The sequence below is a fragment of the Paludibacterium sp. genome, assembly GCF_019232825.1.
In the GTDB taxonomy this organism is placed as follows: domain Bacteria; phylum Pseudomonadota; class Gammaproteobacteria; order Burkholderiales; family Chromobacteriaceae; genus Paludibacterium.
The window spans coordinates 1-54079 of the sequence record NZ_JAFAND010000050.1 but is presented as its reverse complement, the minus strand read 5'-3'; the positions used below and the strand labels follow the sequence as shown (position 1 = coordinate 54079).

Sequence of the window (54079 nt, the reverse complement as noted above, 5' to 3'; positions counted from 1 at the left end):
CAACGACATCAGCAAGGACGTGCGCGCCCGTGTTTTCTTGGATGAATGGCGCCGCACCGATCTCGTCCGCCTCGACGAGCACGACATCGTGCATCTCAACGTGGCGGCATTGCTGCAATCGCCGGCGCTGGAAGAAAAAATGGATTTCTTCGGGCGCAATATTCATGACCATTTGTCGGCCGTGGTATCGAACCTGGAAGGCCAGGCGGCGCCTTACATGGACCGCTGCGTGTTCTACCATGGCTTGACCGAGGAACAAGTACAGCAGCTGAAACAGCGGGCGGAACAGCTCAGCATGGATGCCCTGCTGGAGATCAACCGCATCGCGCGGGGCATGGTGGAACAGAATCAGTCCGCGTCCGCCGATGCAACGCAACGGATGCATTTCGGCGCGTATTTCTACCACGCCGCCGAGACCCAGGAAACCACTACGGATCCATCATGATGAAGCGTCTGCGCGCCGTCGCTTGCCTGGCCCTGTTGGCGCTGGCTCCCTCCGTGAGCGGGGCGGCGGCGAGCTGCGCGTTCGACGCGCAGGGACGGCAGACAGCGCCGCTGGCATCGCCCGCCGGCGAGGCGCCGCTTGACGGCGGCTGGGGCGGGGTGGGCGGTACAGGGGCGCGTACGGCATCCTCGGCGCCGCGTCCGGATCAAGATCAAGCGCCGGGCTGGGGCGGCATCGGCGGTACCGGCGTGCGCCAAGCGCCGCCGGCGCCGGCCGAAGCGAATGCCCGGCCGAACGATTCCCAAGAGGGCTGGGGCGGCATGGGCGGCACCGGCGTGACGCGGGCGCCGGCGAGCCAGCCGCATCTGGCCGGCTATGTGCTGTTTGCCCGTGGCAGCGTGACGGCGCGGCAGGGAAGCCTGCCGGCACGCCGTCTGGCTCAGGGCGATGCCGTGTGCGAAGGCGACGCGGTGGCGACCAGCGAGCAGGACGGCACGCTGCAGCTTCGCATGGCCGACCGTGGCGCCGTCATGCTGTACCCCGGTTCGACGCTACGTATCGACACCTTCAAGCTGCCGGCGCAGATGGACGGCAGCGAACGCTTGGCCATGACGCTGGAGCAGGGCGGCATGCGCGCCATGACCGGCGATATCGGCCACGTCAACAAGGCCAACTATCTGATCCAGACGCCGGCGGCGCAAATCCATATCCGCGGCACCGATCACGAGGTGTTCTACGTGCCCGCCACCGGCGGACGCTTCGGTACCACCGCGCCCGGCACCTATAATCACGTGATCAGCGGCGGCACCACGCTGTCGACGGCGACCGGCAGCGTTCGCCTCGATCCAGCCCAATCCGGGTTCGCGCCGCTGACCGATATCCAGCCGGCGGTCATCGAGGCGCTGCCCGAAGTGTTGCGGGCGATGCCGCTGAAGGCGGCGCTGCGATTGAATGGCAAAACGGCCAAGCTGGCGAACGACATTTCAGCGCTGATCGCTTCGCCGGTCGTTTCGCCGGTGGATCCGCTGGCCAATCCGTTGCCTAACCAGATCATTTCGCACAACGTCACCTTCGATTTCAGCAATAATCCGGTCGATAGCCCGGACTTGTCCGCCTATGTCGGCGTCACCTACTCAGGCGGCAGCATCGCGCTCGGGGCGATCGACGGCAATACCGACCAGGGTTGGCAAATCGGCGTCGATCCGCAGACGGGCCTGCCGCTGTATGCGGTGATGAACGATGGCTCGATTCTGTTCTACGTCGACGACGACACCGTGCAGCCGGTCAGTTTCCAGTCGACGACGATCGACGGCGCCACCGTCTACTGGGGTGTGTATAACGGCGGCGCTTCCAGCGACGCCTACGGCGATTGGCAGTTCTCGAACCTGCATGCCTACGCGTTTTCGCCAGGAGGCAGCACGCCGTTGTCGGTGGTGCAGAACATGTCGGGCACGCTGACGTACTCGACGGTGGTGGGCGCGACCGCGCCGATCGACGAAAACGGCAATATGGGTGGGCAGATCAATAGCCTCAGCGCCAGCGTGACCTTCGGTGCCAATCCAACCGTCAATTCATACGCCATCAATGTGACGGACGGCCAGAGCCGGGTATGGAACGCGGCCTCGACCCAAGGCGTATCGCTGGCCGATTTCAAAAATGGCGCGATGACGCTCGCGGGCAGCTGCAACGGCTGTCAAGGCGGCAGCGTGTCGGGCAACGCCAATGGTGTGCTTATCGGCGCGCACGCCGGCGGCATGATCTCCGGCTATAATCTGCAGACTAATCAGAACGAATCCGTGAGTGGGGTCGCGGTATTAAAGCACTAGTCCTGACTATTCTGCTGAGTGTTGCGGCGGGGGGCGTTCTTGCCGACAGTTGTGTCGCTACCGTCCATGATGCCCGCCAATCGCTGGAGAGCGGCGATGCCGCGGCAGCGGTGCGCGCGTTGCAGGCACATGAAACCGCATGTGCCGGCGATGAGGCTTTCGACCATCTGCTCGGGTTCTCCTTGTTGGCGAATGGCGAGGCCGAAGCCGCGTCGTGGGTGCTGGAGCGCGCCGTCGTGGCCCATCCGAAGAACGGCGCTGCTTGGCTTGACTTGGCCGACGCCGATCTGCGGCAAGGGGAAAACAGTCGCGCGCGGGAAGCGCTGCAACACGCCATCGGCCTGAATCCACCGCCGGTGGCGCAACAGAAGATCGCCGCCATGCAAGAAGCGCTGCGGCGGGCGACCAGCCGCTGGGCATTTGATGGCTACATCGCCAATGAAACCGGCTGGGACTCGAACGTCAACTCGGCCACTCAGCTCTTAACCATCAGCGCGCCGGGCTATTCGCCTCTGCCGATCAAACTCGACCCCGATTCGCGCGCGGAAGGCAGCGCCTACAACGATGTCGAAGTGGGCGGTTCGTTGGCCTGGCATGCCAGTAGCGACCTGACCCTGTATATGTTGCCCCGGATCAAGTACCGCACCTACCTGCAATTGCATCAATTCGATCGCACCATCACCGGCATGCAGGGCGGCGCCGGCTGGCAGCTGGGCAGCGGCACGTTGATCGGCCTGGTGCAGTCCGAAGATCAGACGCTGGGCGGCAGCGAGTATTTGCATAACACCGGCGCCACGCTGGAGTGGCGTGAACCGCTGTCCCCCACCCGCCAGTTGAGCTTGGTATCGCAATATATCAGTGCGCGCTATACCGATTGGCACATGCGCAATTACGACAGCGATGAAGTCCTGGTTGGGGTGGCGTTGACGCAGAATTTTCTGCACGACCGGCTGCGCTGGGTGACGGCGGCCTATCGCGGCCAGGATGATGGTGTCTATAACCGCGCCGGCGGCAGCCGGCGGGTGATTATCGCGTCGTCGGACCTGGGCTACCATTTGACGCCCGAATGGGATTTGCACGGTGTACTGTCGCATGAGGCCGACGACTATCGCCAGGCCGACCCGGGATTTCTTCGCCCGCGCAGCGAGTCGATCTGGAACGAAACGGTGGCGCTGTCCTGGCAATGGTGCCGGCAGCAGACGCTGAGCGCCGACTATGCCTTCATTACCGACGATTCCGATATTCCGCTGTATGCCAGCCGCCGGACGATCGTCAGCGTGGGCTGGCGCTTCACGTTCTGAGGGGCGTTATTGCTTGGGGTCCTGCCGCTGGCTGACGTAGGTCCAAAAGGCGGTATTCGATTTTTTGACGATGCGCGACCAGCGCACCATGGTGCGCTCCTGCGGCTCGCCATGAGCCCGATGGTGGGTGAGTTGTTGCATGCGCAAGGGGAGTTCGCGCCCGCGCAGCCGTGTGCTGTGCCGCGTCGCTTGCCGCAGCGCCCATGCCGCCAAGAGTGCCAGGGGCAGCACCAGAACCCACAGCCACGCTTGCAGTGTCAACAGCCATTCCATCTTACTAACCCACCCTACTTTACCTGGCTGAAATGATAGCCTTTTCTGATCGCTTCGTGTGTATGTCAATGCTATTGTCATGAAATTGACGTGGTTTTTTCGTATCAGACATGTCTCGCTGTGGGTTTATTGGCCTGATTAATCCACTCATCGAACAGCCATGCCATTTAAATACTCGCGCCATATCAGGGAAAAGTAATTTTCTACTTTCTCTATTGCATGCCGCCGCCCTGCCATAGCCATCGTCCAACTGGATGGACAACGGCCGGAAAACAAGGTGGCACGGCCCATAGGTATCATTGCGCGGTTATACCCAATAACACAAAATCATGCTTCTTTGGGCTATTAACGCAGCATATGTGCTACATGAGGAGGCTTAAGCGTAGTTTTTTTGATAAACGACAACGTCTTGTCATTTCTCGCATGAGCATAATGTGCGCGAGCCTCCTTGGTTACAACAAAAACAGTGGGTTATCGGCCGGATGCGCCAGGACAATGGTGGAATGGCATCCAAGTTCGAGACCCCGTCGCCAAGGTGGCCGTGTAAGACACCTGAAAACGTTTGGTTGTGCAGCAGGAAACGAACCTGTTTCTTGATCCCGTGCGGGACGGTTTGTCCGCCCTGGGCGACAAGCCGAAGCGCGATCAGGCGTCATTGCACATGAGGCAATAGCTCGTAGTTAGATCTGGTTTCGAAGCGGTCAAGGTTCCGGCGATGTTGGGAGCCGGCAGTTCGAAGCCCACTCAGGGAGATGTATCGTGTCAACAAATACTCCAGCTCAAAAAATTACATTGGTTGGATTTGTGCTCATGTTCTTTACCTCGGTGCTTGGGTTCTCCAACGTCGCCCGCGGTATTTTCTACATGGGTCAATCCTCGATCCTGTTCTACGTGGTAACCGGTCTGCTGTTCTTCTTGCCGTATTCGGTCATTTGCGCCGAAATGGGCGCAAGCTTCAAGAACGAGAAGGGCGGGATTTACTCGTGGATCGAACGCAGCGTCGGCGGCGGCTTTGGCCGCAAGCTCGGGTTCATCACCATTTTCATGTGGTGGTTCTCGTACGTTGCTTGGATGATGAACGTGGCTAGCACGATCACCATCCCGTTGTCGTATGCGCTGTCCCCGTTTATCCCGGGCGGCTTCTCGCATGCCACCAAGTTCGTCAAGGACATCTTGGGTCCGATCGGTATGGGCTTGATCGGGATTTGCGTGATCTCGCTGATCACCTACGTGATCACCCATGGCGTGACTCGTCTGTCCAAGCTCGCGTCGGTCGGCGGCATCGCCATCATGTCGCTGAACGTGGTGCTGATCGTCTGCGCCGTGTTCATCCTGGCAAGCCATGGTTTCCACACTGCCAGCTCCTACAGCTGGGCGGATCTGACCACTGTGCCGAAGTTCTCCAAGTATGGCGGTGACGGCCTGGTGGGCATGGTCGGCATGTTCGGTTTCGCCGTGTACGCGATCTTCGCCTACGGTGGCGTCGAAGCGGTCGGCGGTCTGGTCGACAAGCTGGAAAACCCGGAAAAGAACGTTAAGCGCGGCCTGATGATCGGCGCCGCAGTCGGCATCTTCGTTTATTGCTTCGGTATCTTCGCCGCGACCTGGTTCATCGACCGCAGCTCGCCGGCGATCATCCATGACGTGATGACCACCAAGCAAGGCGGTACCGGCCTGTTCTACGCCGGTAACGCGGTGTACTACTTCATGTTCACGCTGGGCACCACCGTGGCTGCCTGCCTGAACCTGAGCGCCGGCACCGCGACCACGATGGGCAACCTGTTCGCCGCCTATACCGGCGTCTCGATGTTCTGCGCGCTGTCCGGTGCCTTCTTCGTGCTGATCTACGCCCCGCTGAAGCAAATGATCGAAGGCGTGCCGGAAGGCATCTTCCCGGCCAGCTGGAGCAAGGAAAACAAGAACGGCATGCCGACCGTGGCCCTGATGTGGCAACTCGGTCTGGTGGTGGTGATGGTTCTGTTGAGCACGCTCGGCGGCGACGCGGTGAAGGATCTGGTGCAAAACCTGATCACGCTGACCAACGTCACCATGACCGTGCCGGTGATCTTCATCATCTACGCGTACCTGCACTATCTGAAGAACGACAAGGTTGAAAAGCCTATCCGCATCTTCAAGACCAACGCCTCCGGCGCCTTCATGGCCTGGTGCGCAATGCTGGTGATCGGTTTTGCCAACGTGTTCACCGTGGCCGAACCGCTGGTGCATGTGTACATGGGCGATGACGTCGCGGCCAACATGAAGGAAGCGATGATGTCCGTCGGCGGCGTGGTGATCTTCGCCATCATCGGCTGGTACATGGTTGTTCGCTACGAACGCCATTGCGCCGCAGGCAAGCTGCCGATGCCGGAATCGGAAGCCGAAGTCAGCGGCAAGTAATCGCGGTATTCAAGGGTGATAAAGCCGGTCGCGCGAGCGACCGGCTTTTTTTACTAATGCAATGCGCGGTACGCCGGGTCGAGGAAGCCGACGGCGCGTTTGCCGTCGGGCACCACCGCGCAGCTGGTTTGCGTCGTGGTGACGATGCGGTCGCCATTGGCCAGTTCGCTGCCGACGATGGCCGCCGGGCGGCCGGCGATCAGAAGCAGGCTGCCGGCGCCGGAGATGATTTCGGTTTCGGAACCGTCCGGATAACGGACCTTGTCGCCAACGAGCGCGATCAATTCCATGTTGGCTGATGCGGTGACCACTTCGCCGCCGAGACGGGTTCTCGAGCCGATGGTCGCCAGGTAATAGGTTTTGTGAATTGCCATGCTGAATCATGCCTTCCGTTTGCATCCCCCCTCCGGGGTCGACGGGGCCGGGGTCGGCCCCAGCACAGAACGATTCAGGCCGGTCTTCTGGCTTGCCTTCCTCCTCGGCGGCCGGCCTTCCCAGGCAGAAAAACGCCCAGTGGCGGAATGGTCGCGTCGTCAGGCCTACAGCAGCGGGGGCTGCGCCGGACTGGCTGCATGGCAGCGGCACCGGCTTCCCGTTTCATCCCGGCCCGGGTGGGCGAGGGACACCTGAATCAGTGCCGACATCATCGTTCGCGTCCCATGCGGCGTCAAACGATAAAAAGTCAGTATGTTGTGCGCGGCGGGCAGTAGCGTTAGCCGCGGGCCGGACGGCGCATCATGCCCCATTGCACCGCCGAGACGCCGGAGAGCACCGTGGCGAGACCGATCAGCGACACGGACGTGAAGGTCTGCCCGAGCAGGAGCCAGCCGAGCAGTACCGCGGTCAGCGGGCTGAGCAGCCCCAGCGAGGACACCGCCACGGTCGGCAGCCGAGCAATGCCGCGAAACCAGAGCCAATACGCCAGCAACGCGCCGAACAGGCTCAAGTAGCCGTAACCGAGCCAGGCGCCAGGACCGAGCGCCGGCAGCGGCGGATCGGCTGCGAGCGCCAGCGGTAGCAGCATCACGCCGCCGAGCAGCAATTGCCAGCCGGTCACCGCCATCACCGGCAGCGGCGATTGCCAGCGTCGGCTGAAATAGGTGCCGCACGCCATCGACACCGCTCCGGCCATCGCCGCCAGCATGCCGATGCTATCCCAGCGGCTGCCGGGGGACAGCAGCAAAGCCGCCATGCCGGCAACCCCGGCCAGGCTGCCCCATAGCGCCAGCCGGGCTGGTTGCTGGCGGTCCAGCGCCCAAGCGAGCGACATGACTAACAGCGGTTGCGTGGCGCCGAGCACGGCGGCGAGCCCCCCAGGCAAACGGTAGGCCGCGACGAACAACAATGCTTGGAACAGGCCGATATTGAGGGCGGATAGAATCAGCATCCGCCCCCATAGCGCGCGCGGCAGGCGACCGCCGCTGGCCACCACCAGCAGCAGACCGGCGGGCAGCACGCGGATCAACGCCGCGGTGAACGGTCGGTCGGGCGGCAGCAGCTGTGTGGTAACGATATAGGTGCTGCCCCAGATAACGGGGGTGAGGGCGGTAAGCACGACATCGCGCCAGCGTAGTGAGTTCGGGTGCATGATCATGGTTTCCTGTCGTATAATTATGTTGAATTCAACATAACAGATAAGTTGAATTCAAGGCAAATAAATCTTGAATTCAAGGTAAATTCTCTATGGAAGAAAACCAAAAAAACGATGCGGTTGAACATATTCTCGATCAGTGGCGTCTGGCGCGGCCCGATCTGGATGTGTTCGCCATGGGCGTGCTTGGGCGGATGAAACGCTGCGCGCTGTTGCTGGAAAGGCAATTGGATACGGTATTCGCTCAGTTCGGGCTCAGCCAGTGGATGTTCGACGTGCTGGCGACCTTGCGCCGCGCAGGCGCGCCGTATTCGCTGACGCCGACCGCCTTGTTTTCGTCATTGATGGTGACGTCGGGCACGCTGACCCACCGCTTGCACGTACTGGAAGAGAAAGGCTGGATCGTGCGCGCCGACAGCGCGGAGGATGGTCGCAGTACGCTGGTGCGGTTGACCGACGCCGGCTTTGCGCTGATCGACGCCGCGGTGACGGCGCATGTGGCCAACGAGCAGGCGCTGTTGCAAGGGTTGAGCGCGCGCAGCCAGCAAAGCCTCGACAATCGGCTCGCCGAGCTCCTGGCCAGCCTCGAAGCCGGCGGCCAGGCGCGATAAGAATCCCCCGGCATGCCCGTCAGGGGCCGCCGCAGCGGTAAATAACTGCTGCAGCGGGTCCCTAGCGCTCGGCCAGGTAGATCAGCGCCTCATAGGGGCGCAGCCGTAGCGGGCCGGGCTGATCGGGCGAAGCGGGCAAATTGGCGCTGAGCAGACGCCAGCGCCAGCCTACCGGCAACGGCGCCAGCGGCGGGTCGAAGTCCTGCGGCTCGGCGCGGAAGTTGGCGATGACCAAGAGCCGCGCCGCCTCGCTCGCGCGCAGATAGGCCCAGATCGCCGGGTGTTCGGGCGTCAGGCAGCGATAATCGCCGTCGGCGAAGATCGGATGCCGCTTGCGCAGCGCGATCAGCTGGCGATAGTGATGCAGCACGCTGCCGGGGTCGGCCAGGGCGGCGGCGACATTGACGCGGTCCGCGTCCGGCGCGACATCGATCCACGGTGCGACGCGCGAGAAGCCTGCATGGGGGCCGTTATCCCATTGCATCGGCGTGCGCGCGTTATCGCGCGATTTCTGGCGGATGGCGGCCAAGACCGCCTCAGCGGCAACGCCTTGCGCGCGCAGGGCATGCCAAGCGTTCAGACTCTCGACGTCGCGGTAGTCGTCGATGCGCGTAAAGCCCGGGTTGGCCATGGCGATCTCCTCGCCCTGGTAGATGTAGGGCGTGCCGCGCAGCCCATGCAGCACGCTGGCCAGCATCTTGGCCGACTCGACGCGGTAGCGGCCGTCATCGCCGAAACGCGAGACCACGCGCGGCTGGTCATGGTTGCACCAGAAGGTGGCGTTCCAGCCGCCGCCGGACACCATGCCCACCTGCCATGCCGACAGAATGCGTTTGAGCTCGATGAAATCGAACGGCGCCGCCACCCATTTTTCGCCGTTGGGGTAATCCACTTTGAGATGGTGGAAATTGAACACCATCGACAATTCGCGTCGGGTCGGCTGGGTATAGTCGATGCAGTGCGTCATGCTGGTGGACGACATTTCGCCCACCGTCAACAAATCGCGCCCGGCGAATACCTCTCGGTGCATCTCCTGCAAATAGTCGTGTATCCGCGGACCATCGGTGTAGAAGCGGCGTCCATCACTGTGGTCTTCGGGAAAGTCGCCCGGCTTTGAAATCAGGTTGATCACGTCGAGACGGAAACCGGCTACGCCCTTGTCGGCCCAAAAGCGCATCATCGCGTAGACGGCTTGGCGTACCGCCGGATTGGCCCAGTTGAGATCCGCCTGCGTCTTGTCGAACAGGTGCAGATAGTACTGGCCGCTGTCCGCGTCGAATTCCCAGGCTGACCCGCCGAATTTGGACTGCCAATTGTTCGGCGTGTCGCGCCAGATGTAGAAGTCGCGATAAGGGTTGTCGCGTCCTTGCCGCGCCTGGCGGAACCAGGCGTGCGCGGTCGACGTGTGGTTGACCACGATGTCCAGCATCAGGCCGATGCCGCGCGACTTGGCCTCGGCGATCAGCCGTTCCAGGTCCGCCATCGTGCCGTAGGCCGGATCGATGGCGTAGTAGTCGCTGATGTCGTAACCGTTGTCCTGCTGCGGCGACTGGAAGAACGGTGTCAGCCACAGATAATCGACGCCGAGCCAGGCCAGATAGTCGAGTTTGTCGATCACGCCGGCTAAATCGCCGGTGGCGTTGCCGTGGTGGCTGTAGAAGCTCTTCGGATAGATCTGGTAGACCACGGCGGTCTTGATGTCGTGTTGCATACGCTTGCTCTCGCTGTCCTCGGAGGGGTCAGGCCGTGGCCAGTTGCATGCGGATGCGCGCCGCCAGCGCGAACGTCACCGCGATCGGCACGATGATGGCAACCAACATGCCCACCAGGAACATCGGGATATGTTGCGGCACGATCGAGATGAAGGCCGGCAGGCCGCCAACGCCGATCGCCAGCGCGCGCACGTGACTCAACGTGATGGTGGCAGCCGCCAGCGCCGAACCGGTGAGCGCGGCGTAGAACGGCAGCTTGAAGCGCAGGTTGACGCCGAACATCGCCGGCTCGGTGATGCCGAAATAAGCCGACAGCGCCGAGGTGGTGGCCATGCTCTTATCGTTGTTATCGCGCGAAACCAGGAACATGGCCAGCGCGGCGCTGCCCTGGGCGATATTGGACAAGGCGATCATCGGCCAAATGAAGGTGCTGCCTTGGGTGGCGATCAGCTGCAGGTCGACGGCGATGAACATATGGTGCATACCGGTGACCACCATTGGTGCATACAGCGCGCCAAACAGCATGGCGCCCAATACCGGAGCCAGATTGAACACGTGTACCAGGCCGTCGGTGATGGCCATGCCGAGATGGCGCGCCAGCGGGCCGATGACGGCGAGCGCCAACAAGCCGCTGACCACGATGGTGACGATCGGCACGATCAAAAGCTGTACCGAGTTATGCACCCGCGCGCGCAGCCACCGTTCGACGTGGCACATCACCCAGGTGGCGATCAGAATCGGCAGGATCTGACCCTGATAGCCAACTTTTTCAATATGCAGTACGCCGAACAGGTCGAAATAGGGCAGGGACGCGCCGTCCAGGCCGGCGGCGGCCTTGCCGTAGTTCCAGGCGTTGAGCAGATCCGGATGCACCAGCAGCAGGCCGAGCACGATGCCGAGGATCTCGCTGCCGCCGAAACGCTTGGCGGCGGACCAGCCGACGAGCGCGGGCAGGAACACGAACGAGGTGTTGGCCATCATGTTGATCAAGCCCCAGACGCCGGAGAGGCCGGGGTAGGCGTCCAGCAGACTCTTGCCGGGGATGAACATGCCCGGGCTGCCGAGCAGGTTGTTCACGCCCATCAACAGACCGGCGACGATGATGGCCGGCAAAATGGGCATGAATACGTCGGAGAACACCTTCACCAACTGCTGCAACTTGTTTTGCTTGCTGCCGCCGGTCGATTTGACGTCGGCCACCGTGGCGCGCGCAAGGCCGGTGAGCGCCAGTAGCGCCTCGTACACGCGCTCGACGTCGCCAGCGCCGATGACAATCTGATAGACCCCGCTATTGCTGAAATGGCCCTTGACCAGATCGATCTGGCGCAGGGTATCGCCATCGACGCGGCTTTCGTCCGTCAACGCCAAACGCAGGCGGGTGACGCAATGCGCCGCTTGTTGGATATTGTTCCTGCCTCCCACCGCCTCGACGATGCGCGCGGCGATTTGCTGAAAGTCGTGACTCATGTTGTTGTCCTAGTGTGTTGTTCTCCGCGGGGTGAGCCGGGCCGCGAGCCGGTCAAGCGCCGACCATGAGGGGCGGCATGGTGGCACCATAGCTCGTATATACGAGTTGAGTCAACACTCGTATATACGAGTTAAGCGGTGGCTGAAAATAGGTTCATCGCGGTTTTCCGGGGAAGGCATTCTTGATCTTCAGGAAGAAGTATGCCGAATCCCGGAAACCGTAAGCCATGCGCTTGATGACCTTGATCTTATTGTTCACGCCTTCCAGGATCGATGAATTCATCCGGTAGATGGCCGAGGCCAGAATGCCACGCAGGTACTTTTTCAGCCTTCGGGCAAACTGGATCGCCGGCTTCAATTGGCTTTCCATCGTCAGCCGGTACCATTGCCTCCAGCGCCGAAATCCTTCCCGCACGGAGGGGGCGAACCAGATCTCCTTCAACTCCGTCTTCAGCAAATACACCGTGGCCAGGGCCGCGTTGGCTGCCAGCAATTCGTCCAGTTTGACTGCCTGATCGCCTTGCAGATTGTCCTTATTGCGTAACAGCAACCAGCGTGAACGTTTGATCACCCTCCGCGCTGCCGGTTGTTCACGCAGAGTATTGGCCTGATCCACTCGCACCCGGTCCACCACGTCTCGACCGAAACGCGCCACCACATGGAATAGGTCATAGACGACTTCGGCATGGGGGCAGTGCTTGCGCACTTCAAGATCAAACGCCGTGTTCATATCCATGGCAACCGCCTCGATCTGTTGGCAACCCGCCTTGCCCAATAGCTCGAAGAAGGGCCGGATGGCCTTGCGGCTATTGTCTTCGCCCACCCACAGTACCCGCATCGTCTCGGCATCCATGATCACGGTGGCGTAGCGATGGCCCTTGTGCAGAGCGAACTCATCCATCACTAGGCGACGCACGCCCTGTGCAGAGAAATCACCATGCAGGCGCTCAAGCCGCTGATAGTCGATGGTCTTGATCGTGTGCCAGTGCAGTGCCGTCAGTTGGGCCACATGCTTGATGGGGAGCAGTTGCACCAGCGTTTCGACCCAGCGGCATAGACGGTGAGTGATACGGGCATGGCGGTCGAGCCAACTGATCTGTTCAGCCACACGGGTACCGCAATGATGGCAATCCATGCGGCGGATGGGGACGTCCAGCCAGACCTTGCGGTCGAAGCAATCACGATCACGCACCAGACGACGGCGGCGTTCGTGCACCAGTGAACAGGGTTGGTGACAGGCCCCACAAATGGGAGGGGTATCGGACTCGGACAACGTGATCAGCAAAGAAGAATCATCGCGCTCGACACAAGAATCGACGCGGAACCCTTCCCAAAACGGGAGGGCTGACATAGCATTCGGCATGGCAGGTGGTTGGGTATTTGTACGTTTCGCGACTAGCAATTTACCAAAAACAGCCGCCTGCCACCTCCCTGCCTTTCCTGCTGTCAATCCTGACTTCCCCCAGATTCCGCGAAGAACCTGAAAATAGCCGTGGCCCATGCGCAACAGCATGGCATCCGGCGAGTGGCGATGGTGGGAATATTTCGGATGACGTGTGCCGGACGTGCCTTGCCTGCGGCCAATGCATGCTACGGGGGCTTACCGGCGGGCTATATCTGAAAAATAGAACTTATCCAGCCGGTGGCGCGATTCGGTGTATTCAAACAGCCGGCCGTCGTAGAGGTGGGTATGATTCTTGACCACGATGACGTGGTCCATGCCGTTGAGGTCGAGGTAGCGGCGGTCGTCGGCGCTGCAGGGCTGCGCCTCGATGATGCGCTGCGCGTAACTGATGTGCAGACCGAGTTCCTGCTCAAGATAGCGGTAGATCGAGCCGGCGGCGACGTCGTCGGTCAGCCCGGGCACCAGGCTCGCGACGAAATAGTTAATGTCGAGAATGATGTTTTCGTTATCGATGCAGCGCACGCGCTTGATCTTAATCAGCGGTGTTTTTTCCGGCACGTCCAACATGCGGGCCAAATCGGGGGATGCCGGCAGCGTTACCATCTCGGCCACGCGTGAGGATACTTTGCGGCCAAGGCGCTGGTTGGCCTCTTCGAAACTGACGATGCCGTTGAGCTGGAATTCGATGTTGCCCGGCTTGAGCACGAACACGCCCTTGCCGTGAATTTTCTGCACGTAGCCGCGCTCTTGCAGCATGTCGACCGCCTTGCGCACCGTGCCGCGGCTGGCTTGGTAACTGCTCATGAGCTCGGTTTCGGACGGTATGCGATCACCCTGCCGATACCGCTGGTTATCGATATCGGCGACGATGTCGGAATAAATCTGGCTGTATTTGTTCACAAGCATGGCAGACCAAGAGAAATCGCTTTCAGTCTGCCCGATCTACCGGCAACAATCCAGCCCTGGCCAGCGGCCATCGGGACGGGGCGGTAAAAATCAACCCGGCGCCAGGCGCCGCCCCGAACACAGTGGCAAATAACTTGTTCAGAGGGGCCTTAGCGGCCACCATGCTCGCTTGCCAACTGTTGGATCGCGGTGACCACCGATTCGGCGCCTTGTTGGATTTGGGCGATGATCTCGCCCACGCCATTGATCTGCGACGAGCTGGTTTTCACCTGCTCCAAAATCTGGTTCATATTGCCCATCGCCGTCGTGGTGCTGTCTTGGATGGCCACGACCATGTTGGAAATTTCCGAGGTTGAGGACGACGTCCGTTCGGCCAATTTGCGCACCTCGTCCGCCACCACGGCGAAGCCGCGGCCCGATTCACCGGCCCGCGCCGCCTCGATGGCGGCATTGAGCGCCAGCAGATTGGTCTGATCGGCAATTTCCTTGATGGTCTGCACGATGCTGCTGATCTGCTGTGAATTCTGACCGAGCGAATGAACGTTCTGGCTGGCGGTTTCGATGTCGCTGGCCATGCTTTGAATTTCGGTCACGCTCTGCTTGATGCCATCAACTCCCTCATCGGCCCATTTGCGCGTTTGCTGCGAAGTATTGAAGGCGAACAGCGTGTTGTCATGTTCCTGATGCTGGGTCTGCACGGTGCGGGTGATGTCGGTGGCGAATTTCACCACGGCGACCACGTGCCCCTTGTCGTCGAACACCGGGTTATAGCTCGCTTCCAGCCAGCGATCGCTGCCGTCGCGGGCGATACGGCGGATCTTGCCGGAGAAATATTGACCATTCTGCAGATGGCGCCATAGCTGGGCGTACTCCTCCGAATTGACCAGGTCCGGCGGGCAGAGCGCGCGGTGGTGTTTGCCGATCAGCTCCTGCGCGCTGTAGCCCATCACGCGCAGGAAATTGTCGTTGGCTGCGGTGATGGTGCCGTCCGGCTTGAATTCGATCGTGGCCATCACGCGGTCGATGGCGTCGAGCACCGCCTTGCCGCGCTGCGACGACAGAATGCGGTCGGTGACGTCATTGGCGAATTTGATGAAGCCGGTCACCTTGCCGCCGGCATCGATAATCGGGTTGTAGGTGGCTTCGAGCCATACCGGCTCGCCATCGCGCCGCTGGCGCTGCACCAGGCCGATAAACGGCTTGCCCGCGCGCAACTCGGACCAAAAGGTCTGATAGGCGGGGGAGCTGGCATATTGCGGATCACAGAACGCACGGTGGTGTTTGCCTTTCGCCTCGGCCAGGCTGTTGTAGCCCATGACGGCGAGAAAGCGCTCGTTGGCGTCGACGACATTACCGTCGAGATCGAATCGCACCTGGGCGGTGGAGCGGTTGAGCGAATTGAGAATGGCTTGCTGTTGTTGAATTTGCAGTGCCTGGTTTTGGATGGTTTCGTGGAGTTTTTTATTGGAGAACATGCCCATTCCTTTGTGCCGCCGGTGAAAGGTTATCCTGTTTGAATACGGTGCGGTCAGTAGTTTTTTATAGTTAATGGAAAGAAAAACTCAATGTGCCACCCTGGCTGTCATCTATTTGTAAGATGCTGCAATAAGTGTTTGTCCTTACTCGAAACATTGATACGCATCAATGATATAGGCAGGCGAAACCCCCTACCATCGCCGGATAAGCTGCCCCGCCTGCACAATCCATGACAAACAGATCGAACAATGAAGAAAAACCTGCCTGTAACCGATATTGAGTCTTATTTGCCCGAGGGCAAATTCATATACTCCCGCACTGATCTCAAAGGGGTGGTGACCGAAGCCAACGACGTCTATCTGGAGATCAGCGGTTTTTCCCGGGACGAAATGATCGGCTCGTCGCACAACATCGTCCGCCATCCGGACATGCCGGAAGCGGCGTTCGCCGATTTGTGGCAGGACTTGAAGCAGGGTCTGCCATGGCGTGGACTGGTGAAGAACCGGCGCAAGGACGGCGGCTTTTACTGGGTGATCGCCAATATTTCACCGGTGCGCGAAGGCGGGCGGGTCGTCGGCTATCAATCGGTGCGTTCGCGTCCGAGCCGGGAGCAGGTCGCCGCCGCGGACGCGGCGTACAAGGCAATCAATCAGCGCGCCGCCGGCTTGTCGGTGCGGCACGGCGAAGCCGTGGCCGCCTCGGCCACACGCAAGAAACGGCTGTTGTCGTTCAAATTCGGCGCGGGGCTGGCGCTATTGGGCATGGCGGTGAATACCGCGGCGTTGCTGTTCAAATCGGCTATGCCGGACACGCTCGTTTATTCCTGCGCGATCTTCAGCGCGCTGGCACTGTGCTACTTCGTCTTTGCCTGCTGCCTGCCGGTCAAGCGCGGCATCGTGCGCCTGGAACACTATCTGAACGCGGTGCTGGCCTCGGGCAATCTGAATCTGACGCCCGAGCGGGGCGGTCCGTGCGATGAGGCGGCGCGCCAGATCAGCCTGCTGATCACGTCGTTGCAATCCACGCTGCAAGGGATGGCGAATATCGCCGATGAGCTGCAGTCGGTGATGAATGTCACCGGTAAGAGCGCCGAGGACATCCGCCTGCGCTGCGCCGAACAGCGCGACTCCGCCGCCTCCACCGCGGCCGCGCTGGAGGAAATGACGCAGTCGCTGCACGAGGTGGCCGCGCACAGCCGCGATACCTACGACGTGGCCGGACGCGTCGGCGAGCAAGCCAAGCAGGGCGTGACGCAGGTGCATGGCGCCGAGTCGGCGATGCAGGCGTTGACCCAGACCATCAACCATTCGGCCGGACAGATCGATACGCTCAACCAGCGCTCGAACGAGATCGGCCGCATTACCGCCGTGATTCAGGAAATCGCCGACCAGACCAATCTGTTGGCGCTGAACGCCTCGATCGAGGCCGCCCGGGCCGGTGAGCAAGGACGCGGCTTCGCCGTGGTCGCCGACGAAGTGCGCAAGCTGGCGGAGCGCACCCACGTGGCCACCGAGGAGATCGGCGGCATGGTTTCGGCCATCAAGAACGACACTACGGCGGTCGTCGATGGCATGGGCACCGGCAACAAGCAAATTCAGGAAGGTTGCGTCCGCGTCGGCGAGCTGAGCCAATCGCTGTTGGCGATCAACGATGAAATGGTCGACACCCTGCAGCGCATTCAATCGGTATCCAGCGCGACCGGGGAGCAAAGCCAGGCGCTGCACTCGATCTCCGTCAGCATGGAGCAAGTCTCCGAGGTGACCGACAGCACGCTGCAGCACGCGCAGCGCATGAGCACGCGCACCATTGAGCTTGCGCGCATGGTCGAGCGCATGCGCATGGCGGTGAACCAGTACGATCTGTAGCGGCGTTTATTTGCGCGGCTTGGCGCGCTTATCGCCGCGCCAGTATTGAAACGCCTCCTCATGCACCTCCAGGTCGAGCTCCTGCACCCGCGTCAGGAGCTTGGCCTGCACGTCCGCCACCGCCTGGTTGTAGATCGCCGGGCCGATGTCCGCGACAAAGAAATCCAATAGTGCCTCGGCGGCGAGATGGCCGAGCGGCTCATCCATGTTTTGCTGAAAGTATTTCTGCAAGGAAGCGACCGCTTCCGTCCGAACGGCTTTAGAGAGTTCGATAGCCATGCCCGCACCACGATGAGGTTGCTCTGAGCGCCGATTCTATCTCACAGCGGACCGCCCTTGCTTTTGCCTGTGCGCTGTGCGATAGCTCCTCTATGTGTATGTCATTAATTTTGGCGGCATTTTGGAACGGCAATGGCCCACCTCTTCCCTTGGCTCGTGATGATCGCCGGCGTGTTGGCTTTGCTGGTGTTGGCGCTCTGCGCGCGCTGGCGTGATCGCCATCCCCAGGAACCGTCCGCGCCGGAGGCCCATGCGGCCGATGCCGAGGCCGTGCTGACCGGCCATTGGCTGGATGCCTCCACCGACGCCGTGGCACGGATCGAGGAAGCTGCCGAGGCGGCGGCACCGTTATCTTTTCCCCAAGATGCCGGCCTTGACGTTGGCGAGGCCGATGGCTATCCGCCCGGCGACGGCGGCTACCGGCTCGGGCAGGCGCATCCGGCCAGCAGGAGCGAGACGGTCCACTGGGAACCGCGCGACACGCCGGCGGTGCTGCGCGCGCCGGAAAGGCTCAGCGGCAAACATTTCGGCAGCGACTGGATGCCGGTGATCATCTCGATCGTGGTGCTGCTCAGCGCGTTGTACGTGATTCTGCTCAGCGCCAAATACAACGACGCCGAACAAAAATGGGCGTTCGGCGTCGTCGGGACCATCCTGGGCTATTGGTTCAAGCGTTAGGTTGGCGTATGCGGCATCGCCAACATCCGGCGCAGCGCCGCTTGGCTCAGCGGCACACAATACGGCGGCGTGCCGCGCTCGAAGGCGCTGCCCGTGGCCAACGGGCCGGCATCGACCACGTCGAAGCCGAATTGCTCGTACAGCGCGGCCACCAGCGCCTTATCGTCCGCGTCGTCACCCGCCAGCGGCAGCGCCCGGCGCTCGGCGTGCCCCGCCGTCCGTCCGTCCGTTTCCATGTCCCCCATCTTGATGGCATTGAATGCCTTGACGATGCGCGAACCGGACAAGTGAGCGGCCACCAATTCGCTGGTGGTGGTCTCGTGCCGCTCCAGCTCGGGAAACAGGCCATCGCGCTCGGGGTAGTAGTTGCAGGTGTCGATGACCAGTTTGCCGGCCAGCGCCTCGGCCGGCAGCGTGCGGTAGGCTTGCAGCGGAATGGCCACGACGACGACGTCGGCAAACGCGATCGCTTCGCTGACGGTGCCGATCTGGCAGCCGGTGCCGGGCCGGGTGCTGTAGAGGGTGTGCGGGCCGCGTGAGTTGCTGAGCATGACCTCGTGTCCTGCCTGCGCCGCCAGCTTGCCAAGCGTGCGGCCGACAAAGCCGGCGCCAATGATTCCGATTTTCATGGGGTTTCTCCTGTGAGTAGGTTGCCCCAGTGTATTTGCCTACTAAAATTGAATAAATAATGTATTATTGGCTTTACTCACAATTATTAGTTGTTAATCATGGATAAGCTGACCAGCATGCGCGTGTTCGTCAAAGCGGTGGAGCAGGGCTCGTTTGCCGCCGCGGCCGAGTCTCTGGCGCTGTCGCCGCAAATGGTGGCGCGCCATGTGGCGCAGCTGGAGCAGCATCTGGGCGCCGCCTTGCTCAATCGCACCACACGCCGCCAGAGCCTGACCGACGTTGGGCGCGCCTATGTCGACCGCTGCCGCCAAATCCTGACCGAGGTGGAGGGCGCAGACAACATTGCCCGCGAGATGCTGTCGCAGCCGCGTGGCGTGCTGCGGGTGTGTGCGCCACTGACCTTCGGCGCCCACAGTCTGGCGCCCTTCGTCACCGACTACCTGACGCGCTGCCCGGAAGTGCTGATCGATCTGTCGCTGAGCGACCGGCTGGTCGATCCGCTGGAGGAGGGGTTTGACCTGCTGGTGCGCATCGGCGACCAGCTCGACCCGGCGCTGGTCGCGCGCCCGCTGGCGCCGTACCGGCTGGTGGCGTGCGCGTCGCCCGCCTATCTCGCCCGGCGCGGCATGCCCATGCATCCGGCCGAATTGACGCAACACGACTGCCTGCCATACGCCAACTGGATGCGAAGCCAGTCCTGCCGCTGGGTCTTCAGCCGCGACGGCGTCAGCGAGGAAGTGCAGATCAATGGACGGCTGCGCAGCGATCATTGGATGGTACTGCTGCGCGCGGCCACGGCGGGCTTCGGCATCACGCTGGGGCCTGAGGATGTGCTGGCGTCGGAAATCGCCGCTGGACGGCTGGTGCGCGTGCTGCCGGGCTACGAGGGGCCGGCGCGGCCGATGCATGTGCTCTATCCTGCCAACCGCCGCCCCACCGCCGCCTTGCGCAGCTTTGTCGAGGCGATGACGGCGACCTTCGGCGACCGATAATTCGCCGCAGGCAATGCGCGGCCTATTTCTTGTCGGTGGCGGTCAAGGCCGATTGCAGTGCCTTGCAGTTGGGCTCGTCGCCGGTGGCCAGCGTGTCCGGGCACAGCAGGGTTTTGTAGAAGTCGACCCGGTTTTCCGCCGCAGCGGCGCGGCAGGCGGCGGATTGGAAATCGCCGTCGGGCGTGCTGTCGCGCCCCCAGCCGTCGACCGACGCCATCGTCAGCTGACAATCGGCGTCCATCGACGCCTTCCAGGTCTTATGCGATTTATCCAGCAGCGCCGCGTCTTTGGGCGGCATCGCCTTGCGCAATGCCGCATACAACGCATCGGCCTGACGGCCATAGCGCTGCTCGTCCTGATGCAGGCAGGCCACCTGCTGTGGGCGGGTCAAATTATCGGGTTGGCAGTTGTCGGCGGCCCAACTGGCCACGCTGACAAGACTCAATCCCGCCAGTGAAGCGATAGATATCACGCGCATCGTCGCTCTCCAGGGCAAACAGCGAGGAGAATATTATAAGCGCCGTGCATGGCGTTGGCATGCTCTAGCGCCCAAGAAACGTGCGCCGCCAATCGCGTGGCGCCACGCCGAAGGCTTTTTTGAACTGCTGACGCAAGATGGCTGCCGAGGCGAAGCCGACGCGGTCGGCAATGTGGTCGATCGGGGTATCGGTCGCTTCCAATAGTTCCTGGCTGCGCTTGAGACGCTCGGCCAGCAGCCAGTCGCCCACCGACATGCCGGTGGCCTTGTGAAAATGGCGGGTGAAGGTGCGCCGGCTCATGTGGGTGTGTTGCGCCAGTGCGTCCAGACTGAAATCCTGCCGCAGGTGCTGGCGCAGATGATCGAGCAATCGATTGATGCGGCTATCTTGGGTCGTGGCCGGCAGCGGCTGTTCGATATATTGCGCTTGCCCGCCCTCGCGATACGGCGGGATCACCAGCCGGCGCGCCAGCTTGTTGGCGATTTGGCTGCCGTGATGCTGCCGCACCAGATGTAGACAGCAGTCGAGCCCTGCCGCCGTTCCCGCCGACGTCACCAGCCGGCCATCCTCGACATACAGCGCGTTGCAATCCAGTTGCACCGCCGGGAAACGCTGGGTGAAATCGCGCTCGCACTCCCAATGGGTGCCGGCGCGCTTGCCGTCGAGCAGGCCGGCGTAAGCCAATACATAGGTGCCCAAGCATAGGCCGACCACCGTCGCGCCGCGCTGATACGCTTGGCGCAATGCTGCCAATAATGCCTCTGACGGTGGATCCGGCGGCGAGCGCCAGCCGGGCACGATGACGATGTCGGCGTCACGCAGCGCCTCCAAGCCGGCCTCGGCGGTGAAACTCAGTCCTTCGGTCGACGTCAGCGGCCCCGACTCGCCGGCGCACATCGTCAGCTGAAACAAATGCCGGTCCGGTGGCAGGTAGTTGCCGAAGACAATGCAGGGCACCGATATATGAAACGGGCTGAACCGGTCATAGACCACGACGACGACGCGCGGTACGGAGGGGGCTTGGCTCATGGTTTACCTTAAGTCGCATACCCCATCATCGTGGCAGAACCCGGTGGCGCGCGCACGGTTTCCTACAGCACATACGACTCGCCATCTTGCGGAATGCGCAATTGATCAAGCAGACCCTCGGCCTGGGCGAAGTCGCGCAGCGCCTGCCGCGACAGCGTGGCGTGGTTGACCGCCTCCATGTGGCTGGCAATGATCAGCGCGCTGGGCGCGGCGCGATGTAGCGCCAGCACGTCGTCCTTGCCCATGATGATCGGCTCGTAGCCGATAAAACGGGCGTCGCCGCAATTGACCACCACCACGTCGGGATGATGCGCGCGCAACGCCGCCGCCACGTGGCTGTTCCACACCGTGTCGCCGGCCAAGTACAGCGTGCGCTCGCGCGGATGGTGGAACACCACGCCGCTGACCTCGCCCAGCCGGCTGCCGAAATCTTGCAGCACCCGGCCACTGCCGTGCTCGCCGCCTGTCTTGGTCAGCGTCACGCCCTCGAACACCGCCTTGTCCGCCAACACGCGCACGTCGCCGAACCCGGCCGCGCGGATCGCGGCGGCATCCTGTTCGTGTTGCGCGAACAGCGGCAAATGCTTGGGCAGCGCCGCCTTGGCCGCGTCGTCCCAATGATCGGTGTGGGTGTGGGTGACGATCACCGCGTCGACGTCGACGATATCGGCCACCGGCCACGGCAGTTCGACCGTGGGATTAGCCTGCTCGCCATTGGGCGTGCCGGCGAAGGCGGGGAACGCGCCCTTGGCCGACAGCATCGGATCGACCAAAAAACGCTTGCCGCCGAATTCGACGATCACGGTGGCGTTGCGGATCTGGGTGAATTTCATCATGGCTCCTTTCGAGGGTCGATGACGCTCGCGGCGTCGTTGCAAACAGTGTGGTGGAACGACGCCGAGGAGATGAGTGGCCTGATGGACAAATATCAGTTGTTTTGGGCCAAAGCCACTAGGAACCCGCCGTGGCGCAAGCATTATGATGAAGGTATGGAAACCGATCGCCCCACGCTTCACCGCGGCGAGTTCGCCAACCGCCGGGATGCCGGCCGGCGCTTGGCCGAGGCGCTCCGCCGTTATCAAGATCAGCAGCCGGTGGTGTTGGCGCTGCCGCGCGGCGGCGTGCCGGTGGGGGCCGAAATCGCCAAGGCGTTGAAAGCGCCGCTAGACGTGCTGATCGTGCGCAAACTGGGGGCGCCGGGTTACGCCGAATTGGCCACCGGCGCGCGCCGGCCGCATCGCCCGGAGAAAGGGCGTAGGGCGGAATGCCGTCAACACATTGATCACAAAAATGAAAACTGTGCTAATGCATGCCCTGATATGCCAGGGCATGGCGTGATATGCCAGGGTGCTGTTGCGTCCACGCCACCACGGGCATTTCTTAATCTAACCAGCGCCGCAGGAGGCATGCCCATTCATGCAATACCTGGACAGAAGCCAACTGCTGCAGCTGCGCGATTCGCTGACCTTCGGCGAAGCCGCCTGCTTGCTGGTGGGCGTGCCATGTCTATCGCTCATTGCTGGAGCAGATGGAGATGTGGCGCTATTGCACCAGGCACGCTGCACCCTGATGGAGGCGGCGGCGTAGGGGCAGTTGCAGCTTGAATCGGTGCTGTCCGGCCTGCCAATGCGCATTCATTTGTCCTCGCTGAAAGCGTGGCTCGCCAGCCGGCACTCGTATCCCACGGCAGTGTTCGGCAATCACGATGGCTCGGTTGATTATCCCCATCCGCAGCATCCGCATTACGCCCCCAAGCTGGCGCTGATGCCGCACGCCTGGCGGGAAACCAAAGTGCAGGATCATGGCTGCCCACGCCAAGTATTGAGGGAAACGCGCTATCGCCTTGCGCCGGCCTACGGCTTGGTCAATCGCGACGGCGCGCCATTGAAGCATGTGATCAAGGAGTGCGGCCGGGTGGCCAATTGGCGGCCAGAGGGAGGGGCTCCGAAGAAGGAGAGCTAGCAAGGTTGCCTGGTTTATTGGCAATCAACACGCGCTTGAGCGCCATACGGACTGGGACTGGCTCCTGGCTGGTATCGGGGCATGGGGATAACAGGGGGTGCCGATACAGAACCAATCCCAGTTCGTATACCTCTCTTACGTCAAACGCTAGCCCAATCACTTCTGAAATAGAAGATATATGAAATTTTCAATTTGGAACGCGTGGGCTCGCAAAGTAGCCAAATGTCTGAAAAATAGATACGGCTGTGTATAGCGCTATTCATGTTTATGTGGTGCCAAAGTAAAAAATCATATCCTTATGTGTTGAAAAATACAAATGCGTTCATTTTTTGATGTGTCACGCTTCTTTTGACAATTTACTGTCGTAGGAAATTTTATACAATCAATAGAGGCTATTATGTCGTCTGAAGAAGCTCAAACATTAGCAGGAAAAGACGGTTTACTAGAAACGACAGCTAGGAATCTCACTCGTCTCATGGGGCGGCATAACATGGATGCCCTTGCTGTTTCTAATGCGACAGGACTAGGGGTCGCGACGATTAATAGTCTTCGAAGGGGCGTTGGTAATCCAACGTTATCGACCTTGATGGCGCTCGCAAAGTATTTCGGAGTATCGCTGTCAGAGTTGTCGGAGCATGATTTGTTGAGCGAAGACGCTGGACAACAAAAAGCGAGGGCTATACCGCTCATCAAGATGAATGAATTGGATGGATTTTTAGCAGATCACTATTTTCATTATGATCTATTTACCACAGAGCTCAGTGGCAGCGGATCATATTTTTCAATAAAAATAAATAATAATTCCCTTTCTCCTCAATTTCAAATTGGATCAGTGTGTGTTATTTCTCAGAATGATGCTCCTGCCGATGGCGATATCGTTTTAGTGAAGATCAATAACCACTCCCCATGTTTCCGTAAAATATATATAGAGCAAGATAACTTTGTTTTTACCTCGGCAATCCCATTTCAAGAAGTACCCCCTTCTATTTATACTGAATTTCAAATTATTGGTGTTGTTATAAAAATAATTAATATAAGGATATTGTCTGATAAGTGAAAGTGAAATATGTGCAAACCTTCTCATCAGGAATATAAGCTATATGATCTGTTTGCAGGCCTTATGGTAACAATCATGATTACCTGCGATACACTCGTTTATAAAATAATAGATTTCTATGGCTTTAAATTGACGGCAAGCGGCATAATCTTCTCCATGTGCTACTTGATTTCGACTATTACGACAGAAGTATATGGGTATAAAAAGGGTGTAAGAATTATATGGATTATGCTGCTATGTCAAACGTTTTATGTGGTGGCTATTAATAGCGCTGCTATTGTGCAAAGGCACAACAATGAAGTCGCAGGGCATTATCATGAGTTATTTCATGAATTTTGGCGAGTCATGGTCGGGACGTGGATTTCTGTGCCCGCTTCGTATTTTTGTAATAGTTTCGTTATCTCGAAACTGAAGATATTCTTTCTTGGCCGGCTTTTTATCATTCGATACATGGTGTCAGCGATGACTGCGCAGGCGGTTTTGTTGATTACCGCCTATCCGATCAGCCTTTCCGGGAAATACAGCTTTGGGGAATTGCTGAACATCTTGGCGTCAACATGGTCATATAAAGTTTTGATTTCATTTATATTGTTTCCGATCGGTATATATTTAGTAGGAGTGGTAAAGAAATATGAGAAGACTGATTTTTATGATTGGGGAATATCATACAATCCACTGAAAGCATTTTCTGAAGATAAGAAGTTAAATTAACATTTTTATATCATTATGATGGCGAAAGGAGCTGATATATGAAGTACATACAAGTTTCTGATACTCATATTTTTTCAGAAAAAGACAAAGAACTTTTTAATATAAATACCTATGCCATGCTTGAACGGGTAGTGTCTTATATTCAGTCAGAAAATCGCCATGATAGCGATGGCATGTTGATTACTGGAGATATCTCACAAGATGGCAGCATGGAATCATATGATTTAGCTTTTTCATTGTTATCAAAGTTATCACTGCCTATGTTTTGGATACATGGTAATCATGACGTTTTAGATAATATATTGAAAAGTAGCGAAAAATATCATGCCGAACGGTTGTCTAGGCTTGATGGTGACGGTTGGGGTTTGGTTGCTATCGATTCAACGTTTGGCAATAATGATTCTGGGTCAATAAACGATAATGAAATGGATAAATTAAGCAAGCTTGCAAATGAAAATAAGCAAATTTCTTTGGTTATGCATCATCACCCAGTTCGCATTGGAACGCCTCTTGTTGATGCTTGCAATGTCGAAAATGGCGAGGAATTTATGCGTCATGTGGGAGAAATAGATGCAATTAAGTTGATTATATGTGGTCATGTTCATGGAGAGTATAATGTAAAGATGGGAGAGCTAAAATTGGAAACCTGCCCTGCAGCCTGCTTCCAATGGAAGAAGGGAACTGCCGTTGTTGAAACTGAAGCGATCAGTGGCTATAAAATTCTAGAATTTTCCACGCAGGGGCATCAATCGCAGACAATCTATCTTCGCTAGTCTTTAGTTTCGTTGAGGTGAACAATTCTTAGTCGTGGCTTGGCGGCAGAGTGGCTTTTTTTATTCAAAATCGCCCAAGTAATATCTTTGGATAGTTTCCTGCCCTTGCGAAATCCGGTTTCGTGCGCGATCTTTGCCAAATCATGATGGGACAAATTTTCAAACATATCCATATTGTTAATGATGTATTCGCCGGTGCACGTATAATAGCGATCTTCGGCAATAAGCTTATAGGTGTTATTGGGAAGTTGTTCAGAGATATGACATTCCGTCGAACGCAGCTTGGCAAAGAACTCATGCTGATGAACATCGATCATGTCAACGGGGTTGATACTAAATAGAATGTTCTTATTGTTAATTATCTCATGATATGAAAATGCGTAACATTCATGTGTTCCATATTGCTTAAAAATATATATTGTTTTGTTTGGAATGATGGAAATCTCCATATCACAAAGATGAAGTTGATAGGGTGGGTTGTAGATCTTAATTAGCCATCTCAATATGGCAATTAATCTGTCAGTCATGCGCATTGTGAAATTTGTCTGCTGTGTTGATGTCCTCCGCGCCTAGTCAACACGTCATTGTTTGAGAAATCAACTTCCTGCGGTTAGCCAAATCTATCTTGCGCTGGCGCGTCACTCCGATCAGAGTTAGCGGCAAATGGCTTCTATCGCGTCGCTAGCACAGTCACGGGAGGTGGCTGGCTGCTCAGTTCTCACCGTCAAGTAAGGCACAACCGGAGGCAGAGCCCGCGAGGGCTCCGAACCGGCGAGTTGCTAACCGCGTTTCCTATTGCATCGCCTACGCTTGTTAATTTAATGTCATTAGAAATTTCACAATCTATGCTAATGACCCATGAGCGACGATTTCTCCTTCCACCGCAACAAAATGTTCGGCGCCATCGCCGAAACCACCGCCCGTGCTCATTTCGAGCTGCTTGGCTACGATGTCGACCTTTACGGCATCGAGCATACGGCGCCGCTGTATGTGAAGAACAAAACCAGCGCGTTCCAACGGTTGGGATTGGGGAGTCAACAGCTGGCAAAAGAGAACAAAAAACCGGATTTCATCATTTCACGGCTGAACTTGGACTCGTCCGATCGTTACGACGCCATCATGGTGGAGGCGAAATTTCGCGTGGAGCCGGATTTGCGCGAGCTGTCGAAAGAGATGATGACGACCTACCAGGAAGTGATCGACGCGCAGGAGAAGTGGGTGTTGTTCTACCTGTTGGCGCGCGGCTACCGAAATTATTGTCCGGGCGGCGGCCAAGCCGTGCAATCGGCGGATCGCAGCCAGGTGACGGTGTTCTTGATGCACGCCCAATTTGGCTGGTGGGTGCGTGCCGATCACGCCAAGTTCGATGACTGGCCTTTGTATCGCGTCCCCGACGGCAACAAGACCTTTCGGGAAATTTACCAGCAGGACGTGCTCCCGGCGCTAAGCGAGATTTTCGATTAGCGTTATCCGGTTTCGGGGGGCAGGACGTGCGTTGCTGCGCGAACGCACGCTACATCTCGATCCAGACTAAGCCATTCACCCAACCAGCTTCACCCCCGCGGAAATCAGCACCAGCGCTAGCAGAAGCTGCAGCGCGCGGCCAGGCAGCCTTTGCGCGAGCAGGCTGCCGAGGACGATGGCGGGAATCGAGCCGAGCAGCAGGCTCAGCAGCATCGGCCAATCGACCGCGCGCAGGAACAGATAGCCGAGGCCGGCGAGCAGGGTGAGCGGAATGGCGTGCGCCAGGTCGGTGGCCACCAGGCGGTGCGGGGTCATACGCCGTGGAAATAGCGCCAGCAGCGCCACGCTGCCGAGCGTGCCGGCGCCGGCCGAGGTCAGCGCCACGCACAGCCCCATGAAGGCGCCGCACAATACGGTCCAGTAGGATGACCGCTCGCTTTGCCCGTGGCGGCCTGCCAGCGCCTGGATGCGCGGGGCGACGAACAGGCCCAGCGCGGTCAGAATCACCACCACGCCGATGGCTTTGTTCAGCCAGCTCACCTGCTGGTGCAAGCCGCCCAAACTCACCAGCAGTGCTACGCCCAGCGCGACCGGCAAGCTGCCGAGCCACAGCTTTTTGACGATCGGCCAATCGACCTGGCCGCCGGCATGGTGGATGCCGGCACCGACGATTTTGGTGATCGCGGAAAACCACAGATCGGTGGCGATGGCGGTGGCCGGCGCCACTCCGAAAACCAACAACAGGACCGGCGTCATCATCGCGCCCGCGCCCACGCCGGTCATGCCCACCAGCAAGCCGGTCAGCGCGCCGGCCAGCGTATAAGAGAGTGTGATCATCGCCGGCTAGGATACCGGATCGCTCACTCGCCGCCGCGGCGGAATGGCCGGTTGCAACACTTCTTTACCAATCGCCCCCGATGAGATGTGGCGCGCTTAATGGCTGCCGGCCTCGGAGAAGCGGGTCTTCTCGTTCAACGTCTGTTGCTGTGCCGGGGTCAGGGTCCGGTAGAAGATGGTGGTGGCCGCCGCCAGCCGCTTCATGTTGGCCAGATGGCTTTCCATCATGCGCACGTGTTGATTTACGCGCTCAGGCAGCGTGCTGTTCGGGTCGAAGACCGGATGCGGCTGGTTGAAGGTGGTTTTGACCGTGGCCGCGTAATGTTGCCAGGCGCTTTCTTGCGCCGGTTGCAGGTTCAAGGCATCGTGCAGTTTTTGCAGATGATGGTCGATCATCGCCGCCCGCTTGACCGGGTCCATCTGCCAGTGATGCGTCATGCCCTCTGACTGCGCCATCGGCGCGCTGCTATCGGCGGCAAGGGCGCCGTTGGCGTAAGCGCCGGTTGCCAGCGCGGCGACAAAAATCAACGATTTGACACTGTTCATCCCGCGGTTCCTTCGCGTTAAAAATCACCGGCCCAGTATTTAGGATAAGTGTCAGCCAAGTATTGCCGTGCGGGATGAATCTGTTAGAGAAGTTGTCGGCGCAACGTGGGACGGATATTTACTTGGCCCGGCGGACTGGTTATAAAACGTAAGCCATTATTGCCAAAACAGGTTGAATCATGGACCGCATCGATGCCATGAAAGTCTTCGTCACTGCGCTGGACGAGGGCAGTCTCGCGGGGGCCGGCCGCAAGCTCGGCCGCTCTCCGGCCGCTGTCAGCCGCGCGCTGGCGTTTCTGGAGGCGCACGTCGGTGCCGAGCTGATCCACCGCACCACACGCAGCCTGCGGCTGAGCGAGGCCGGCGAACGCTATGCCGCCGCTTGTCGACGGGTGTTGACCGAGCTCGAAGAGGCCGATTTGGTGGTGCATGGCGAAAAATCCGCACCCCGGGGCACGCTGACCGTGACCGCGCCGGTTGCCGCTGGCGAGGATATTTTGCGCCCGGTGCTGGACGACTTCATTGATGCCTTTCCCTCGGTTGGGGTGAAGCTCTATTTGATGGACCGGCCGATCAACCTGATCGAGGAGGGCATGGACGTGGCGCTGCGCATTGCCCATCTGGCGGACTCCTCGCTGGTGGCGGTCAAGGTGGGCGAGGTGCGGCGCGTGATCGCCGCGTCACCTCGTTACCTAGCTGAGCGGCAGCCCATCGAGACCCCGTCCGATCTGGCGTCGCACCGGATCATTGCCATGACCCACTTCGGATTGGATAGCTGGAGTTTCCCGCCGCCGCCGGGCGCTAGCGTCCCTCTGACGGTCCAGTTCAAGCCGCGGCTGGTGGTCAATAGCGTGCGCGCGGCCGTGGCCTCGGCCTGTGAAGGACGGGGAGTCACACGGTTGTTTTCTTATCACGTGGCGCAACCTGTACGGGAGGGCGCGCTGGACATCGTACTGCGAAACGCGGAGCACGCGCCGCTGCCGGTGCATCTGGTCACGCCCTATGGTCGACTATCGGTGCCCAAAGTACGGGCCTTTGTGGATTTTGCCGCTGAGCGGCTCAGAGGCTTCTTCGCGCAGGCCGGCGCGATTGCGTCTTGATGCGAAAGAATGCCTGTCGGCATACGGCTATTCGCTTAAGTGCAAAAATTGTTTAGCGTGTCATGGGCGTCAAAAGTGCCGCCGTGCCACCCGGCCGGCGGATTTCTGCTTATGATGAGAAATAGATCCCTCAATACGGCGCCATGAATAGGTTGTCTCATGGCGCCCGCCGCAGGAGCCGTACAACGTGAAAGCAGTGACCATTGATTTTGTCTCGGACGTGGTTTGTCCCTGGTGCGCCATCGCGCTCAATACCCTCGAACAGGCTTTGGCCGCGTACCCGGAGATCGAGGCCACGCTCAATTTCCAGCCGTTCGAACTCAACCCGGACATGGCGGCGGAAGGCGAAGAGGCGGTCGAGCACCTCCGGCGGAAGTATGGCGCCGGCACCCAGCAGATTCTCGACAGCCAGCAGCAAATCATCGCGCGCGGCGAGGCGGTGGGGTTTGGCTTCGATTTCGCCAAGCGCACCCATGTGTACAACACTTTTGACGCTCACCGGCTGCTGCACTGGGCGGCAACGCTCGGTCAGGCCAGGCCGCTCAAGCATGCGCTGTTCAAGGCGTACTTCAGCCAAGGGCGAGCGATCAATGACCGCGAGGTGTTGGCCACCATCGCCGGCGAGGCGGGATTGTCGCGGGAAGCCGCCCGCGCCGAGCTGGCGTCAGCGCGTCATGGCGACGCGGTCCGTGCTCAGGAGCGTTATTACCAGGAGGCGGGCATCCATGCGGTGCCGGCGGTCATCTTCAATCAGCAGCACCTGGTGTCGGGCGCGCAGCCGCTCCCGGCGTTCGAGCAGGTGCTGCGCCAGATCGCGGCGCAGGGCTAGCGATTCGTCAGGGCGGCGAGGGTTTCTCGCAGCTCGGCCTGCAGTTGCGCCATCAATGCCGTCACCGGCAGTGCTTGCGCCAGGGCCACGCCCTGGCCAGCCCAGTGGGCGGCGAATTCCGCGCTGCCATGCGCCTTGGCCGCTGTCGACAGGGCTTTGGCGGCATCGTAGGCAATCGGGTAGTCGGGCAGGGCCGGCGCGTCGGCGGCCTCGCCCATTTCCGTTAGGCGGTTGACCAGACCGCGCGCGGCGCGGCCGGAGATGGCGCGCGTCAGCGTGGTCGGCCTAGGCGGATCAGCCGCCAGTTGATCACGGTAGAGCACGTCGGCCGACGACTCGGGGCAGGCGATGAAAGCCGTGCCCAGCTGTGCCGCCACGGCGCCCAGGGCGAGCGCGGCGGCGATGCCGGCGCCGTCCATGATGCCGCCCGCGGCAATGACCGGCAGGCTGGTGCGTTGTACTAGCAGCCTCACGAGCGCCAGGGTGCCCAAGCCTTCATCCGGCTCATCGGGGTCGAACACGCCCCGGTGCCCGCCGGCCTCGACCCCTTGCGCAACGATGCCATCGACGCCGGCGGCCTCGATGCGCCGCGCCTCGTCGAGCGAGGTGGCGGTGGCCAGCAGCACGATGCCGGCGGCTTTCAATGCCGCGATGTGTTCGGCCGGTGGCAGGCCGAAGTGAAAGCTCACGACTGCCGGGCGTTCTTCCAGCAACATGGCGCGCGCGTCCGCGTCATCCCGGTACGAGCGGTAGATTTCGCGTAGCGACGCGGGCGGGGCGACGCCGAACTCCCGAAAGCACGGCGTGAGATAGGCGAGCCAAGCGGCCTCGGCCCGCGGATTGGCTTTCGCCGTGGCGTGGCAGAAGACGTTGACGTTGAACGGACGCGCGGTGAGCGCGCGCGTGGCGCGGATCATGTCGCGTGCCTGCTCGGCATTGGCCGCGCCGATGCCGAGCGAGCCTAATCCGCCGGCATTGGAAACGCCCGCGGCCAGTGCCGGCGTGCTGACTCCCGCCATCGGCGCCTGAATGATGGGGCTGCTAATGTCTAGCAGTGCCAACAGCCGCTTGTCTGCGCGCGCGCGGATCATGCTCATGCCGTTCTCCTGTTTCCGCTCGAAAGCGATGGGAAATGCCACCAAGCTTAGTCTAAATCTCCCCTGACCCAATCGGTATTATTACCTGGCGCAAAACGATCTTCCGTCTAAAGGAAGAAATGCGGGCCGCTGTTCCCTATATTCAACCGCAAAATGAAATAGTTACTGCCGATTTGCACATATTCACCTCAAAACCGTATCGAGCGAAGATGCAGTCACCCAAGCAAACAGCCAAAGTGAAAGGCATCATCATGAGCAACGAAGCAAAAGTCGCCGTCATCACCGGCGCGTCGCAAGGCATCGGCGCCGAGCTGGTTAAGGCCTACCGGCATGCCGGCTACCGCGTGGTCGCCAACTCGCGTCATATCGGCCCGGCCACCGACCTGGATATCATCCATATTCCCGGCGACATCGCCGACCCGGTCACCGCCGACCTGATCATGCGCGAAGGGGTGGACCGCTTCGGCCGCATCGACACCCTGGTCAACAACGCCGGTATCTTCACCGCCAAACCGTTCACGCAATTCACCCTGGACGACTGGAACCGCAACATCGCCACCAATCTGGCCGGTTTCTTCCACATTAGCCAGCGCGCCGTCGCGCGCATGGAACAGCAAGGCGGCGGCCATATCGTACAAATCACCACGACCCTGGTCGATCAGCCGATCAACGGCGTGCCGGCGGTGCTGGCTTCGCTGACCAAGGGCGGGCTCAACGCGGCGACCCGGTCGTTGGCGATCGAGTACGCCTCACGCCATGTGCGCGTCAACGCGGTGGCGCCTGGCGTGATCAAGACGCCGATGCATCCGCAGGAGACGCATGCGGCCTTGGCCGCGCTGCATCCGATCGGCCGCATGGGCGAGATCAGCGATATCGTCGATGCCGTGATGTTCCTGGAAAAATCGGCGTTCATTACCGGCGAAATTCTGCATGTGGACGGCGGTCAGTCGGCCGGTCATTGGTAAGCGCAAGGAGTCCATCATGCCGATCGTCAACATCATGATCACCAAGGAAGGCTGCACCCCTGGCGCGGATGCGGTCACCGCCGAAGAGAAGGCGCGTCTGATCGCGGGGGTGAGCCAATTGCTGCTGGATGTGCTGAACAAGCCCCTAGACGCGACCTTCGTCACCATCCAGGAGATCGATCCAGACAATTGGGGGTGGGGTGGACTGCCTGTCATGGCCTTCCGGCAGCAGAAGTGGTAGCCGTGACGGACATGGCATGCGGCGACACCCCCTGGAGATCCCGGCGGGTGTCGTTTTGGTGCCTGCGCAGCGCTCAAAAGGTTTGCAGACAGCCCCTAGTACTGACCGACCTCGATCGGCGCTTCCTGCTCGATGTGCCGCAGCCGTTCAGCCCAGGCGTCGAGCCAGTCTTGCCGCGCCGCCGGTTCGACGTGCGCCGGTTGCCAATGCACGGCCGGCTGCAATACCGAGAAGCCGGTGAATTGCAGCATGCCGCGATGAATCGGCCGCAAGATGGCGTCCAGGTCGCCGTTGAAGCCGCCCGGCACGTAGGCTTCCGCCGGTCCGCCCGTGGTCAGCGACAGCAGCGCGCGTTTGTCGCGGAAACGTCCGGTGTCGTAGATATGGCCGTAGCCGTAGACCCGGCCCATGGCAAACACCCGGTCCACCCAGCCTTTGAGGATGGCGGGCAGCCCAAACCACCACAGCGGGAATTGCCAGATCATCACATCGGCGGCCTCCAGCTTTTGCAGCTCGGCCTCGATGTCGAGCGCGAAGCCGTGGGTCTCGCTGGCATGGCTTTCCTCCACCTGTAGCTTCAAGAACGCCGGGTCTTTCACCGTGGTGAAGTTATGGCGGCCGGACACCGGGTTGAACCCCATGCGGTACAAGTCGCTGGTGGCGACGTGATGACCGGCCTCGTGCAGGGTCGACACCGCGGTATCGAACAATGCGCCGTTGAAGCTTTGCGGTTCGGGATGTGCGAGCACGATCAGTACATTCATCGTCAATCTCCTTAGCGGCTCATACGGGCGCCACCGTCGACGTCCAGCAAGGCGCCGGTGGTGAAGGTATTGTCCAGCAAAAAGGCCATCGCCGCCGCCACGTCGTCGGACATGCCGGTGCGGCCGACCGGCAGCCGTTGGGCGGTGGCCTCGAACAGGCCGCGCTTGGCCTCGGCGGGCAGGCCGTCGTAGGCCGGCGTATCGACCAGGCCGGGAGACACCACGTTGACGCGCAGCGGCGCCAGTTCCAGCGCGAGCGTTTGCGCCATCTGCGTGATCGCGCCGTTCACCGCGGCGAGGCCGGTGGTGCCCGGCATCGCCGTGCGCGAGGCGGCGCCGGTCAGCATCAGCACCGAGCCGTCGCGGCGCAAGATCGGCAGCATCGCTTGCAGTGCCTGCCAATAGCCGATGAGCTTGCCTTCCAGCGCGCGGCGCAGCGCGTCGGCCGGGGTTTGCGCGAACGGCCCCCAGGCCGCGTCGCTCGACGCCGCCAGCACCAGATGGTCAAGGCTGCCGAGCTGCTGTGCCGCGCGGGCCAGATCGGCGGCATCGGTGAAATCGACGCTTAAGCCTTCGGCTTGGCCGCCGAGGGTCGCCAGCGCGTCGTCCAACCGCGCGGTCGAACGGCCGCCGATGATTACCTGCGCGCCATCGGCCACTAGCCGCTGGGCCAGGGCGAGGCCCATACCGTTGCTGCCGCCAAGAATGAAAACCCGTTGTTGTGCGAGCGACATGGAGACTTTCCTTCAGACATAGGAGATGACGCCCATTCTAGGAAGCCGACAGCCATAGAAGAAATGGATTATTCTTATATAAGCTATTTGTCTGATGGATGGTTATGCAACTCTCCCGCCTGGATCTCAATCTGCTGGTGTCGCTCGACGTGCTGCTGGCCGAATGCAATGTAACGCGCGCCGCGCAGCGGCTGGGGCTGTCGCAGCCAGCGTTGTCGGCGCAATTGAAGCAGCTGCGCGACGTCTTTGGCGACCCGCTGCTGATTCCCATCGCGCGCGGCATGACGCCCACCATCCGCGCCGAGGCGCTGCGCGCGCCCTTGCGCGAGGCGATTGCCCGGCTGCAAGGGCTGGTGGCGGAGGCGAGCCCGTTCGACCCGTTGCGGGCCGATCAGGTCTTTCGCATCGTCGCCAGCGATGCCATCCACAACGCGGTCAGCACGCGCTTCGCGGCGCGCTTGGCCGAGTGGGCGCCGGCTTGCCGGGTTGCGCTACTGTCTTATGAGGGTGGCAAAACCTACGAGCAGATGGCGGCGGGGGAGATCGATCTGTGGCTGGGGTCGCGCACGTCGATTCCGCCCAATCTGCACGCCCGCCCGCTGTACGAAGAGCAATTCACCTGTGTGATGCGGCACGATCATCCGCTGGCGAGTCAGTCGGTTTTGGATATGGAATCGTTTTGCGCGGCCGGCCATGTGCTGGTGTCACCCAGCGGCAACGGTTTTTACGGCATTGTCGACGAATCGCTGTTGGCCCTGGGCCGGCGGCGGCGTGTCGCCGTGTCGTTGAGCAATTTTCTGCTGGTGCCGAGCTTGGTCGGCGCCAGCGATTTGATCGCCACCGTGCCGTCGCGTCTGGCCGATGCCTGGTCGCGGCAATTGGCGTTGCGGCCGCCACCCTGCGAAATCGGCGGCTTTACCGTGGTGATGGGCTGGCATGCGCGCGCCCACGCCGATCCGGCGCAACAATGGCTGCGCGCGCGCATCGCCGGCGTGGCCGGCCCCGGGGTTTAGCCGGCGGCGGCCAGCGCCTGCCGTATGAACTGCTGGCTGGCTTGAAGTACCTGCCGCTGCGACGCCTCGTTCGGCAGCGCCCGGGCGATCAGCACCGCGCCGACCACCTGACTCAAAAACGCCCACGCGCGTTCGTCACTGCCCAGCCGCTGACTGAGCGCCGCCGTCACTTGGCGCAGGCCATCTTCGAACACTTGCCGGGTGTCCTGGTCGGCGCGGGCGATTTCCGCGGTCAAGGCCGGCAGCACACAGCCGCTTTCGGGGTGGTGGACGTGGTCAGGGTGGAGATAGCGTGCGAGCGTGGTGGCGATCCACTCGTCGTCGCTCAGCTGCGGATCGCCGTCCCAGCGCTGCCGGCTCGCCTGGCTTTCGCTTTCGATCAACGCCTTGAGCAGCTCGGCCTTCGAGGCGAAATGGGTGTAGAAGGCACCGCTGGTGACGCCGGCAGCCTGGGTCAACGCGTCGACGCCGGTGGCGGCGAAGCCGTTTTGCTTGACCACTCTCCCGCTGGTTTGCAACAGTGCCTGGCGCCGTTCGGCGTTATGGCCGGGTTTGTATCGCATGGTTCTCCTCTGTCCACGGCTTGACAGTCCTATTCTTATAGCATAACGTTCGTTGCGACAACGATCGTTATCTTATTTGTTCTGCAATAAAATGCTGATTTGCCGCTGCTTTCGACTCTAACAAATTTCCCGCTTTTCGTGATGGATTTGGTGTTGTCGTAGGGGCCGGTTCGCCGTACAAGGCCAGAGGAGCGCCTTGCGCGGCGGGTTAGCCCCCTTGCGCGTGCACGCTGTGTCTTCCCCATAACAATGTGAAATCAAACAAAAACGCTTCGAAAGGGATTATTAATGAGAATGCACACCCTCAGCCTGTCGATCATGGCCATGGGCATCGCCGCCGTGTCGTCGCAGGCTCTGGCATCGGGATATAACTTCGGCTCGCAGAGCGTGTCGGCGCAAGGCACCGCCCACGCCAACGCCGCCGAAGCCGCGGATCCCTCCACCATTTATTACAACCCGGCGGGTTTGGGCGAGTTGGAAGGCACGCAGGTACAGTTCGGTGTGACCGACGTGCAGCCGCGGTCGACCTTGTCCAATGAACGTGTGACGTTGCCGGCTTATGCCACGCAGCCGACGGTCAGTGGCGCCAGCACCACCTACTCGTCCGGCAACAGCACCAGCAGCTATGTGCCGTCTTCCGTCGTGGCGCCGACCTTTTATCTGTCGCACGCCGTCGATTCGCGCCTGACGCTGGGTTTGGGGGTTTTCGTGCCCTACGGCGCCGAAGTGAACTATGGCACCAACTGGAACGGCGGTCAGTTCGCGCTGGAGAGCATTTCGCTTAAGACGCTGAATATCAATCCGTCGTTGGCCTACAAGCTCGATGACCATCAGACGCTGGGTTTCGGCGTCTCGGCGCAATACATGCAGGCCAAGCTCACGGAAGCGACCGACCCGGTGGCGCTGTTGGGCGTGCCGGCGGGCGAGGGCTCGGTGTCGGCCGATGGCTGGGGCTACGGCTTCAACCTGGGCTATCTGTACAAGCTCGACGACCATACCCGTTTCGGGCTGGCCTACCGTTCGGAGATCCACCACACGCTGAAGGGCGACGTTGCCTGGACCGGCGGCGCCACCGCCAATCCGGGACCGGGTTTGGTAAGCTCCAATGCCGAAACCAAGGTGACCACGCCGCAAAGCGCCAGCGCCAGCTTCTATCACGAGCTCAACAGCAAGGTGGCGGTGATGGGAACGGCGACCTGGACCGGTCACTCGTCGTTGGACCAGATTGCCATCACCTTCCCCAATACCCATGAACCGCCGTTCGTGATCCAGCAGAAATGGAAGAACGCCTGGATGTTCGCTTTGGGCGCCAACTACAAGTACAGCGATGCCTTGACCCTGCGTACCGGCGTGGCCTACGACCAGTCGCCGGCCAATGCGCAGTACATCTATCCCGGCCTGCCGGATGGCGACCGCTACATGTTGTCGCTGGGGAGCAACTATAAATTCGACGCGCACCAGTCGGTCGACTTCTCCTACAGCTATATCTGGGTGCGCAACGTCAATATGAACTACACCGACGTTTGTGCCGGCGCCGCGCTTGGGCAATGCAATAACACCAATAACGGCGAAACCATCAGCGGCAGCTACCGTACCCGGGTTCAGATGATCGGTCTGGCGTACAACTACCGCTTCTAAAAGCCAACAGGCTTGGCGTCTTGCCCACGGCAACGGCGCCAAGACGGCGGCTCAACGGCTGGGCTTGCCATTGACCTCGCCATGACGGCAAGGCAGCGTGTTTATGTGCCGGGCAAGAAGCCTTTCCCTGTCTGAGACTCAATCTGGCGCAAGAAGTAGGTGACCATCGCGCTGACATTACGTTGTTCAAGAATGCGTGAGTCCTCTTCGACAAGCCCATGAAAGTTGGCAAACTTAGCGGGACCATCCTTGAGGTAGCCTGCAATACCGTTTTCGTCACAGAAATTGGCCGCTAAGGCGTTGAGGGCCTGTTCAATCGCGGTCTGATGCTTTCCTGCCTTAAGACGGGAAGAAAAGAGGGCCACCAGCTTGTCGATTGGGCCCCAGTAACGCATGACGTGGACCAAGTCGGCGGTATCTTTGTGCTCGTGGCGCTGGTTGAAGGCAATGGCCTTAAGAACAATGAAGGTAACGGCATCTGCGAAACGGATGGTCTCTTTCACGATGCCGTCGTTGTGCGGAAGTGCGACCGTCACGGTGTGTTCTTGATACCAGTCGTGAGCAAGGCCAGCATGCAATATTTGGCATGCTGAGACGTCTTCGCCGTCGATCTCTGCCAAACGGGCGGCTTGGGACGGGTCGTCCGTGTGCTGTAAGAACTCAACCACCACCGTGCGGCCATTCAGCGGATATTCCCATTGCCACGTGCTTACAGCGCCTCCCGAGCCTGGCCGGTACCGTGTGAACCCGTTATTTTGCAGCTGACGCTTGAGCCTGTCGTATGTTCCCCTGGCTGCGAGCAACGCGATGTTGAGCACCACGTCGACGTCGGTGGTGCCGACGTGTGCAGGCACTTCAGGAGGGCGTTCTGGCGTCAAATAGCGGGGAACCAATCCCCCTATCAGCCGCAACGTACCCTTGAGTGAGCCAAAAGCTTGAAGCAAAACGACAAGAACCGTTTCACAATCATCAGTACGATCGTCGCAATAGTTGGTTGCCGTTTTATGCTTATCCGTCATGGGCTTTGTTCCATCTTGAGGACTTGGTGCCGAAATACTCTGGCCAGTTCCTTATTACGGCCATAGCCATTCAGGAGATCCAGATACTGAACGAAGGGACTGGCAAAACAAGATCCTGGGTATTCAGGTAAGGCATGCCTAAACATCATTGAGGCGCCGCTACGTTCGATGAGAATGACATTAGCCCCCTTGTCTGCCGGCGTAAGATGCAGCGCGTTGGCAAAAACCTCGGTTTGACCTTCTGGCACAATCACTTCAATACGATCGATGTGGGTCAGGTGGGGGGCGGCAATATTTGCAGCCGCAGCCCCTGTCACGACCCAGCCGGGATGCTGTGTAAGTGGCCCTGTTAGTAAATCGACAAGATTATCCGAGGGTGTATAGACGTGCCAACGCGTGATGGTATCCCGGCGTAATGGCCACGCGCTTGCCCAAGCATCAAGCAATCCAGGTGCATTGCGTAACCGCCGTCGTAAGCTAGGTCCCGATCCGGTGGTTTCGACCAAGTCCTCGCGTTCCAATTCTCTCATCGTCTGAGAAACGGTATAGGTGGAGGTTTGGGCCAGCGCAGCCAACTCTGTACCGGAAATGAAGCCCTCGCGTCCGGATGCCAGCCAATGATGGAGTAGTGCGTGGATGACTTGCTCGCGCGCGCTGCTGAACAAGGTTGAGGGTTTTCGTGATCCAGGTTTTGCTGGCAAGCGCTCGACATCCACGAGCCATGTCCGGAAGTGGAAGTACAGCGTGCCGCTAGCGTCGAAATAATTGATGCCGGCCTCTCGCAACGCGTCGCGGGAACCTGGGCTTAGCCGCTCAGCAATGACACAAGGTACGACCAGTGGGCCTTCTGCGTTTTGTTGTTGTGCGGATAGTTTATACGCGGCCATCCGGACATCGCGGGGATAGGCAGAGCGCAAGGCTTCGATAGCGATCTGAATTTCTTCGCCATCAATCAAGCGCAGCGTGAGTAGGGCATCTACCTGAGGCCGATTGATCTGTCCTTCATTTGCTGGTGCTCGCCGCGATTCGGCAAGCACCAATCCCGTTCGGTTTTCGAGATCGGTGGAAAAGCGATGTAGAAGCTGTTGCAGATGGCTGTCCATCAGCTCATGTTAGCTGCGCAGCAAATATAGGTCAAATTCCTATGTTATGGATTTTTCTAATATTAGCTGTACAGCAAATATCACAACAACACGAATTGCAAGTACTAGGACTGAAGTGTGAATGGCGCGGCCCTAAGGTGGTATCTCCCAGGGCCGCGGACCCTATTCAGTATTGATGGATGAACTCATCTAAGGATGAAGTCGAAGCGCACGTGGCCGCCGAAGACGCCGAGCAGATTGCCCGAGGTGTCGAACAGCGGCGCGGAGATGCTGAAGCCGTAGTGGCCGGTGACGCGGGACCGGAAAATATCCGACACCCACATCTTGCGTGTGCGCAACGCCTCCTTGAACCAAGGCCGCTGGCTGCAATCCTCGCCCACCATGTCCGAGCGCACGTTGGTGGCCGAGACGTCGCCAGTGATCTGCCGGCCGGACACGTCGGCCACGTAGCTGTTGTCGACTTCGGGGATGCGTCGGCACAGGTCGGCCAGCTTGCCATCCAGCTCGGCGCGGTTGAGTCCGTTCAGGCGCCATTGCTGTAGAGTGTTCTCGACTTCACTGCGCATGCGCTTATGGCCGGGGAAGCGGAACTCGCCGACTTCCGTCAGCAAGGTGTCGCACTTCTCATTGACCTGGGCGGCGCTGGCCGCCAACTGATGCGCGTCTTCCAACTGCAATTGCGTGCTGCTGACCACGTCGCCGATCTGGCTGGTGATGTCGTGCACCTTCTCGGTTTGCGCGTTGCTGGCTTCGGCGATGACGTGCACGTGTTCGATCAGCGTGGCGATATCGCGCGACGCGGCCTCGATCGATTCTCCTGCCGCGCGCGACACCTCGATGCCTTTTTTCACCTGCAGCGACATGGCGCTCATCGTGTCGCTGGAGGTGGAGACCTGCAGCTGAATGGTGTCGAGCAGTTCCTCGACGTTCTGGGTGGCCGTCATAGTCTGGTCGGCCAATTTACGCACTTCGTCGGCGACCACCGCGAAGCCGCGACCCTGTTCGCCGGCGCGGGCGGCTTCGATGGCGGCGTTGAGCGACAAGAGACGGGTGCGGTCGGCGATGTTCTTGATCAGTTCGACCACTTCGCCGATCGAGGCGGAGCTGGCTTTGAGCAAGCCCAGCTGTTCTTCCAGCGCTTGAGTGCTGCTGCCGATCGCCTGGATTTGCTGACGGCTCATCAGGTCGCTGGCGTTGGCGCTGTTGGCCGCCTCGGCGACCTGACGGGAAAACGCCGAAGCCTCGCTGGCGCTATTGGAGATCGACTGCACGGTTTCGGACAGGGTCTGGCTCGCGGCGGCGATATGTTCCGCGTTGCTTTGCTGCGCCAGCGCGCGCGCCTCCAAGGCCTTGGATAATTGAGCGAGCTGCGGGGCTTGGTGCGATAGCGTGATGGCGGAGTTGGCGATTTTGGACAACGAATCCTGAAAACGGCCCAACAGCCCTTTCATGATTTGCGCTATCCAGGCAAAGCCGCCTTTTTCATCGAGCGTCACTGTCAAATCGACGCCACTGCGCGTGGCATCGGACAGCGGTTGCAGAAACTGATTGAGTTTACGAGCTGAAACGAACATAAACGTACTCCGTAGTTATATGTTATAACCGCTTGTTTTGGTTGTGGATCTTCATGCGATGTTTCAATTCAACGGGTGCCGCAGTGTGCAAAAGAACACGAGGAGGGTCAAATAAACTGACATGTCGTTTGACTTGGCGCATTCGCTTCAAAAAAACACCAAAATTGGCAACATCGTGTTACATGGCCGGACGGAGATCCGGGTGTTAATTTATCCGGGTAATATTGACGAATTAATTTTACCCTGGTAAAAATACGGCTATCACGAAAGGATAGCCGTATGTCGAATCAAGCTTCTCAATCCGCCACCGCGTTCCAAGACCAGCGCCTGCTGTCGGCCGGACCGCTGTGCGATGTGGCGTTGGCGGTCAAGGCGGCGCTGGCGCGGGGCGCATCTGCTTCGGTGCTGGTGTTTGCCGACGAAACTGGCCGTGTCGTCGATCTGGATCTGCGCGGCGACGACGCCGAAGTGGTTGCCAGATTGTCGGTGTCTGCGCAAGCGCCCGCAGCGGCGGAAGACGACGCCGCGCCGCGGGGCCGCGGGCGGCCCAAGCTCGGTGTGGTGGCGCGCGAGGTGACTTTACTGCCGCGGCAATGGGAGTGGCTTGCCACCCAGCCCGGCGGCGCCTCGGCGGTGCTGCGGCGGCTGGTGGACGAAGCGCGGCGCAACGAAAATCCCCGGCAAAAGCGGCGCGCCGCCCAAGAAGTCGCCTATCGCGTCATGCTGGCGCTGGCCGGCGATCTGCCCGGCTATGAGGAGGCGACGCGCGCACTGTTCGCCGACGACCGCGCTCGCTTCGAGCAAAGCATGGCGGCATGGCCGCAAGACGTATGTGCCTATGCACTGCGGTTGGCGTTTCCGCATGAGGTGTCCACATGAAGCCCGCCGACAACACGCGTTACCTCGAACCGACGCAAAGCGCGGGGATGCGTTTCATGCTGCGGGGCATCGAGGGCGGCGTCACCATGTTGAATTTGCTGCGGTTTCGCGAGATCGCCGACTACTCGGCCAACCCCGAGCTTGCTCCGGCGGCGCCGATCAGCGGCGCGGAGGCGTTCGACCGCTACATCTGCCACACGCTGCCCTATCTGCGTGAAAGCGGCGGGGCGCTGACCTTGCTCGCCGTTGGCGGACCGTGGCTGATCGGCCCGGAAGATGAACGCTGGGATAAGGCGATGCTGGTGCGGCAAAGCAGCGTGGCGTCGTTTCTCGCCTTCGCCAGCCATGCCGACTATCTCGCCGGCCTGGGCCACCGCACGGCGGCCATCGAGGATTCGCGCCTGCTGCCGCTGACCGAGTTGGCGTTGCCGCCGGGTGCGCTTCTGTAAAAGAGCGCGGGCCCGGGGTTTTGACGCCACCGGGCCCGCTGACCACGCCAACTCACGCGAGTGAGATGGCTTCCTACCGACTAAGGCCGTGCCACTGTATTCGATGAAACGCGCTGGCGCCAGCTAGCGCGGTTGATGCACGCGCGAGTATGCCCGACCGATGTGTATTTTCAGATTTTCCTGACGGTCACGCTGGCTTGTCGTTTTTGCGCTTGCTGGATAAGGTGGGGGAGCGGCGCCACTGCCGCAAAGGCGCGGCCCTGGGGGAGGCACCCCCCAGGACCGCTAACCACAGCAACTCTGCAACCCTTAAGCAAGGAGAAATTGCCATGGCTGTTTGCCATCGTACTGCAACCCCTTCCCTCCGTTCAAACCGCGACCTCCAGCAACTGCCGTTGTTCGCGTTGATTTCAGAATTGTGCGCGCCGCGCGCGGGCCAAGCCGATCCCAACGTCTGCCGGTTCATCGTCGATAGCCGCTTGGCGTGGTCGGCGTTGCGTGTCGATTCTGAACGTTCATGGCTCTATCTGCCCGAGGCGGTGCGCACCAGACGGGTGGCGGGTTGCACGATTTTAACCGCCGAGTAAGGCGATAACCGGAGGCCGGGGGCTTGGCCCCCGGGGCCGGATGGATAAAGAAATGAAGCAATTTCAGGCCGATTTGCTGCAATCGGTGCGGGAAATGAAAGCGGCCCAGGCGGCGCGCGTAACGCGTATCGGTAGCGTGCGGTCGCGAAGCAACGCACGAAAACGTGCTTTGCCTGCGGCGCATGCACGCCACAAGACGGGTGGCGATGTGTAGACGGATCAGGCTTGGCTCAACTGCCGCGTGTGCGCGATGAAGCGCGACAACGCGCCGCTGTCGGCGTCGCGGTGGTAGGCCAGATACAACGGCGCGGCCAGGCCGGGCGCGCCGGTCAGCGTTTTGTAGCGCACGCCCTCCATGCGGACGTGGCGCATGGAGGCCGGCATGAGCGCGATGCCCATTTCCGCCGCGACCATGCCGAGCGTGATCAGGTTACTGCGGGTTTCGATGGCGATGCGCGGCGCGAAGCCGGCGCTGCGGCAGGTCAGGATGATCGCATCGTAAAATCCCGGCCCGCCCGGCCGATGCGTCAAGACCAGCGATTCGCCCGCCAATTCCAAGAGCCCGACCGCGGCGCGCGGCGTGCGCGCCAGTGCGTGACCGCTGGGCAACGCGGCGACCATGGGCTCGGTCAGCAGGCGTTCCAATTCCACGCAATCCGGCACGTCGGGCACGGCGCGCACAAAGGCGGCATCGAGCTTGCGCGCTTCCAACGCTTTCATCAGTGCCTCGCTGCCGCGCTCGTCGGCATGGAAGGTGACGCCCGGCTCGTTGCGACGGAACACGCGCAGCGCCTTCGGCACCAGTGGGTGCAGCGAGGCCGATTCGGTGAAGCCCACCGTCAGGTGGCCGGTTTTGCCTTCGGCGACGCGCCGGACGACGTCGATGCTTTCCGCCACTTTGTCGAGAATGTCGTAAGCCTGTGTCAGAAAAGCTTGTCCGCAGTCGGTAAGCGCCATGCCCTTGGGCAGCCGGCGGAACAATGTGACACCCAGTTCGGTTTCCAACTGGCGAATCTGCTGGCTCAACGGTGGCTGTTGGATGCCGAGACGGACCGCCGCCTTGGTGAGCAAACCTTCTTCCGCCACCGCGACGAAGTAGCGCAGCAGGCGCAGGTCGATCGAAGCCATATATATAAAATATGAAGAGTTAATTCTATATATATTATACAAATACATTGGCATCGGGTAGGCTGACCATCCATTGTTTGGCCGTTGAGCAAGACCATGAAATTGTCTTCGTCTATTTCCCCTCCACCCCGGCGCGACGACGCCACCGCCGCCATCGCCAGGCCCGGTTGCCGCGCGCTGTTTCTCGGTTTTTTGCAGTTAGGCCTGTCGGCATTCGGCGGCGCCTTGCCTTTGGCACATCGCATGCTGGTCGAGGAGCGCCGCTGGGTATCGGCCGATGAGTTCGTCGAGTTGCTGGGGCTGTGCCAGTTCTTGCCCGGCGGCAATGTCGTCAATCTGGCCGCCGCACTGGGGGCGCGATTTCGCGGCGTGCGCGGTGTGTTGAGCGCCCTGGCCGGTTTATTGGTGGTGCCGACGGCGATCTCGATCGCATTGAGCGCGGTCTACGCGCATTTCCAGAACAACCCCGTGGCGCAACGCTTGTTCGACGGCTTGGCGTGTGCGGCGGTCGGGCTGTTGATCCAGATGGCGTTCAAGCTGTGCCAGCCCGTTGCCGTCCGCCCGTTGCTCGGCGGCGTGGCGCTGATGTGCTTTATCGCTATTGCCGCTTTGCACTGGCCGCTGGTCTGGGTGTTTTTGATCATGGTGCCGCTCGGCATGGGCGCGAGTTACCTCGATCGCCGTTTCATAGGGGGCGTGCCGGAGCATGAATAGCCAATACGACCTGCTCGCGACCTTGGCGTCGCTCTTCGGCCGCTTGTCCTTGTTGTCGTTCGGCGGCGTGATCACCGTGCTGCCCGAGTTGCAACGCGAGGTGGTGGGGGTCCATCACTGGCTGACGGCGCAGCAGTTTGCCGCGTTGTATGCCTTGTGCCGGGCCGCGCCCGGGCCGAACGTGCTGTTTCTGCCGATGATCGGCTGGCGCGTGGCCGGCTTGCCCGGCTTGCTGGTCTGCGCCGTCATGACCTACGGTCCGCCCACGCTCCTGGCCGCCTTGACGCTGAAGGTCTGGCATCACTACCGCGCGCATCCCGGACGGAAACTGATCCAGTCGGGCCTGGTGCCGGTGACCGCCGGACTCGTCGCCGCCAGTGCCGCGCTGTTGACCGATAGCACGGCCGTGACCTGGCCGTTGGCGGCAATCGTCGCGCTCAGCGCGCTACTGGCGCTATCGACCCGGCTGTCGCCGCTATGGATTCTGTTGGGCGGGGCGCTGTTGGGGCTGGTGCTGCATGCGTGAGGTGGTGGGCCTGAGAACGGGCTCGAATCGGTTCATTGTTCTTTATCCTTTAGTGTGCCGATGCGTCTCCGTGGCGGTAGACGGCGGCCATCAAGAATTCGTGTCTGCCTGCGCGGTTTGATGAAGTCACTGTATGTCTGATATGCCACTAATAATGGCAAATCAGCCACTTTCGGCATGGCCGGCAAAGTTCGAAGATCATCGCTTCCAAATACTGTCGTAGGAGGGCAGCAATGCCGATGATCGATGCACTATGGCCAGAGGACGCGCTGACGCCCGAGGCGGAGGCACGCCTAGTCAAAGAGTTGACTAATATTCTGATCGAAGCGGAGGGATACGACCCGGCCAACCCGGCCGCCCAAGCCGTCACGGTTTTCCATCTCCACCGGCCCGCCGCGGTTTACATCGGCGGCGAACGGGCTGAAGTCATGCGTTACCGGATCGTTCCCTCGGTGCCGGAGGGGCAATATACCGCTGCATCGCGCCGGGCGCTGGTGCGTGCGGTGACCGAAGCGGTGGCGCGGGCCGAAAACCGGGCTTATGAAGACGTTGCCGCCCGGGTGTGGGTTTTTCCGACCGAAATCGCCGAGGGTTCCTGGGGCTCGCGCGGCGCCATTTGGGGCTTGTCCGACATCCACGCCATGCTGGCCGGCGCAGCGGAACGCCCGGCCGGAGAGGCGCGGCTTGCGCGCAGGCAGCGTGAAAAAGCGCGCATCGTTCTTGAGGCGGCGCTGGATGCCACCAAGACGGACATTCAAGCTGTGGCCGGTGGCCACGCCGACCAATAAAGGAATTTCGCAATGAAGATCGTCAAAGCCGCCGCCGTTCAAATCAGCCCGGTACTGTATAGCCGCGAGGCCACAATCGATAAAATCGCCGCCAAGATCGAAGAGCTTGGCCGCAAAGGCGTGCAGTTCGCTACTTTCCCCGAGACGGTGGTACCGTACTACCCCTATTTCTCCGCCGTTCAGACGCCCCTGCAACTGTTGGGCGGGGCCGAGTTTTTGAAATGGTTCGATCAGTGCGTGACAGTACCGTCCCCCGCGACCGACGCGCTTGGCGAAGCGGCACGCAAGGCTGGGATGGTGGTGTCCATTGGCGTCAACGAGCGCGATGGCGGCACGATCTACAATACGCAACTGCTGTTCGACGCCGATGGCTCCTTGGTGCAGCGCCGCCGCAAGATCACGCCGACCCATTACGAGCGCATGGTCTGGGGGCAGGGCGACGGCTCTGGGCTGCGTGCGGTCGATACCCAGGCCGGCCGTATCGGCCAGTTGGCCTGCTTTGAACACAACAACCCGTTGGCACGCTATGCGATGATGGCCGATGGCGAGCAGATCCATTCCGCGATGTATCCGGGCTCGGCCTTCGGCGATGGCTTTGCCATGCGCATGGAGATCAATATCCGCCAGCACGCGCTGGAATCCGGCGCCTTCGTGGTCAACGCCACCGCTTGGCTCGATGCCGAGCAGCAAGCGCAAATCATGCGCGATACCGGCTGTGCGATCGAACCGATCAGCGGCGGCTGCTTCACCACCATCGTCGCGCCGGACGGCACTTTGCTCGGCGAGCCGTTGCGCAGCGGGGAGGGGGAGGTGATCGCCGATCTCGATTTTTCGCTGATCGACCGGCGTAAGATGCTGATGGATTCCGCCGGGCACTACAACCGGCCTGAGTTGCTGAGCTTGCTGATCGACCGCACGCCCGCGGCGAATCTTCACGAGCGTGGCGGCCAAAGTACGACGGTGGCCAGTGCCATCGAGCCGGCGGCTCAGGCCTAGGCCCGAGCTTCGCCAAATCGCGATCGGACGGGGCGGATGAAGACGATTCGGATCTGGGTCTACGATGGTATCTTGGCATCCGGGGTGGCGGCCACGATCGACGTGCTCAACGCCGCCAACCACTTGAGCCAGCGGGAGGGCACGAGCCAACGTGAGCGATTGCCCAGATTGACCTGGCGGGTGGAGTCGCTCGACGGCCAAGCGGTCAAGGCGGCTTCCGGCCAGCGTATCGACGTCGACGGCAAAATCGACCCGCGTCAGCACGCCGACGCCATCTTGCTGACCGCCCCGTTCTTTTCCGATATGGACGCGTTTATCGGCCAGCGTGATCTGATCGGCGCACTCTCCACCGCGCTCAAGGCTCAGCACCAGGCGGGGGCCGTACTGGCCGCCTACTGTACCGGCAACTACCTGCTGGCCGAGGCCGGTTTTCTCGATGGCCGGCCAGCCACCACCCACTGGGCGAAAGCGGCAGATTTCGCCAGGCGCTACCCCGCCGTCGAACTGCACGCACAAGAGGTCATCACCGAACAGGACGGCATTCTTTCCGGCGGCGCGGTCACCTCCTACTTGAATCTGGCGGTACGGCTGGTGGGGTTGTTCGCCGGCGAAAAACTGGCGGCGATGACCGCCAAGGCGCTGTTGATCGATATGAACCGCGTTTCGCAGGCGTCGTATGTCTCGCTGCTCGACGACCATGGCCATGCCGACCCGCTGGTCGCCAGAGCGCAACAGCGGATGGCGGCGACGCTGCAGGAGGGATGCCGGCTGGGCGAGCTTGCCGATTATCTGGCGGTGAGCGAGCGGACCCTCAACCGCCGTTTCAAACAAGCAATAGGAATCGCACCGCTGACGTATCTGCAAAACTTGCGCATCGAGGTGGCCAAGCAGCTGCTGGAGTCGCGGCCCATTCGTTTGGAAGCCGTCAGCCTGCGCGTCGGCTATGAGGATCTCAGTACTTTCCGGCAATTGTTCCGGCTCAAAACGGGGCTGACGCCGCGAGAATATCAACAGCGCTTTGCCCGCCGCGAGGGGAGGGGGTAGCCGCGGGTAACCCGACGCCCTGATTGCCAAGCAAGCGGAGGGTGCCCGCTCATGCCGTTCTTCCCCCCTCATACCAATCGTGGCTGCGGTTGACCACGCTCACCACCAGCAGCATCACCGGCACCTCGATCAGCACGCCGACCACGGTGGCGAGCGCTGCGCCGGAGTGGAAGCCGAACAGGCTGACCGCGGTGGCGACCGCCAGCTCGAAGAAGTTGGACGCACCGATCAGACAGGAGGGGCAGGCGACATTGTGCTTTTCGCCTAGCAGGCGGTTGAGCAGGTAGGCGAGCGTGGCGTTGAAAAATACCTGAATCAGAATCGGTACCGCCAATAGTGCGATCACCAGCGGCTGGCCCAGGATGGCCTCGCCCTGGAAAGCGAATAGCAAGACTAGCGTGGCCAGCAGCGCGGCGATCGACCAGGGGCCGATCTTGGCCATGGCGGCGTCGAATGCCGCTTGGCCCTGACGCAGTAGCCGGCGGCGCCACAGCTGCGACAAGATGACCGGAATGACGATGTACAGCACTACCGAGGTCAGCAGCGTGTCCCACGGCACGTGAATGGCCGAAATGCCCAGCAGAAGACCGACCAGCGGCGCGAAGGCGAACACCATGATGGTGTCGTTGAGTGCCACTTGCGACAGCGTGAACAGTGGGTCGCCGTTGGTGAGCCGGCTCCAGACGAACACCATGGCGGTGCAGGGCGCCGCCGCCAGCAGGATCAGGCCGGCGATGTAGCTGTCGAGTTGCACGCTGGGCAGCAGCGGCGCAAACCAGTGGCGGATGAACAGCCAGCCCAACAGCGCCATCGAGAACGGCTTGACCAGCCAGTTGACGAACAACGTCACGCCGATGCCGCGCACGTGCTGGCGCACTTCTTGCAAAGCGCCGAAATCCACTTTGACCAGCATCGGGATGATCATCACCCAGATGAGCCCGCCCACCGGTAGATTGACTTGGGCGAATTGCAGGCTGCCGATCGCCTGGAACAACGCCGGCAGAAACTGGCCCAGCGCGACGCCGGCCGCGATGCACAGGCCAACCCACAGCGTGAGATAGCGCTCGAAGCGGTTCATGATTCGCCATTCTCCAACGTGCCGATACGGTCGAGCTCGGCTTGCAGGCGCGCGCGGTCGTGTCGCAGCGTGTCGAGCGGCAGCGCCAGCAACGCCTCGATGCGCGCGCGCAAAACGCGGTAGGCCAGGGTGAAGGCCGCGTCGATTTCCGTGTCGCCGCCACTGGCATGGGCCGGGTCGTCGACGCCCCAGTGCGCGCGCAGCACCGGGCCCAGATAGGCCGGACATGTTTCGCCGGCGGCGTTGGCGCAGACGGTGATGACGATATCCGGCGTGACCGGCAGGTTGTCCCACGATTTGCTGTGGTAGCCGGTGGTGGCGATGCCTTCGCGCGCCAGCAAGGCCAGCGATCGCGGGTGGACCAGGCCGGTGGGGTGGCTGCCGGTGCTCATGGCGTGCCAGCCGGCGGGCGCCAGGTGATTGAACGTGGCTTCCGCCAGAATCGAACGGCAGGAATTACCGGTGCAAAGAAACAGGACGTTCATGCGTCAGTCCCCGGGCAGCAGGATGTGGGGCGCAGGCCGGCGCATTGTTCAGGGTGGCCGCTGCAGCACTCGTCGCTGAGGTAGGCGACCAGGTCGAGCATCAACGCCAAATTGGCGCGATAGCGCACGAAGCGGCCTTCCGCCGTGGCCGACACCATGCCGGCGTGGGCGAGCGCCTTGAGATGGAACGACAACTTGTTGGGTGCGACCTGCAAGGCGGCGGCGATGTCGCCGGCCACCATGCCTTCATGGCCCATGCGTATCAGCAGGCGGTAGATGTCGAGCCGTGTCGCGGCCGACAGGCAGTCGAATAAACGAGCGGCGTTTTGCGTATCCATATTTCAACATTACAACAAATATTGAAATGAAGCGAGGACAGCAAAAGTGTCCGATACTGCAACCAGGCAGTGGGAGTAGACAAGCGCTTTGCGCCCCGGCGACTGGATGGATAACCAATTCGATGATTTTACAAGGCAAAATGCAAAAATCGGAGATTAGGCTATACCAGCACTACATTGATCAGGACCGTACCTCCGTCCGGCTCTCCGTTTTGGTGGTGGTCATTATTTATCTGGCCAATTACCACGCGAAATTGGAAGCGGCCAGCCTGATTTGGCTTTTCGTCATGCTCTCCCTGCAGCTATTGCGGCTGTGGAATCTGCGCCAATTGCACGACGCGCTGTCCCAGCCGGCGGCGTTGGCAAAACGCCTTCCGGTGCTGGATGTGGTCGCGGTGCTGGCCGCGGTGTCATGGGGCGCAATACTGTTCGTGTTCGAAGACGGCCAGGGCGATTTTCTTTATCTGTTCAATATGATTTGCCTCGCCGCGATCCTGAGCCTGTCGATCTTGTCGCATGGGCTGATCTTTCGCATCTACGTGCTTTTTTGCACCACAGTGCTGGCTATCGTGATCGCGCACGCCAATATCGTTGAGCCCTTCGGTTCGCCTCGCTATCGCTACGCCATGTCGGCCATGTCGCTGCTCTACCTGGCATTCCTGTTGGTAACGTCGTGGAAGTACGCAAAAAGAAATCGGGATTTCTTCCAGCAGCAAGTCGCCATGGAATCGTTGGTCAGCGAGCTGAAGAACATGCACGCGACGGAGAAAGTGCTGCGCGCCCGGGTCGAGCGCAAATCCGCGCGTCTTGAGCGCAAGGCGAGGCAGTTGCGCGTCATTGCCGAAACCGATGGTTTGACCAAAATCCTCAATCGCGGCGCCATCTTGCGCCGGTTGGACCAGTTCGTGCTCAATCTGACGCCGCAGGCCGGCCACTTCTGCGTCATTCTGTTCGACGTCGACAACTTCAAGAGCATCAACGACACCCAGGGCCATAACGTCGGCGATCAGGTTTTGAAGATCCTCACGGCCGAAGTCCAATCCATCTTGCGCCTCAACGATCTTTTTGGCCGCCTCGGCGGCGAGGAATTCGTCGTCTTATTGCCGGAGACCCATCTGCCGGACGCGGTGGATTGCGCCGAGCGCATCCGCGATTTTTTGGAGCACAACCCGAGAATGCGCGCGGAAACCGGCCTGAGCGTCACCCTTTCCCTGGGGTGCTGCGCCGCCGTGGCGGGAGAGAACCCGATCGACCTGTTGGGGCGGGCGGATCAGCTGATGTACCAAGCCAAGCAAATGGGTAAAAACCGGGTGGCCTACTGAGGCGCTGACGGCAGGTTTTCTATAACCCCCCAGGGGTATATTGCGCTGGATCAAACAGATACCCCCCAGGGGTTGTCAGCCGCCAAGCCGCTCGCCTACACTGCGGGCATGAAAGCATTGCGCGTTTTCTTCCTGCTCATTGCCATGCTGCTGCCCCTCCAGCCAGTTTTGGCCGGTAGCGCCATGGGCATGGTGACCCCCGCCACGGCAACCGCCACGGCGGGGACGGCGCATTGCCAAAGCCCTTCCCCTTCAGACGCGCAACATGCGCTCGGCAACGTGAGCTGTGACCAGCACTGCGTTTCGCCGATGCTGTTAACCCCTTCGCCTTTGGCCTACGCCGCGCCGTTGCGCGATTGGCAGGCCGCCGCCATGACCGAAATCGCCAACGCCACGTTGGCGCCGCCGTTCCGTCCGCCGCTCATCCTTTGACGTGTCCGATCGAGGGCGGCATCTGCCCTCGCGATATTCCCTTGTTTCGTATCGTTTGGAGAGTCAAATGAAATCGTGCTGCTCGAACGGCAACAGCCGTTGGCCGATGTTTGTTGTCATGGGTTTGCTGGCGTTCATCGCCGGATGGCTGGTGTTGGGTCATGGCCGCGGCGCCGCCTGGACGGTTTTGCCGTTGCTGTCTGGGTTGATCTGCCCGCTCATGATGGTTTTCATGATGTTTGGGATGCCCCACCGTCACGAGGCGGCCGCCAAACCGGCGGCGCCCGCGGCGGATCGCGCGTCTGAGTAACAAGGAGACTGAACATGCAATGGCTATCGCAAAATGGCGTCTGGCTGCTGCTGGCCATCGGCTTCATGCTACTGATGCACCGCGGCGGGATGGGGTGCGGCATGCGCACGCACCGCCATGGCGGGTGCTGCTAGCCGTCTACGCCGGCATCACCAAAACACGGGCCCGTGGTGTTGATCACCCCGGGCCCGTTTCACATCGTAGCGTGCGCTCGCGCAGCAGCGCACGGATCAGATACTGCGCTGGTTTTTTGCCGGCAAGCATGGGATAGGGCGGTGTGTGGCGTTTGTGCTCATGCTCGTTGGATATTTAGGGCCTGTTAACAAAAACCTTCACAAACTTTGATTAAAAATAAAGAGTTACGGCGCTCCGTCAGTGACGGTTAGCAATATCGGATCAGCGATGCGCTATCCGCTAACAAATAATAGCTCTGTCATTGTTTTTTCATTTTGCTATTTGAAATGATTAATGGGGTTTTGGAGTTTTCTTTGTCATACGAACAAATTGTCTTTGCATTGCAGCAATTGCAAAAAGAACATTTTTCAATCGCATTTGATATCCCGCCGGAAGATCCTTTTGCGGGCGTGGCGAGTGAAATTCTGAGTTTGGCCAGTCTCTATGCAAAACGCATGACACAGTGGCAGCAAATCAACGCGTTATCCACGGAAATAAGCAAAGGGGTGCTGCTGGAGGATGTGCTGAATCGCACCTATCATGCGCTGCACACGATTATTCCTTATAGCCGTCTCGGCTGCGCGATGTTCACCGACGATGAAACGGAATTACAGCTGGTGTGGGCGCGCGCGGAAAATATGGGGAATATGCGTCTCATCCAGGGCTATAAAGCATCGATCGCCCAGAGCAGCTTGCAGCAAATATTGGCTAGCGGCGAGCCGAGAATCATCAATGACCTGGTGGCGCATCTCAAAAGCCATCCTCAATCGGATGCCACGCAACGCATCGTGCAGGAAGGGATTCGATCCAGTCTGACTTGCCCATTGATCGTCGAAGGTAAACCGGTCGGATTTTTGTTTTTCTCCAGCAAACAAAAAAACACCTACCAAGACGTGCATTTGGACATGTTTAAGCGCATCGCGCTGTTGATCTCGATTTTTATCGATAAATCGCGGCTGTACCAAGATATCCACAATCTGAATCAGGCGCTGCTGTCCACGCAAGAGGACCTGCTGCAAAAGTCGATGTATGACTCGCTCACCGGGCTGTATAACCGCGGGGCGATTTTGGATTTGCTGCGCAATGCCATCCACAAGGCACAACGCTGTCAGACGCGCCTGGGCATCATGATGATCGACGTCGATTACTTCAAGAAGGTCAATGACACCTACGGCCATCAGGCCGGCGATGAAGTACTGCGCCGCGTCGCTTTGGCGATCAAATCCGCGGTGCGCGAATACGATGAACTCGGCCGTTATGGCGGTGAAGAATTCTTGCTGTTACTGGCGGATCCCACAGACGAGCTCATCGACGCCATTGCCGCCAGAATCCATGAGCAGGTCGGCGCCGCCTCGTTCGCCGAGGGCGCGGGGCCCGCGCGGCTGGCGGTCAGCATCGGCATCGCCGTGGCCGGGCCGCAGGCGCTGACCGTCGACGCCCTGATCGCGCAAGCGGACGGCGCGTTATACCGCGCCAA

Annotated in this window: 59 protein-coding genes, 1 pseudogene and 1 riboswitch (1 of these 61 cut by a window edge); of the genes and pseudogenes, 33 read left to right on the top strand and 27 right to left on the bottom strand. The window is 60.4% G+C overall.

Going from position 1 to position 54079, the window contains the following annotated elements; all coding sequences use genetic code 11:
* The 3 genes from JOZ06_RS06525 to JOZ06_RS06515 all read left to right on the top strand — a co-directional run.
* A protein-coding gene (locus tag JOZ06_RS06525; protein WP_293230273.1) for a DUF6502 family protein crosses the window boundary here: on the top strand, window positions 1–445 show its 3' portion. It extends 404 nt beyond the left edge of the window; the window shows 445 of its 849 coding nt (coding positions 405–849); the start codon falls outside the window, past its left edge; it ends in the stop codon at window positions 443–445.
* Complete coding sequence (locus tag JOZ06_RS06520; protein ID WP_293230272.1) at window positions 442–2271, top strand: FecR domain-containing protein; 1830 nt, start codon at window positions 442–444, stop codon at window positions 2269–2271. The genes JOZ06_RS06525 and JOZ06_RS06520 overlap by 4 nt, the downstream gene beginning before the upstream one ends.
* A gap of 119 nt (window positions 2272–2390) precedes the next feature.
* Window positions 2391–3572, top strand: coding sequence for a tetratricopeptide repeat protein (locus JOZ06_RS06515; RefSeq protein WP_293230269.1), 1182 nt, complete (start codon window positions 2391–2393; stop codon window positions 3570–3572).
* 6 nt (window positions 3573–3578) lie between these two features.
* Here the strand turns inward: JOZ06_RS06515 and JOZ06_RS06510 are convergent, their stop codons facing one another.
* Window positions 3579–3845 (bottom strand): hypothetical protein, encoded by a 267-nt coding sequence (locus tag JOZ06_RS06510; protein WP_293230266.1) that lies wholly within the window; start codon window positions 3843–3845, stop codon window positions 3579–3581.
* A gap of 759 nt (window positions 3846–4604) precedes the next feature.
* Between JOZ06_RS06510 and yjeM the strand changes: the two genes are divergently transcribed.
* Window positions 4605–6242 (top strand): glutamate/gamma-aminobutyrate family transporter YjeM, encoded by a 1638-nt coding sequence (yjeM, locus tag JOZ06_RS06505; protein WP_293230263.1) that lies wholly within the window; start codon window positions 4605–4607, stop codon window positions 6240–6242.
* Window positions 6243–6295: 53 nt separating this feature from the next.
* Here the strand turns inward: yjeM and JOZ06_RS06500 are convergent, their stop codons facing one another.
* On the bottom strand, window positions 6296–6616 hold the full coding sequence (locus tag JOZ06_RS06500; RefSeq protein ID WP_293230260.1) for a PAAR domain-containing protein: 321 nt from the start codon (window positions 6614–6616) through the stop codon (window positions 6296–6298).
* Between the two features lie 59 nt (window positions 6617–6675).
* Window positions 6676–6887: riboswitch (cobalamin riboswitch) on the bottom strand.
* 67 nt (window positions 6888–6954) lie between these two features.
* Window positions 6955–7830: an EamA family transporter gene (locus tag JOZ06_RS06495; RefSeq protein ID WP_293230257.1), complete on the bottom strand. Its 876-nt coding sequence runs from the start codon at window positions 7828–7830 to the stop codon at window positions 6955–6957.
* Window positions 7831–7925: 95 nt separating this feature from the next.
* On the opposite strand from JOZ06_RS06495, the gene JOZ06_RS06490 reads away from it, so the two are divergent.
* On the top strand, window positions 7926–8444 hold the full coding sequence (locus JOZ06_RS06490; RefSeq protein ID WP_293230254.1) for a MarR family transcriptional regulator: 519 nt from the start codon (window positions 7926–7928) through the stop codon (window positions 8442–8444).
* 61 nt (window positions 8445–8505) lie between these two features.
* Here JOZ06_RS06490 and treC read toward each other — a convergent pair whose 3' ends face one another.
* The 5 genes and pseudogenes from treC to JOZ06_RS06465 form a co-directional block, all read right to left on the bottom strand.
* Window positions 8506–10155, bottom strand: a complete 1650-nt coding sequence (treC, locus tag JOZ06_RS06485; protein WP_293230251.1) for an alpha,alpha-phosphotrehalase — start codon at window positions 10153–10155, stop codon at window positions 8506–8508.
* A 28-nt stretch (window positions 10156–10183) separates the two neighbouring features.
* Window positions 10184–11623: a PTS system trehalose-specific EIIBC component gene (treP, locus tag JOZ06_RS06480; protein ID WP_293230248.1), complete on the bottom strand. Its 1440-nt coding sequence runs from the start codon at window positions 11621–11623 to the stop codon at window positions 10184–10186.
* A 154-nt stretch (window positions 11624–11777) separates the two neighbouring features.
* Window positions 11778–12917 (bottom strand): annotated as a pseudogene (locus tag JOZ06_RS06475) (ISL3 family transposase); the annotation flags it as partial.
* A 306-nt stretch (window positions 12918–13223) separates the two neighbouring features.
* A complete protein-coding gene (gene treR, locus JOZ06_RS06470) occupies window positions 13224–13934 on the bottom strand; it encodes a trehalose operon repressor (RefSeq protein ID WP_293230246.1) in 711 nt (236 codons plus the stop codon).
* Between the two features lie 149 nt (window positions 13935–14083).
* On the bottom strand, window positions 14084–15409 hold the full coding sequence (locus tag JOZ06_RS06465; RefSeq protein ID WP_293230244.1) for a PAS domain-containing methyl-accepting chemotaxis protein: 1326 nt from the start codon (window positions 15407–15409) through the stop codon (window positions 14084–14086).
* Window positions 15410–15658: 249 nt separating this feature from the next.
* Here JOZ06_RS06465 and JOZ06_RS06460 point away from each other — a divergent pair, with 249 nt between their 5' ends.
* Complete coding sequence (locus JOZ06_RS06460) at window positions 15659–17275, top strand: methyl-accepting chemotaxis protein (RefSeq protein ID WP_293230241.1); 1617 nt, start codon at window positions 15659–15661, stop codon at window positions 17273–17275.
* A gap of 6 nt (window positions 17276–17281) precedes the next feature.
* Here JOZ06_RS06460 and JOZ06_RS06455 read toward each other — a convergent pair whose 3' ends face one another.
* Window positions 17282–17554 carry a DUF2164 domain-containing protein gene (locus JOZ06_RS06455; RefSeq protein WP_293230238.1) on the bottom strand — a complete coding sequence of 91 codons (273 nt, stop codon included), beginning with the start codon at window positions 17552–17554 and terminating at the stop codon, window positions 17282–17284.
* A 132-nt stretch (window positions 17555–17686) separates the two neighbouring features.
* Here JOZ06_RS06455 and JOZ06_RS06450 point away from each other — a divergent pair, with 132 nt between their 5' ends.
* The gene (locus JOZ06_RS06450; protein WP_293230235.1) at window positions 17687–18232 is read left to right on the top strand and encodes a hypothetical protein; all 546 of its coding nucleotides are present in this window, start codon (window positions 17687–17689) and stop codon (window positions 18230–18232) included.
* Here JOZ06_RS06450 and JOZ06_RS06445 read toward each other — a convergent pair.
* On the bottom strand, window positions 18229–18891 hold the full coding sequence (locus tag JOZ06_RS06445) for an NADPH-dependent F420 reductase (RefSeq protein WP_293230372.1): 663 nt from the start codon (window positions 18889–18891) through the stop codon (window positions 18229–18231). The genes JOZ06_RS06450 and JOZ06_RS06445 overlap by 4 nt on opposite strands.
* Before the next feature lie 69 nt (window positions 18892–18960).
* On the opposite strand from JOZ06_RS06445, the gene JOZ06_RS06440 reads away from it, so the two are divergent.
* The gene (locus tag JOZ06_RS06440) at window positions 18961–19854 is read left to right on the top strand and encodes a LysR family transcriptional regulator (RefSeq protein ID WP_293230233.1); all 894 of its coding nucleotides are present in this window, start codon (window positions 18961–18963) and stop codon (window positions 19852–19854) included.
* A gap of 22 nt (window positions 19855–19876) precedes the next feature.
* Here JOZ06_RS06440 and JOZ06_RS06435 read toward each other — a convergent pair whose 3' ends face one another.
* The 3 genes from JOZ06_RS06435 to JOZ06_RS06425 form a co-directional block, all read right to left on the bottom strand.
* Window positions 19877–20332, bottom strand: a complete 456-nt coding sequence (locus tag JOZ06_RS06435; protein WP_293230230.1) for a lysozyme inhibitor LprI family protein — start codon at window positions 20330–20332, stop codon at window positions 19877–19879.
* 64 nt (window positions 20333–20396) lie between these two features.
* On the bottom strand, window positions 20397–21362 hold the full coding sequence (locus tag JOZ06_RS06430; RefSeq protein WP_293230227.1) for a helix-turn-helix domain-containing protein: 966 nt from the start codon (window positions 21360–21362) through the stop codon (window positions 20397–20399).
* Between the two features lie 62 nt (window positions 21363–21424).
* Window positions 21425–22198 (bottom strand): MBL fold metallo-hydrolase, encoded by a 774-nt coding sequence (locus JOZ06_RS06425; RefSeq protein ID WP_293230224.1) that lies wholly within the window; start codon window positions 22196–22198, stop codon window positions 21425–21427.
* A gap of 580 nt (window positions 22199–22778) precedes the next feature.
* Here JOZ06_RS06425 and JOZ06_RS06420 point away from each other — a divergent pair.
* The 5 genes from JOZ06_RS06420 (at window position 22779) to JOZ06_RS06400 (ending at window position 25865) form a co-directional block, all read left to right on the top strand.
* On the top strand, window positions 22779–22949 hold the full coding sequence (locus tag JOZ06_RS06420) for a hypothetical protein (protein ID WP_293230222.1): 171 nt from the start codon (window positions 22779–22781) through the stop codon (window positions 22947–22949).
* Between the two features lie 6 nt (window positions 22950–22955).
* Window positions 22956–23324, top strand: coding sequence for a hypothetical protein (locus JOZ06_RS06415; protein ID WP_293230219.1), 369 nt, complete (start codon window positions 22956–22958; stop codon window positions 23322–23324).
* Between the two features lie 397 nt (window positions 23325–23721).
* On the top strand, window positions 23722–24381 hold the full coding sequence (locus JOZ06_RS06410; protein WP_293230216.1) for a helix-turn-helix domain-containing protein: 660 nt from the start codon (window positions 23722–23724) through the stop codon (window positions 24379–24381).
* A 75-nt stretch (window positions 24382–24456) separates the two neighbouring features.
* Window positions 24457–25092, top strand: a complete 636-nt coding sequence (locus tag JOZ06_RS06405) for a VUT family protein (RefSeq protein WP_293230214.1) — start codon at window positions 24457–24459, stop codon at window positions 25090–25092.
* Between the two features lie 38 nt (window positions 25093–25130).
* Complete coding sequence (locus JOZ06_RS06400) at window positions 25131–25865, top strand: metallophosphoesterase (RefSeq protein ID WP_293230212.1); 735 nt, start codon at window positions 25131–25133, stop codon at window positions 25863–25865.
* On the opposite strand, the gene JOZ06_RS06395 is transcribed toward JOZ06_RS06400, so the two are convergent.
* Window positions 25862–26182: a hypothetical protein gene (locus JOZ06_RS06395; RefSeq protein WP_293230209.1), complete on the bottom strand. Its 321-nt coding sequence runs from the start codon at window positions 26180–26182 to the stop codon at window positions 25862–25864. The two genes, JOZ06_RS06400 and JOZ06_RS06395, sit on opposite strands and share 4 nt — an antisense overlap.
* A 541-nt stretch (window positions 26183–26723) precedes the next feature.
* On the opposite strand from JOZ06_RS06395, the gene JOZ06_RS06390 reads away from it, so the two are divergent.
* Window positions 26724–27329 carry a hypothetical protein gene (locus tag JOZ06_RS06390; protein ID WP_293230206.1) on the top strand — a complete coding sequence of 202 codons (606 nt, stop codon included), beginning with the start codon at window positions 26724–26726 and terminating at the stop codon, window positions 27327–27329.
* A gap of 75 nt (window positions 27330–27404) precedes the next feature.
* On the opposite strand, the gene JOZ06_RS06385 is transcribed toward JOZ06_RS06390, so the two are convergent.
* Together JOZ06_RS06385 and JOZ06_RS06380 are read right to left on the bottom strand one after the other, a co-directional pair.
* Window positions 27405–28166 carry a sulfite exporter TauE/SafE family protein gene (locus JOZ06_RS06385; protein ID WP_293230203.1) on the bottom strand — a complete coding sequence of 254 codons (762 nt, stop codon included), beginning with the start codon at window positions 28164–28166 and terminating at the stop codon, window positions 27405–27407.
* Between the two features lie 96 nt (window positions 28167–28262).
* On the bottom strand, window positions 28263–28712 hold the full coding sequence (locus tag JOZ06_RS06380) for a Spy/CpxP family protein refolding chaperone (RefSeq protein WP_293230201.1): 450 nt from the start codon (window positions 28710–28712) through the stop codon (window positions 28263–28265).
* A 179-nt stretch (window positions 28713–28891) separates the two neighbouring features.
* Here JOZ06_RS06380 and JOZ06_RS06375 point away from each other — a divergent pair, with 179 nt between their 5' ends.
* The gene (locus JOZ06_RS06375) at window positions 28892–29812 is read left to right on the top strand and encodes a LysR family transcriptional regulator (RefSeq protein ID WP_293230200.1); all 921 of its coding nucleotides are present in this window, start codon (window positions 28892–28894) and stop codon (window positions 29810–29812) included.
* A 187-nt stretch (window positions 29813–29999) separates the two neighbouring features.
* Entirely contained in the window at window positions 30000–30641 is a 642-nt protein-coding gene (locus JOZ06_RS06370) for a DsbA family oxidoreductase (RefSeq protein WP_293230198.1), read from the top strand.
* Here the strand turns inward: JOZ06_RS06370 and JOZ06_RS06365 are convergent.
* A complete protein-coding gene (locus JOZ06_RS06365) occupies window positions 30638–31738 on the bottom strand; it encodes a nitronate monooxygenase (RefSeq protein ID WP_293230195.1) in 1101 nt (366 codons plus the stop codon). The two genes, JOZ06_RS06370 and JOZ06_RS06365, sit on opposite strands and share 4 nt — an antisense overlap.
* Before the next feature lie 251 nt (window positions 31739–31989).
* Here JOZ06_RS06365 and JOZ06_RS06360 point away from each other — a divergent pair, with 251 nt between their 5' ends.
* Both JOZ06_RS06360 and JOZ06_RS06355 read left to right on the top strand, forming a co-directional pair.
* Complete coding sequence (locus tag JOZ06_RS06360; protein ID WP_293230192.1) at window positions 31990–32703, top strand: SDR family oxidoreductase; 714 nt, start codon at window positions 31990–31992, stop codon at window positions 32701–32703.
* 16 nt (window positions 32704–32719) lie between these two features.
* A complete protein-coding gene (locus JOZ06_RS06355; protein ID WP_293230189.1) occupies window positions 32720–32944 on the top strand; it encodes a 4-oxalocrotonate tautomerase family protein in 225 nt (74 codons plus the stop codon).
* A 95-nt stretch (window positions 32945–33039) separates the two neighbouring features.
* Here JOZ06_RS06355 and JOZ06_RS06350 read toward each other — a convergent pair whose 3' ends face one another.
* Entirely contained in the window at window positions 33040–33708 is a 669-nt protein-coding gene (locus JOZ06_RS06350; protein WP_293230186.1) for an NAD(P)H-dependent oxidoreductase, read from the bottom strand.
* A gap of 11 nt (window positions 33709–33719) precedes the next feature.
* Window positions 33720–34442 (bottom strand): SDR family oxidoreductase, encoded by a 723-nt coding sequence (locus JOZ06_RS06345; protein WP_293230183.1) that lies wholly within the window; start codon window positions 34440–34442, stop codon window positions 33720–33722.
* Between the two features lie 104 nt (window positions 34443–34546).
* Here JOZ06_RS06345 and JOZ06_RS06340 point away from each other — a divergent pair, with 104 nt between their 5' ends.
* On the top strand, window positions 34547–35455 hold the full coding sequence (locus JOZ06_RS06340; protein ID WP_293230180.1) for a LysR family transcriptional regulator: 909 nt from the start codon (window positions 34547–34549) through the stop codon (window positions 35453–35455).
* Here JOZ06_RS06340 and JOZ06_RS06335 read toward each other — a convergent pair.
* Window positions 35452–36018, bottom strand: a complete 567-nt coding sequence (locus JOZ06_RS06335; protein WP_293230177.1) for a TetR/AcrR family transcriptional regulator — start codon at window positions 36016–36018, stop codon at window positions 35452–35454. The genes JOZ06_RS06340 and JOZ06_RS06335 overlap by 4 nt on opposite strands.
* A gap of 288 nt (window positions 36019–36306) precedes the next feature.
* Here JOZ06_RS06335 and JOZ06_RS06330 point away from each other — a divergent pair, with 288 nt between their 5' ends.
* Window positions 36307–37656, top strand: coding sequence for an OmpP1/FadL family transporter (locus JOZ06_RS06330; RefSeq protein ID WP_293230174.1), 1350 nt, complete (start codon window positions 36307–36309; stop codon window positions 37654–37656).
* Window positions 37657–37757: 101 nt separating this feature from the next.
* Here JOZ06_RS06330 and JOZ06_RS06325 read toward each other — a convergent pair whose 3' ends face one another.
* The 3 genes from JOZ06_RS06325 to JOZ06_RS06315 all read right to left on the bottom strand — a co-directional run bounded on the left by JOZ06_RS06325 (window position 37758) and on the right by JOZ06_RS06315 (window position 41352).
* The gene (locus JOZ06_RS06325; RefSeq protein ID WP_293230172.1) at window positions 37758–38675 is read right to left on the bottom strand and encodes a hypothetical protein; all 918 of its coding nucleotides are present in this window, start codon (window positions 38673–38675) and stop codon (window positions 37758–37760) included.
* Window positions 38672–39778, bottom strand: coding sequence for a type IV toxin-antitoxin system AbiEi family antitoxin (locus JOZ06_RS06320; protein WP_293230169.1), 1107 nt, complete (start codon window positions 39776–39778; stop codon window positions 38672–38674). The genes JOZ06_RS06325 and JOZ06_RS06320 overlap by 4 nt, the downstream gene beginning before the upstream one ends.
* A 185-nt stretch (window positions 39779–39963) precedes the next feature.
* The gene (locus JOZ06_RS06315) at window positions 39964–41352 is read right to left on the bottom strand and encodes a methyl-accepting chemotaxis protein (RefSeq protein WP_293230166.1); all 1389 of its coding nucleotides are present in this window, start codon (window positions 41350–41352) and stop codon (window positions 39964–39966) included.
* A gap of 279 nt (window positions 41353–41631) precedes the next feature.
* On the opposite strand from JOZ06_RS06315, the gene JOZ06_RS06310 reads away from it, so the two are divergent.
* From JOZ06_RS06310 to JOZ06_RS06295, 4 genes are all read left to right on the top strand, one after another.
* A complete protein-coding gene (locus tag JOZ06_RS06310; protein ID WP_293230163.1) occupies window positions 41632–42231 on the top strand; it encodes a DUF2239 family protein in 600 nt (199 codons plus the stop codon).
* Complete coding sequence (locus JOZ06_RS06305; RefSeq protein ID WP_293230160.1) at window positions 42228–42680, top strand: hypothetical protein; 453 nt, start codon at window positions 42228–42230, stop codon at window positions 42678–42680. The genes JOZ06_RS06310 and JOZ06_RS06305 overlap by 4 nt, the downstream gene beginning before the upstream one ends.
* A 329-nt stretch (window positions 42681–43009) precedes the next feature.
* The gene (locus JOZ06_RS06300) at window positions 43010–43267 is read left to right on the top strand and encodes a hypothetical protein (RefSeq protein WP_293230157.1); all 258 of its coding nucleotides are present in this window, start codon (window positions 43010–43012) and stop codon (window positions 43265–43267) included.
* Window positions 43268–43319: 52 nt separating this feature from the next.
* Window positions 43320–43481 carry a hypothetical protein gene (locus tag JOZ06_RS06295; RefSeq protein ID WP_293230154.1) on the top strand — a complete coding sequence of 54 codons (162 nt, stop codon included), beginning with the start codon at window positions 43320–43322 and terminating at the stop codon, window positions 43479–43481.
* A gap of 5 nt (window positions 43482–43486) precedes the next feature.
* On the opposite strand, the gene JOZ06_RS06290 is transcribed toward JOZ06_RS06295, so the two are convergent.
* Window positions 43487–44395: a LysR family transcriptional regulator gene (locus JOZ06_RS06290; protein WP_293230151.1), complete on the bottom strand. Its 909-nt coding sequence runs from the start codon at window positions 44393–44395 to the stop codon at window positions 43487–43489.
* A 96-nt stretch (window positions 44396–44491) separates the two neighbouring features.
* Here JOZ06_RS06290 and JOZ06_RS06285 point away from each other — a divergent pair, with 96 nt between their 5' ends.
* The 5 genes from JOZ06_RS06285 (at window position 44492) to JOZ06_RS06265 (ending at window position 48463) form a co-directional block, all read left to right on the top strand.
* Window positions 44492–45109, top strand: coding sequence for a chromate transporter (locus JOZ06_RS06285; RefSeq protein ID WP_293230148.1), 618 nt, complete (start codon window positions 44492–44494; stop codon window positions 45107–45109).
* Window positions 45102–45635: a chromate transporter gene (locus tag JOZ06_RS06280; protein WP_293230145.1), complete on the top strand. Its 534-nt coding sequence runs from the start codon at window positions 45102–45104 to the stop codon at window positions 45633–45635. Before JOZ06_RS06285 ends, JOZ06_RS06280 begins: the two co-directional genes overlap by 8 nt.
* 233 nt (window positions 45636–45868) lie before the next feature.
* Entirely contained in the window at window positions 45869–46423 is a 555-nt protein-coding gene (locus tag JOZ06_RS06275) for a hypothetical protein (protein ID WP_293230143.1), read from the top strand.
* Window positions 46424–46435: 12 nt separating this feature from the next.
* Window positions 46436–47419, top strand: a complete 984-nt coding sequence (locus JOZ06_RS06270; protein ID WP_293230140.1) for a carbon-nitrogen hydrolase family protein — start codon at window positions 46436–46438, stop codon at window positions 47417–47419.
* A gap of 36 nt (window positions 47420–47455) precedes the next feature.
* Entirely contained in the window at window positions 47456–48463 is a 1008-nt protein-coding gene (locus JOZ06_RS06265) for a helix-turn-helix domain-containing protein (RefSeq protein ID WP_293230137.1), read from the top strand.
* Between the two features lie 49 nt (window positions 48464–48512).
* Here JOZ06_RS06265 and arsB read toward each other — a convergent pair whose 3' ends face one another.
* From arsB to JOZ06_RS06250, 3 genes are read right to left on the bottom strand one after another with little or no spacing between them, the layout of a single operon-like run.
* Window positions 48513–49541, bottom strand: a complete 1029-nt coding sequence (gene arsB, locus JOZ06_RS06260) for an ACR3 family arsenite efflux transporter (protein ID WP_293230134.1) — start codon at window positions 49539–49541, stop codon at window positions 48513–48515.
* Complete coding sequence (locus JOZ06_RS06255) at window positions 49538–50026, bottom strand: arsenate reductase ArsC (RefSeq protein WP_293230131.1); 489 nt, start codon at window positions 50024–50026, stop codon at window positions 49538–49540. The genes arsB and JOZ06_RS06255 overlap by 4 nt, the downstream gene beginning before the upstream one ends.
* A complete protein-coding gene (locus JOZ06_RS06250; RefSeq protein ID WP_293230128.1) occupies window positions 50023–50364 on the bottom strand; it encodes a helix-turn-helix transcriptional regulator in 342 nt (113 codons plus the stop codon). Before JOZ06_RS06250 ends, JOZ06_RS06255 begins: the two co-directional genes overlap by 4 nt.
* Before the next feature lie 140 nt (window positions 50365–50504).
* Between JOZ06_RS06250 and JOZ06_RS06245 the strand changes: the two genes are divergently transcribed.
* From JOZ06_RS06245 to JOZ06_RS06230, 4 genes are all read left to right on the top strand, one after another.
* Entirely contained in the window at window positions 50505–51686 is a 1182-nt protein-coding gene (locus tag JOZ06_RS06245) for a GGDEF domain-containing protein (RefSeq protein WP_293230125.1), read from the top strand.
* Between the two features lie 108 nt (window positions 51687–51794).
* Entirely contained in the window at window positions 51795–52118 is a 324-nt protein-coding gene (locus JOZ06_RS06240; protein WP_293230123.1) for a hypothetical protein, read from the top strand.
* Between the two features lie 67 nt (window positions 52119–52185).
* The gene (locus tag JOZ06_RS06235; RefSeq protein WP_293230120.1) at window positions 52186–52428 is read left to right on the top strand and encodes a DUF2933 domain-containing protein; all 243 of its coding nucleotides are present in this window, start codon (window positions 52186–52188) and stop codon (window positions 52426–52428) included.
* A gap of 461 nt (window positions 52429–52889) precedes the next feature.
* On the top strand, window positions 52890–54079 hold a 1190-nt coding region (locus JOZ06_RS06230), incomplete at its 3' end, for a sensor domain-containing diguanylate cyclase (RefSeq protein WP_293230117.1).

What these genes read in the sequence shown, in the direction of transcription:
- JOZ06_RS06310 (WP_293230163.1), top strand. Translation starts at nt 41,632, where the DNA reads ATGTCGAATCAAGCTTCTCAATCCGCCACCGCGTTCCAAGACCAGCGC.
- JOZ06_RS06465 (WP_293230244.1), bottom strand. Translation starts at nt 15,409, where the DNA reads ATGTTCTCCAATAAAAAACTCCACGAAACCATCCAAAACCAGGCACTG.
- JOZ06_RS06460 (WP_293230241.1), top strand. Translation starts at nt 15,659, where the DNA reads ATGAAGAAAAACCTGCCTGTAACCGATATTGAGTCTTATTTGCCCGAG.
- JOZ06_RS06455 (WP_293230238.1), bottom strand. Translation starts at nt 17,554, where the DNA reads ATGGCTATCGAACTCTCTAAAGCCGTTCGGACGGAAGCGGTCGCTTCC.
- JOZ06_RS06315 (WP_293230166.1), bottom strand. Translation starts at nt 41,352, where the DNA reads ATGTTCGTTTCAGCTCGTAAACTCAATCAGTTTCTGCAACCGCTGTCC.
- treP (WP_293230248.1), bottom strand. Translation starts at nt 11,623, where the DNA reads ATGAGTCACGACTTTCAGCAAATCGCCGCGCGCATCGTCGAGGCGGTG.
- JOZ06_RS06330 (WP_293230174.1), top strand. Translation starts at nt 36,307, where the DNA reads ATGAGAATGCACACCCTCAGCCTGTCGATCATGGCCATGGGCATCGCC.
- JOZ06_RS06275 (WP_293230143.1), top strand. Translation starts at nt 45,869, where the DNA reads ATGCCGATGATCGATGCACTATGGCCAGAGGACGCGCTGACGCCCGAG.
- JOZ06_RS06440 (WP_293230233.1), top strand. Translation starts at nt 18,961, where the DNA reads ATGGATAAGCTGACCAGCATGCGCGTGTTCGTCAAAGCGGTGGAGCAG.
- JOZ06_RS06450 (WP_293230235.1), top strand. Translation starts at nt 17,687, where the DNA reads ATGGCCCACCTCTTCCCTTGGCTCGTGATGATCGCCGGCGTGTTGGCT.
- JOZ06_RS06325 (WP_293230172.1), bottom strand. Translation starts at nt 38,675, where the DNA reads ATGACGGATAAGCATAAAACGGCAACCAACTATTGCGACGATCGTACT.
- arsB (WP_293230134.1), bottom strand. Translation starts at nt 49,541, where the DNA reads ATGAACCGCTTCGAGCGCTATCTCACGCTGTGGGTTGGCCTGTGCATC.
- JOZ06_RS06410 (WP_293230216.1), top strand. Translation starts at nt 23,722, where the DNA reads ATGTCGTCTGAAGAAGCTCAAACATTAGCAGGAAAAGACGGTTTACTA.
- JOZ06_RS06335 (WP_293230177.1), bottom strand. Translation starts at nt 36,018, where the DNA reads ATGCGATACAAACCCGGCCATAACGCCGAACGGCGCCAGGCACTGTTG.
- JOZ06_RS06385 (WP_293230203.1), bottom strand. Translation starts at nt 28,166, where the DNA reads ATGATCACACTCTCTTATACGCTGGCCGGCGCGCTGACCGGCTTGCTG.
- JOZ06_RS06375 (WP_293230200.1), top strand. Translation starts at nt 28,892, where the DNA reads ATGGACCGCATCGATGCCATGAAAGTCTTCGTCACTGCGCTGGACGAG.
- JOZ06_RS06270 (WP_293230140.1), top strand. Translation starts at nt 46,436, where the DNA reads ATGAAGATCGTCAAAGCCGCCGCCGTTCAAATCAGCCCGGTACTGTAT.
- JOZ06_RS06495 (WP_293230257.1), bottom strand. Translation starts at nt 7,830, where the DNA reads ATGCACCCGAACTCACTACGCTGGCGCGATGTCGTGCTTACCGCCCTC.
- JOZ06_RS06320 (WP_293230169.1), bottom strand. Translation starts at nt 39,778, where the DNA reads ATGGACAGCCATCTGCAACAGCTTCTACATCGCTTTTCCACCGATCTC.
- treR (WP_293230246.1), bottom strand. Translation starts at nt 13,934, where the DNA reads ATGCTTGTGAACAAATACAGCCAGATTTATTCCGACATCGTCGCCGAT.
- JOZ06_RS06340 (WP_293230180.1), top strand. Translation starts at nt 34,547, where the DNA reads ATGCAACTCTCCCGCCTGGATCTCAATCTGCTGGTGTCGCTCGACGTG.
- JOZ06_RS06405 (WP_293230214.1), top strand. Translation starts at nt 24,457, where the DNA reads ATGATTACCTGCGATACACTCGTTTATAAAATAATAGATTTCTATGGC.
- JOZ06_RS06280 (WP_293230145.1), top strand. Translation starts at nt 45,102, where the DNA reads ATGAATAGCCAATACGACCTGCTCGCGACCTTGGCGTCGCTCTTCGGC.
- JOZ06_RS06425 (WP_293230224.1), bottom strand. Translation starts at nt 22,198, where the DNA reads ATGATGAAATTCACCCAGATCCGCAACGCCACCGTGATCGTCGAATTC.
- JOZ06_RS06295 (WP_293230154.1), top strand. Translation starts at nt 43,320, where the DNA reads ATGAAGCAATTTCAGGCCGATTTGCTGCAATCGGTGCGGGAAATGAAA.
- JOZ06_RS06305 (WP_293230160.1), top strand. Translation starts at nt 42,228, where the DNA reads ATGAAGCCCGCCGACAACACGCGTTACCTCGAACCGACGCAAAGCGCG.
- JOZ06_RS06435 (WP_293230230.1), bottom strand. Translation starts at nt 20,332, where the DNA reads ATGCGCGTGATATCTATCGCTTCACTGGCGGGATTGAGTCTTGTCAGC.
- JOZ06_RS06285 (WP_293230148.1), top strand. Translation starts at nt 44,492, where the DNA reads ATGAAATTGTCTTCGTCTATTTCCCCTCCACCCCGGCGCGACGACGCC.
- JOZ06_RS06400 (WP_293230212.1), top strand. Translation starts at nt 25,131, where the DNA reads ATGAAGTACATACAAGTTTCTGATACTCATATTTTTTCAGAAAAAGAC.
- JOZ06_RS06355 (WP_293230189.1), top strand. Translation starts at nt 32,720, where the DNA reads ATGCCGATCGTCAACATCATGATCACCAAGGAAGGCTGCACCCCTGGC.
- JOZ06_RS06265 (WP_293230137.1), top strand. Translation starts at nt 47,456, where the DNA reads ATGAAGACGATTCGGATCTGGGTCTACGATGGTATCTTGGCATCCGGG.
- JOZ06_RS06290 (WP_293230151.1), bottom strand. Translation starts at nt 44,395, where the DNA reads ATGGCTTCGATCGACCTGCGCCTGCTGCGCTACTTCGTCGCGGTGGCG.
- JOZ06_RS06390 (WP_293230206.1), top strand. Translation starts at nt 26,724, where the DNA reads ATGAGCGACGATTTCTCCTTCCACCGCAACAAAATGTTCGGCGCCATC.
- JOZ06_RS06380 (WP_293230201.1), bottom strand. Translation starts at nt 28,712, where the DNA reads ATGAACAGTGTCAAATCGTTGATTTTTGTCGCCGCGCTGGCAACCGGC.
- JOZ06_RS06510 (WP_293230266.1), bottom strand. Translation starts at nt 3,845, where the DNA reads ATGGAATGGCTGTTGACACTGCAAGCGTGGCTGTGGGTTCTGGTGCTG.
- JOZ06_RS06255 (WP_293230131.1), bottom strand. Translation starts at nt 50,026, where the DNA reads ATGAACGTCCTGTTTCTTTGCACCGGTAATTCCTGCCGTTCGATTCTG.
- JOZ06_RS06345 (WP_293230183.1), bottom strand. Translation starts at nt 34,442, where the DNA reads ATGTCGCTCGCACAACAACGGGTTTTCATTCTTGGCGGCAGCAACGGT.
- JOZ06_RS06235 (WP_293230120.1), top strand. Translation starts at nt 52,186, where the DNA reads ATGAAATCGTGCTGCTCGAACGGCAACAGCCGTTGGCCGATGTTTGTT.
- JOZ06_RS06350 (WP_293230186.1), bottom strand. Translation starts at nt 33,708, where the DNA reads ATGAATGTACTGATCGTGCTCGCACATCCCGAACCGCAAAGCTTCAAC.
- JOZ06_RS06245 (WP_293230125.1), top strand. Translation starts at nt 50,505, where the DNA reads ATGCAAAAATCGGAGATTAGGCTATACCAGCACTACATTGATCAGGAC.
- JOZ06_RS06360 (WP_293230192.1), top strand. Translation starts at nt 31,990, where the DNA reads ATGAGCAACGAAGCAAAAGTCGCCGTCATCACCGGCGCGTCGCAAGGC.
- JOZ06_RS06420 (WP_293230222.1), top strand. Translation starts at nt 22,779, where the DNA reads ATGCAATACCTGGACAGAAGCCAACTGCTGCAGCTGCGCGATTCGCTG.
- JOZ06_RS06395 (WP_293230209.1), bottom strand. Translation starts at nt 26,182, where the DNA reads ATGATCGATGTTCATCAGCATGAGTTCTTTGCCAAGCTGCGTTCGACG.
- treC (WP_293230251.1), bottom strand. Translation starts at nt 10,155, where the DNA reads ATGCAACACGACATCAAGACCGCCGTGGTCTACCAGATCTATCCGAAG.
- JOZ06_RS06365 (WP_293230195.1), bottom strand. Translation starts at nt 31,738, where the DNA reads ATGAGCATGATCCGCGCGCGCGCAGACAAGCGGCTGTTGGCACTGCTA.
- JOZ06_RS06520 (WP_293230272.1), top strand. Translation starts at nt 442, where the DNA reads ATGATGAAGCGTCTGCGCGCCGTCGCTTGCCTGGCCCTGTTGGCGCTG.
- JOZ06_RS06490 (WP_293230254.1), top strand. Translation starts at nt 7,926, where the DNA reads ATGGAAGAAAACCAAAAAAACGATGCGGTTGAACATATTCTCGATCAG.
- JOZ06_RS06500 (WP_293230260.1), bottom strand. Translation starts at nt 6,616, where the DNA reads ATGGCAATTCACAAAACCTATTACCTGGCGACCATCGGCTCGAGAACC.
- JOZ06_RS06240 (WP_293230123.1), top strand. Translation starts at nt 51,795, where the DNA reads ATGAAAGCATTGCGCGTTTTCTTCCTGCTCATTGCCATGCTGCTGCCC.
- JOZ06_RS06250 (WP_293230128.1), bottom strand. Translation starts at nt 50,364, where the DNA reads ATGGATACGCAAAACGCCGCTCGTTTATTCGACTGCCTGTCGGCCGCG.
- JOZ06_RS06300 (WP_293230157.1), top strand. Translation starts at nt 43,010, where the DNA reads ATGGCTGTTTGCCATCGTACTGCAACCCCTTCCCTCCGTTCAAACCGC.
- JOZ06_RS06430 (WP_293230227.1), bottom strand. Translation starts at nt 21,362, where the DNA reads ATGAGCCAAGCCCCCTCCGTACCGCGCGTCGTCGTCGTGGTCTATGAC.